Origin of the sequence: Pacificoceanicola algae, assembly GCF_049341065.1 — a bacterium.
Taxonomy (GTDB): Bacteria; Pseudomonadota; Alphaproteobacteria; order Rhodobacterales; family Rhodobacteraceae; genus Pacificoceanicola.
Genome location: NZ_JBMPIX010000026.1, coordinates 1 through 56,575 on the forward strand (window position 1 = coordinate 1; position 56,575 = coordinate 56,575).

Sequence of the window (56,575 nt, forward strand, 5' to 3'; positions counted from 1 at the left end):
CGCAGCACCGCTGCAACTCAGACGCCGTATACATGGCCGCACCCGACCAAACGCCAGAACCAACCGATCAACCCTTGACCCGCGGGAGCCATCCATACACGGTCCGAGCGGAGCGTCTGGCTGGCCTCTTCCATCGAGGGGCTGATGCCATCGACGACTCCGATCAGGACAAGGAAGGAAATCGGCGTAAAGCTGAGCATCTGGGCAATCCAGATCCCTGTCAGCCCGTACAGCCAACGCCCCAGTTCCCAGCCTGTTGCGGATTCAATCCAATGCGTGACGATGCCGGCCCGGCCCAGCATCATGGTCAGTGCAAGGCCAACCACAAAGGGCGGCGTGATGATTGGCAGCACCGTCAGCAACCGCAGCGATTTCTTGAAGCGAAACCCTGTGCGCGTGGCGACCAGCGCAAAAGCCAGCCCCAGCAACGTCGTACCAGTTGCGGTGCAAATTGCCAGAAAGAAAGTCCGCCAGGCCACGCCACAATTGCCGCCGACAAGGCAGGCCAGTGACCAGATCTTCGGGTCGATGATATTGCGGCGTACGCCTTCGGAGGAAAAGGACCCGTCGAATTCCTGAAACGCGCCCGCGAACATCGATACCAGCGGATAAAACACAAAGGTGGCAACCAGCAGCACCAGTACCGTGATCGCGCCCAGAACAAAGGCATCGCCCTTGAGCGCGCCGCGTTCAGCCTGACCAAAAGCGATCATCAGCGCAAAAATCAGCCCCAGAACCACAGCCCCTGTGCCAAAAGCCGGTTGACCCGTGACATCTCCAAAGGTGGCCTCGAGCAGACCCCAGTTCCAACCGCGCAGGCCGACCGACAGGCCTTCGATCAGCAGCCAAAGCAGTCCCAGCGCTCCAATCCAGGTGAGCGCCCGGCCTCGGGCCGCGCCCGGTTCTCGCGTGGCGCGCAGAAACATGGCCGCCGCGCATAGGGCCAGCACCGGCCACAGTTGCCACCGCCCCGAGGCCGCCTGCACCAGTCCCGGCCACAATTTGTCCGAGCTGATGAAATCGGCCAGCCAGTCAAAGCCGAAAAAGCCGGAACGGGCGCGATACCAAGGCAGCGCAATCAGCGCAAAGACCCCGGCCGCAAGGATCATGTCGAGCCTGCGGTTGTCTTTCATGTGTTCTCGCCGGTGATGGGACAGGGGCAAAGGGGGCGCCGCCGCTTGGGCCGCGCCGCCCTTGGTTTGACCTTACTCGATCGGCATGCTGCCGACTTCTGCATCCCAACGGGCCAGCAGGGCTTTGCGCCGCTCGGACGAGCCGTATTCGGCAAAGTCATAGTCGATCAGCTTGATGGTCGACAGGTCGGGTGCCTCTTTTGGCGGCGTCGCGCTGGCATTCGACGGAATCTGGAAGGATCCGGCATCGGGCATCATGCTTTGCACTTCTGCCGTCAGCACCCAGTCGTAAAAGGCCTTGGCCTCGTCCGGGTTCTGCGCGCCTTCGACCATCGACATCGAGCCGATTTCATAGCCGGTGCCCTCGCAGGGAGAGCCGACACCAACAGGAAAACCCGCCACGGCCTGCGCAACGGCGTCGTGCTGGAAGACGATGCCCAGACCGGTTTCACCGCGCGCCGCTGCCTTCACCGGGGCGGAGCCCGATTTGGTGTATTGCGACACGTTGGCGTGCATCTTTTTGAGAAAATCAAAGGCTTCGTCTTCGCCCATCAACTGGACCAGCGTGGCCAAAGTCGTATAGGCGGTGCCCGAAGAATTCGGATCGGCGATCTGGATTTCACCCTTTAGCGCCGGATCCAGCAGATCGGCCCAACATTTCGGCGGCGTGATGCCTTTGGCCTCGAAAATCTCGGTGTTGTAGCCCCAACCAAGCGCGCCGGAATAGACGCCGACGGTGTGATAGCCGGACACTTTGGCCTGCCCTTGCGCCCAATCCTGTAGCTTGTCGAGCATCGGCGACTTGTACTCGGCGCTCAGCCCGTCTGAGGCGGCCTGAAGATGTGGATCGCCAGTGCCGCCCCACCACAGGTCGGTCTGGGGGTTGCGCGCCTCGGCGCGGATCTTGGCAAAGGCTTCGCCAGATGACAGGCGCACCATGTTCACATCAATGTCGGAATGGCTTGCTTCAAATTCACTTACCAGCTTTTCGCAGATCACCACGTCGGCCGAGCAGATCAGGTTCAATTCCCCTGCCATCGCACCCACCGGCAAAACGGCAGCACCGCCCAGAAGGGCGAGTTTCAGTTTGTTCATAATGTCCTCCCTTGACCTCAAATGAGGCGGTGTTTTGCACACCTGTGCAGCAGCTTGCGAGTCGAATCGCACGTTGTCAACAAAAGTCTCCTGAGCTATCAACCCCGGGGTTTACGTTGATCGGTGCAAAGCTGATCACGGTCAGCGAGTCAGGGGAACAAGATGGCGCGCGTGCAAGTCAGCGCAAAGGATGTGGCCGAATTGGCAGGGGTTTCCCGCGCGGCGGTGTCCCGCAGTTTCACCCCCGGCGCCAGCGTTTCCGCCGAAACCCGTGCCAAGGTGCACGCGGCCGCAGAGACCTTGGGTTATCAGGTCAATCACTTGGCGCGCGGGTTGATCACCTCTCAGACGGGGATCGTTGCGTTGATCGCGGCCGAGATCGGGACGCCGTATCGCTCGGCCCTGTTGGCCGCGCTTTCCGAGACCTTGCAAGAGGCGGGAAAGGTCGGATTGCTGATCAACACCGACCGCTCGGATGAAAGCGTTGCGCAGGCGTTGCGGCAGGCCATCGGCTATCGCACTGATGCAGCCATCGTGTTGTCGGGGATGCCAGACACTTCGCTGGCCGAAACCTGTCTGCGCAATGGCATGCGTCTTGTGGTCATCAACCGCGATGAAGAGCGTCAGGGTTCGACCCGGATCCGGCTGGATGACGAGGCCGCGGGCCGGCAGGCCTTTGCGTCGTTGGCGGCGGCGGGCTGTCGGCGGTTGGCTTTGGCGACGTCGCTGGCAGGCACACCCAGTCTTGAAAGCCGCTGCGCAGGGTTCCGCGCCGCTGCCAGCGAAGCCGGCGTCACGCTGCGGATCGAAGCCTTTGGCGCGACCTCTTACCAGACGGGGTTGGATATCGGCACGCGCCTGATGACTGAACCTGATCGCCCGGACGGGGTGTTCTGTGCCACCGATCTGATTGCATGCGGCGTCATGGATGCGGCACGGCGGCGGTTCCGCCTGCGTGTGCCCGAAGATCTTTCCGTCATCGGCTTTGATGACATCGAACAGGCCGCATGGGAGAGCTATGATCTGACAACCTTTCGCCAACCCATTCGCGAAATAGCGCAAGTCGCTACCCGTTGCTTGACCGCGCCGTCTGACGATGCGCCGAGCAGCGTCACGGTCCCATCGCGCATGGTCTGGCGCAGCAGCGTCCGCCGGTGATTTGCAGGCTTTCGTGTGTGCCCGCGATCAGGTGCGTGACAGTCGGTTCTCGTCATCAATCACCTGAAGATCGCCGTCCCATTGCCAAAGCACAAGATTGAGGTTCGCCTCGGTCGCGCCATGCGCAAAGCTTCGGACGAGGCATCCGACGTAGCCGTCCGCGATCAAAGCTTTGGCGAAGTCCTGTGTTGGAACCGGCCGCCCATTCAGCATCGCCATACGCCATCCCGGATCGGCTAGGCCCGCCTCGGTCATGCCATAGGCCGCAAGGGCCGGGCTGTTCCGCGTGTCGAATATTGGCCCCAGATCGGCGCGGTAAGCCACAAGCGTTGTCGGCTGCAGATCGCCCACTTGGTTGGCTTCACGTAGGGCGGTGGCCGGGTCCAGCGCGGTATAAAGCGCGACCGTCCCTTTTGGATTGAAACGACCACCATAAAGAGCCGCGCCGCGTCCGGACAGGGGTTCGCGCGCGTAGACCGGGTTCAGAGCACGATAGAGCCGCCCCTGAAAGCCTCCGTCTTTGAGCGACATCAGGCGTAAACGCCAGCGTCAACCGCGTCGATATATTCCAGTACCTGCTGCGCCCTGCCGTCTTGCACAAGTTGCATTGCGGTTCGGCCGTCAAATCCGGGCAACGGCTCCGAGCGCAGCCAGGCATAGGCCATGAGTTCGGACCCGAACCGAGGTTGAACCTTGTTCAAAAGCTCCACCAGTTCGCGCAGACGGCGCTGTGTTCGATCGGATTGAATACGGGTTCTGCGTTGCAAGGCATCTTTGCCCAAGCCAACCGTCATCGCCACCTCTTCACTGGTTGTGCGAAGGATCGCAGCAATTTTCTTCGGCGCGAAGAGTCCGTTCTCGGCGTATTGGGTGATAGACATGGCAGCCTCATAAATCGGTGAATATTACGGTATATAGCGTCAAATTTGCTGTCATTCAAGTGTAAGCTTTGGCGCGAAGCAGGACGATTGTGCCAGCACGTTCATGGCGATTCCTGCGGAAGAAATCCCAGTGCCAGCGACGGGAGATCCTGAGTTGTCTTTAAGGGGCGCATGCCAAGAATATGAAAATAAATGGAAATTCCCGCATTTCTGCAGACTTCACATCAAGGTTTACAAAGATAATAAAATAATACTTAATGATTGAATGAGTGGAAGAACGCTCATTAAGGGAGGAAATCATGTCTATAAAACAAACGCTATTGGCCAGCGTTCTTGTCTTTGCGCCTGTCACCGCAATGGCAGCCGATTTGACCATTGGTTTTTCGCAGATTGGTTCGGAATCCGGTTGGAGGGCCGCCGAAACGACTGTCACCAAACAAGAAGCTGAAGCCCGCGGGATCGAATTGAAGTTCGCCGACGCTCAGCAGAAGCAGGAAAACCAGATCAAGGCGATCCGCAGCTTCATCGCTCAGGGTGTCGACGCAATTCTGGTTGCTCCTGTCGTGGCCACTGGCTGGGATGAAGTGCTGGAAGAGGCGCAGGACGCCGAGATTCCCGTTGTTCTTCTGGATCGCACCGTGGATGCCGACAAGTCGCTTTATCTGACAGCCGTCACCTCGGATCTCGTGCACGAAGGCAGCGTCGCCGGTCAGTGGTTGGTGGACGAAATGGACGGCAAAGATTGCCGCATCGTGGAATTGCAGGGAACAACCGGGTCATCCCCCGCCATCGACCGCAAGACCGGATTCGAGCAGGCCATCGCAGGTCATGACAACCTCGAGATCGTGCGCTCACAGACCGGAGATTTCACCCGGTCGCAAGGCAAGGTCGTGATGGAAAGCTTCCTGAAAGCGGAAGGCAGCGGCAACATCTGCGCGCTTTATGCCCATAACGACGACATGGCCGTCGGTGCCATTCAAGCCATCAAAGAGGCGGGTCTGACACCAGGTCAGGACATCAAGATCGTTGCCATCGACGCTGTGCCCGATGCGCATCTGGCAATTGCCAACGGTGAAATGAACGCCACGATCGAATTGACGCCGAACATGGCGGGCCCGGCGCTGGATGCGCTCGAAGCTTATCTTGCCGATGGGGCAATGCCACCAAAGTGGATCCAGACCGAATCCAAGCTGTTTACGGCCAAGGACGACAATCAGGCGATCTATGAGATGAAGAAAGACCTCGGTTACTGACCGGGGCAGGGGTCGGGCAAAACTTCCCCTTGTCCGGCCCCGCCGTTCATCGCGCCCCGCGTCGGTTTCGCCGGGCTGAAAAGAACAGCGCGCTTTGTTTTGATTGCGGGCGCAGATAAGACATATCCATGACCGATGACGCACCCCCGATGCTGCATGCAAAGGGTATTTCCAAGTTCTTTCCCGGCACCATCGCACTGGATGATGTCGAACTTCAGCTGTTTGGCGGCGAAGTGCATGCGCTGCTGGGGGAAAACGGGGCTGGCAAATCCACACTGATCAAATGCCTGACCGGCGCATATCAGCGCGACGGCGGTACCGTTACGCTGGATGGGACCGAGGTGGACCCACAATCCACAGCTGAAAGCCAGCGTCTTGGCATCGGCACGGTGTATCAGGAAGTGAACCTGCTGCCCAACCTCACCGTGGCCGAAAACCTGTATCTTGGGCGGCAACCGCTGCGTTGGGGGCTTTTGTCGCGCCGCAGGATGAACGATCTGGCGCGGAAAACGCTGGCCGGGTATGGGCTGGACATCGACCCGGGCGAGCCGTTGACAACCTATTCGGTGGCTATTCAGCAAGTGGTGGCCATTGCCCGCGCCGTCGAGATGTCCGGCAAGGTTCTTATTCTTGATGAGCCAACGGCCAGCCTTGATCGCGACGAAGTGCAGCTTTTGTTTTCCGTGGTGCGCCAGTTGAAAGAGCGCGGGCTGGCCATCGTTTTTATCACTCATTTTCTTGATCAAGTCTTCGAAATTTCCGACCGGGCCACGATCCTGCGCAATGGTCGTGTCGTCGGAACGCGAGACCTGTCGCAGGTCACGCAAAAGGACGTTGTGACCCTGATGCTGGGTCGCCAGCTTGAGGCGCGTGTTCATGACCGCAAGGCGGGAAAGGCCGGGAAGCCACTGATCGAGCTGGACAAGATCGGCCGTCGCGGCATGCTCGAGCCATTTTCGCTGACAATTCACGAAGGCGAAGTTGTTGGTCTGGCAGGGCTTTTGGGCTCGGGCCGTACTGAAGCGGCGAACCTGATCTTTGGCGTTGTGCAGACCGATCAGGGCAAGATGACCCTGCGCGGGCAACAGATCACCATATCGAACCCACGCGAGGCGGTGGCGCATCGGTTCGCCCTGTGCCCCGAAGACCGCAAGACCGAAGGCATCGTCGGCGATCTGTCGGTGCGTGATAATATCATCCTCGCGCTTCAAGCCCGGCAGGGATGGTTGCGGCCTATTCCACGCGGCAAGATCAACGAGATCGCCGAAAGCTATGTGCGCGCTCTCGACATCCGTCTTGCAAGTCTTGATATGCCGATCCGGCTTTTGTCTGGCGGCAACCAGCAAAAGGCGCTTTTGGCGCGTTGGTTGGCGACGAACCCCGATTTCCTGATCCTGGATGAGCCGACCCGCGGAATCGACGTTGGTGCGCATGCCGAGATCATCGCGCTGATCGAACAACTGCGTTCGGACGGAATGGCGCTCTTGGTCGCCTCGTCCGAACTGGAAGAGCTGGTGGCCTATTCGACCCGCGTCGTCGTGCTGCGGGACCGCAAGCAGGTGCGCGAACTGACGGGCTCGCAGATCACCCCCGACAATATCGTGCAGGCCATCGCCGACGACAGTCCCTTGCAAGAGGAGCGCGCATGATACCCGGTCCCAAACCCTCCGTCCTCAAACGGATCATGCCGCAGCTTTTGATCCTTGGCGCGGCGTTGCTGCTGAACCTGATCGTCTTTCCAGACTTCTTTCACATCGATTTCCGCAACGGCCGTCTGTTCGGCAATTTGATCGACGTGTTGAACCGTGGGGCGCCGGTTGCGATCCTGTGCGTGGGGATGACTTTGGTGATTGCCACCAAGGGGATCGACCTGTCGGTGGGGGCTGTCATGGCCATCGCCGGGGCGACGGCAGCCTCGATGGTGGTCGAAGGGCAGGGCTGGGGCACCGCTTTGATCGCTGCGCTGGCGGTTGGTGGTCTGTGCGGTCTGTGGAACGGCATTCTTGTGGCAGTTCTGCGCATCCAACCCATCGTCGCAACGCTGGTCCTTATGGTTGCCGGGCGCGGTGTCGCGCAGTTGATCACCGAGGGGAAAATCCTCACCTTCATGAACGAAGGCCTGATCCATCTTGGGGCGGGGACGGTGCTAGGTATGCCAACACCGATCCTGATCTGGATGGCGCTTGGCACCTTTGTCATCCTGGTCGTGCGTCGCACAGCTTTGGGAATGCTGATCGAGGCCATCGGGATAAACGAACGATCGTCCCGGCTCGCTGGAATCAATTCTCGGGTGCTTCTGGTCTGTGTTTACCTTGTCTCGGGGCTCTGCGCTGCCTTGGCTGGGGTCATCGTGGCGGCCGACATCAAGGGGGCGGATGCCAACAACGCCGGACTTTGGCTTGAGCTTGACGCTATTCTTGCGGTGGTGATCGGAGGCAATTCTCTGCTGGGCGGACGGTTTTCGATCCTGGCCTCGCTGATCGGCGCGCTGATCATCCAGTCGGTCAATTCGGTAATCCTGCTGTCGGGGATGCCGCCCGAATTCAACCTTGTGATCAAGGCGCTGCTGATCCTCTGTATCCTCGTGATCCAGTCCCCTCGGATCGGCTATCTGCTATACATGCTGCGCGCCTCCGGGCCGCAGCCGCAACCAGAAAAGCTGCCGGTGCCGCGCCGCCGGAAGGAAGAGGCAAAATGATCCGTTCGACCCATCTTCCGCTGCTTGTCACCTTGGGGACTTTCGTGCTGGCCTTTGCGCTGTGCGGCTATGCCTACCCGTCGATGTTGTCCACCCGGGTTGTCGCCAACCTGCTGACGGACAATGCCTTTCTCGGGATTGCCGCGGTCGGCATGACCTTTGTCATCCTGTCGGGCGGGATCGACCTGTCGATCGGCTCGGTGATCGCATTTACCGGGGTGTTTCTGGCGGTGATCCTGCGCGACACTTCGATCCATCCGCTGGCGGCCTTTGCACTTGTGCTGTTCATCACCACGGCCTTTGGGGCGGCGATGGGCGCGTTGATCCATTTCCTTGAAATGCCGCCGTTCATTGTCACGCTTGCGGGCATGTTCCTTGCGCGCGGCGCGGCTTATGTGTTGTCCACCGAGTCCGTGCCGATCACGCATGAATTTTATGACGTCTTGCAAGGGCTTTACTGGAAAGCGCCCAGCGGTGGGCGGTTCCGGCTGATTGGTGGAGTGATGGTCCTGACCTTTCTGGTTGGTATCGTTGTGGCGCACCGGACCCGGTTTGGTCAGAATGTCTATGCCTTGGGGGGCGGGACGCAGACTGCGCGTCTGATGGGGGTGCCGCTGGCATCGACCACCATCGGGATCTATGCCATTTCCGGCGCGCTGGCAGGTCTGTCGGGCATCGTCTTTTCGCTCTACACATCGGCGGGCTATTCGCTGGCCACGGTGGGAGTCGAACTTGACGCCATCGCGGCGGTTGTTATCGGAGGGACGCTTCTGTCAGGTGGCTATGGCTATGTCGCGGGAACATTTTTCGGCATACTGATCATGGGGCTGATACAAACGTACATCGTTTTTGACGGGACGCTGTCCAGTTGGTGGACAAAGATCGTGATCGGGGGACTACTCTTTGCTTTCATCCTGCTGCAGAAAGGGCTGACTTGGGCAACACAGGTAAGAAGGCGACCGGCGACTGGCTCCACCGCTCATTCATGACCCTGGTACAAGCCGGGGGCGGGGCAGAGCGCGCGAGCAACCACACAAGCTTTGTCGTGGAGCAGTTGGGGCGAGCGATCGTCGCGGGGGAATATCCCGAAGAAACCATGATCCCGCTAGATCCGGACCTGTGCGAAATGTTCGGTGTGTCGCGGACTGTTGTCCGGGAAGCCAAGAAAACCCTGATTGCCAAAGGTCTGATCCAGTCCAAGGCCAAGGTTGGCACACATGTGCGCCCTGCGGACGAATGGAACATGTTCGATCAGGATGTCATGCGCTGGCACACCTCGGTCAAGAATCCGGTGCGCTTTTACGAAGAGCTGTTCGAGATCCGTTTGATATTTGAACCAGCGGCGGCGGCGCAGGCAGCGGGCCGCGTCAATCAGGTGGATTGCGAGCAGCTTTTTGCGCTGTGTGACACCTTGGCGACTGCGACCAGCCGTGCGGATTTCGCACTGGCCGATTACGAGTTCCACAAGCAGGTGCTGCGGCTTTCGGGAAACCGGTTTTTGCAATCGCTCGGGGACTTGGTGCAAACCGCGCTGTATTCGCTGTTTATGGCGGAAAACGCCGAACCTTTCCCCGACCGCCGCGAAAAAGTCGCCAGTCGTCACCGCGCCATTGCCACGGCCATCGCCTCGGGGGCGCCGCAAGACGCCCGCGAGGCCATGCAGCGTGTGATCAACGATGGCTATCGCAACGCTTTGCCGGGCGGTGTCGCGCAGGCGTGACGCGTTATGCGTTGTACGAGATCGTTGCCGCGACTGCTGATTTCCAGGCGGCGTATTTTTGTGCGCGGATGTCTTCGCTCAGATCTGGGGTGAAGCGCGCTTCGGCCTGCCAACCGGCGGAAAAAGCGGCCATGTCGGGAAGCAATCCGGCCTTGTATCCCGCCAGCCAAGCTGCCCCAAGCGCCGTCGTTTCCAGAACCTTCGGGCGTTCGACGGGCGCGTCGATGATGTCGGCAAGGAACTGCATGGCAAAGTCCGAGGCGCTCATCCCACCGTCGACGCGCAGGGCGGTTTCGCTGGTGCCGCTCCAATCGGCTTTCATCGCTTCCAGCAAATCGCGGGTCTGAAAGCCCACGCTTTCCAGCGCCGCGCGGGCCAGTTCACGAGGGCCGGAATTGCGCGACAGTCCAAAGATGGCCCCGCGGCATTCGGCATTCCAATAAGGCGCGCCCAACCCGGTGAAGGCCGGCACAAGGATGACCTGTTGGGCGGGATCCGCCGTTTCGGCCAAAGGTTGCGTCTCACGGGCGTCGCGAATGATCTTCAGTCCGTCGCGCAGCCATTGCACCACTGCCCCGGCGATAAAGATCGAGCCTTCCAGGGCGTAGGTGGGCTTGCCATCCAGCTGATAGGCAATGGTGGTCAAAAGCCGGTTTTGCGACCGAACCGGCGTGTCGCCAGTGTTCAGCAGCGCAAAACATCCGGTGCCGTAGGTGGATTTCAGCATCCCCGGTTCAAAGCAGGCCTGACCGACGGTGGCGGCCTGCTGATCGCCAGCAATACCGCAAATCGGGATCGGGCGGCCAAACAGGTCTGGCCGTGTCTCTCCAAAATCGGCAGCGCAATCGCGCACCTCGGGCAGCAGCTCCATCGGGATGTTCAGCCGGTCGCAGATGGTCTGGGACCAGCGCCCCTTGCGGATATCATACATCATCGTGCGCGCGGCATTCGTGGCGTCGGTCACATGTGCTTTGCCGCCGGTCAGGTTCCAGACCAGCCAGCTGTCTACGGTGCCAAAGGCAAGCTCGCCAGCTTTGGCGCGTGCGCGGGCACCGTCAACGTGGTCAAGGATCCAAGCCAGTTTGGTGCCGGAAAAATATGGGTCGAGCAAAAGTCCGGTGCGGTCGGTGATCGTTTCCTCAAAGCCCTCGGCCTTCAGCGCCTTGCACATCTCCGAGGTACGGCGGTCTTGCCAGACAATGGCATTGTGAATGGGTTTGCCGGTTTCGCGGTCCCAGACCAGCGTGGTTTCCCGCTGGTTGGTGATGCCGATGGCCGCGATGTCTTTGACGTCCGGGCCTGCCTTTTCGATCACCGCGAGGCAGGTCGCGGCGGTCGTGGTCCAAAGATCCATCGGGTCGTGCTCAACCCAGCCGCTGGCAGGATAATGTTGCGGAAATTCTTCCTGTGCCGAGGCGATAATGGAAAGGGCCGAATCGAACAGAATGGCACGCGTCGACGTGGTGCCCTGATCAATCGCTAGGATATGGGTCATGAGGCTGCCTCGGTAGTGGCGCGGCCGCTGAGTCGGGCCGCCGTGTGGTAATCTATCCAAAAATCACAAAAGCGCCGAGGCCCCTTGGGGCCCCGGCAAAAGAAGTCGGCTTACTTCCACGACATGATCAGTTCGTCATACGAAACTGTCTTGGGCTCTTCGTCCTCGTTGGCAAGCTTGGCCTTGGGCGATCCGGGCTGCGAGAGCCAGTACTCCGGGTCCTGCTCGTCGTTCAGCTTGGGGCCGATGTCGCCTTGGATGCCAGCGCGCTCAAGACGAGCCATGACCTTTTCCTGATCTGCACAAAGCGAGTCCAGAGCCTCTTGAGCGGTCTTGGCGCCAGACATGGCGTCGCCGATGTTCTGCCACCACAGCTGGGCCAGCTTCGGGTAATCCGGGACGTTGGTGCCGGTGGGCGACCATGCCACGCGAGCTGGGGAGCGGTAGAATTCCACCAGACCGCCAAGCTTGTCTGCGCGCTCGGTGAAGCTCTCGTGCTGGATGGTGCTTTCGCGGATGAAGGTCAGGCCAACGTGGGCCTTCTTCACGTCGACGGTCTTGGACGTCACGAACTGGGCATAGAGCCAGGCCGCCTTGGCGCGATCCACCGGGGTGGATTTCATCAGCGTCCAGGAACCCACGTCCTGATAGCCGATCTTCGTGCCTTCTTCCCAGTAGACGCCGTGCGGGGAGGGGGCCATGCGCCACTTGGGCGTGCCATCCTCGTTCATCACCGGCAGGTCAGGCTTGACCGTGTCGGCGGTGAAGGCGGTGTACCAGAACATCTGCTGGGCGACGTTGCCCTGCGCCGGGATCGGGCCTGCCTCGGAGAAGGTCATGCCTGCAGCGGCTGGGGGCGTGTACTTTTCCAGCCATTCGATGGCTTTGGTCACAGCATAAACAGCAGCCGGGCCGTTGGTGGCGCCGCCACGGGCAACGCAGGAGCCAACCGGCTGGGACTGCTCGTTCACACGGATGCCCCATTCGTCCACCGGCAGGCCGTTCGGCTCACCCTTGGATCCGGCACCGGCCATGGACAGCCACGCATCGGTGTAGCGCCAGCCAAGGCTCGGGTCTTTCTTGCCGTAGTCCATGTTGCCAAAGACTTCGCCTTCGACGCCCATGTGCGACAGGTCGCGCCCGGTGAAGAACTCCGCGATGTCTTCATAGGCAGACCAGTTGACCGGAACGCCGAGGTCATAGCCATAGGCTTCCTTGAAGTCCGCCTGGTTCTTTTCGTCGTTGAACCAGTCGTAGCGGAACCAGTAGAGGTTCGCGAACTGCTGATCGGGCAGCTGGTAAAGCTTGCCATCGGGGGCAGTGGTAAAGCTGGTGCCGATGTAATCGTCCAGATCAAGACCCGGGTTGGTCACATCCGCGCCTTCGCCGGCCATCCAGTCGGTCAGGTTGCGGGCCTGCTGATAGCGCCAGTGGGTGCCGATCAGGTCCGAGTCGTTGATGTAGCCGTCATAGATGTTCTCGCCGGACTGCATTTGAGTTTGCAGTTTCTCGACCACGTCACCTTCGCCGATCAGGTCATGGGTGACCTTGATCCCGGTGATCGCGGTGAATGCGGGGGCCAAAACCTGGCTCTCGTACTCATGCGTGGTGATGGTTTCCGAGACGACCTTGATTTCCATTCCGGCCATCGGCGCTGCGGCATCGACGAACCACTGCATTTCCGCTTCTTGTTCGGCGCGGGACAGGGTCGACAGATCGCCGATCTCCGCGTCCAGGAATGCCTTTGCGGCATCCATATCGGCAAAAGCTGGACCCGCAAGGATCAGCAGCGCTGCCGTGGTTGATTTCAGTTTGTGGGTCATTCTTCGTTTCCTCCCGTAAATGAACCATAGTTTGAGGATGGGTAGTTGTGTCCGGGCCTCCTCGGCTCCCGTTCACAAGGTTTGTGATCACACCCAGCGAAACACCGCTGCGGCGTAGATCAGGCAAACAATCAGTGCATAGGGTTGGCCGGCGCCGACCAATCCAAGCCAGGCCAAATTGATGAAGGCCGAGCCCAGAAGCGTGATGAAAAGCCGATCACCGCGCGTTGTCTCGATCCGCAAGACGCCGATGCGCGGCGTCTCTGGGAATTTGATCGCCAGCACCGTGAAGGTGACCAGCAGTGAGGCGATGACGGCGAAAAAGATCGCGGTCGGCCAGGTCCATGCCATCCAGTCCATAATGTTTTCCTCCTCAGACCCGGCCCAGGGCAAAGCCCTTGGCGATGTAGTTGCGTACGAAATAGATGACCAAGGCCCCGGGCAGGATCGTCAGGATGCCCGCTGCGGCCAGCACGCCCCAGTCGATGCCGGAGGCGCCTTGCGTGCGGGTCATGATCGCCGCGATGGGCTTGGCGTCGACAGTGGTCAGGGTGCGGCTGAGCAGCAGCTCGACCCATGAGAACATGAAGCAGAAGAAGGCGGCGACACCGATGCCCGATGCCACCAGCGGCATGAAGATTTTCACGAAGAAGCGCCCGAACGAGTAGCCATCAATATAGGCGGTCTCGTCAATCTCTTTCGGCACGCCGCGCATGAAACCTTCGAGAATCCAGACCGCGAGCGGTACGTTGAACAGGCAGTGCGCCAGGGCCACGGCGATGTGTGTGTCGAAAAGACCGATGCTGGAGTAGAGCTGAAAGAACGGCAGGGCAAAGACCGCGGGCGGCGCCATACGGTTAGTCAAGAGCCAGAAGAACAGGTGCTTGTCGCCCATAAAGCTGTAGCGCGAAAAGGCATATGCCGCAGGCAAGGCCACCGCGAGGCTGATCACCGTGTTCATGGTCACGTAGATCAGCGAATTCACATAGCCCATGTACCATGCCGGATCTGTCAGGATCGTGGCATAGTTGGCAAAGGTCAGATCGCGCGGCCAGAGCGTGAACGAGTTCAGGATCTCGGTATTGGTCTTCAGGCTCATGTTCAGCAGCCAGTAGATCGGCAGCAACAGGAACAGAAGGTAAAGCGTCATCACCACGGCCCGGCTGTTGATCTTCGGCAGGGCTCGGGAGCGCGGCGCAGTTTGGGAAACGGATGCGTCGGTCATGTCAGCTCTCCCGCTTATCGAGGTTGACCATTACGGTGTAGAACACCCACGAGATCAGCAGGATCACGAGGAAATACATCAACGAGAAGGCCGCCGCTGGTCCAAGATCAAACTGACCCAAGGCCATCTTCACCAAATCGATCGACAGCAGCGTGGTGGCGTTGCCGGGGCCGCCGCCGGTGACAACGAACGGCTCGGTGTAGATCATGAAGCTGTCCATGAAGCGCAGCAGGATCGCGATCATCAACACGCCCGCCATCTTCGGCAGTTCGATAAAGCGGAACACCTTCCAGCGTGAGGCCTGATCAATCTTGGCCGCTTGATAATATGCGTCGGGGATCGACTTGAGCCCGGCAAAAGCCAGCAGCGCGACCAGAGATGTCCAGTGCCAGACATCCATGACGACGATGGTGATCCACGCGGCCATCGTGTCCTGCGTATAGTTGTAATTGATACCCAGCGCGTCGAGCACATAGCCGAGCAGGCCGATGTCAACGCGGCCAAAGATTTGCCAGATGGTGCCGACCACGTTCCAGGGGATCAGCAAGGGAAGGGACATCAGCACAAGGCAGAACGAGGACCAAAAGCCGGACTTCGGCATGTTGAGCGCGACAAAGATGCCCAAAGGGACTTCGATCGCCAGAATGATCGCCGAGAATAAAAGTTGCCGGCTCAGCGCGTCCCACATCCTCTGGGAGGACAGCATTTCCTGAAACCACTCCAGACCCGCCCAGAAGAACTGGTTGTTTCCAAAGGTATCCTGCACCGAATAATTGACCACGGTCATCAGCGGGATCACCGCCGAAAAGGCCACAAGGATCAACACGGGCAGGACAAGGAACCATGCCTTTTGATTGACGGTCTTTTCCATTATTTTCCTCCCTCCCCGGAGGATTGCGCCTCGGAGCGCAGCGAAAGGTCCGGGCTCTGGTCCAGAAAGCGGTCAAGCAGCCTGATCTGCCGCTCCATGAGTTGTTGGGGTGTCAGGATAGGCCGACTCTCCATTACGCGGCCTCGCCCTGCACGCGCCAATCGTTGGCGTAGACATTCACATGCGACGGATCAAAGCTGACGCGGTTCATATCGGCGCTGATGTGGTCGTCTTCACCTGCGATGATATTGACGTCATGGCCAAAGAATTCGGCGCGGATGATCTTGTGGCGACCGACATCTTCGACCCGCCGCACCGTGACCGGCATACCGCCGGATTGGGACAGCCGGACAAATTCGGGGCGCACGCCGATTTCGACCTTGCCCTCAAGCGGGCCATAGCCCTGTGCCAACGGCAATTCGGTGCCGTCGATATAGGCTTTGTTGCCTTCGACCCGAGCCGGGATCACGTTCATGCCGGGCGAGCCGATGAAGTAACCCACAAAGGTATGCTCGGGTCGTTCAAACAGCTCTTCCGGTGTGCCGATCTGCACCACGCGGCCATCGTACATGACCACCACCTTGTCGGCAAAGGTCAGCGCCTCGGTCTGATCGTGCGTGACGTAGATCATGGTGTGGCCAAAGTCGTGATGCAGCCGCTTCAACTGGGTGCGCAGTTCCCACTTCATATGCGGGTCGATCACGGTCAGCGGTTCGTCGAACAGCAGCGCGTTCACATCCTTGCGCACCATGCCGCGCCCCAAAGAAATCTTTTGCTTGGCGTCGGCGGTCAAGCCGCGGGCCTTCTTGGACAGCATCTCTTCCATGCCGATCATCCGCGCGATTTCCTGAACGCGCTCAGCGACGTAGGCCTCATCCCGGCCACGGTTGCGCAGCGGAAAGGCCAGATTGTCATGCACCGTCATGGTGTCGTAGACGACCGGAAACTGGAACACCTGCGCGATGTTGCGCTCGGCTGTGGGGGCGTTGGTTACGTCCTTGCCGTCGAACAGGATGCGCCCCTGCGATGGGTGCAGCAGCCCCGAGATGATGTTGAGCAGCGTGGACTTGCCACATCCGGACGATCCGAGCAGCGCATAGGCCGCGCCGTCCTCCCAATCGTGATTGAGCTCTTTCAAGGCATAGTCGTCGCCCGACTTCGGGTTCGGCAAATAAGAGTGCGCGAGGTTATCAAGTGTGATCTTGGCCATGTGGTCCTCCCTCAGGCAGCGACGGCATAGGCAGCGGGCGCAACCAGCCCGCCATCTTCGCCGAACACATAGATGTGGCGCGGGTCCAGCCAGACCTGGAGCGTTTCGCCCAAGGCCAGATCATGTACGCCGTGGATCAAGCCGACCCAGCGTTCGCCGTCATGGTCGAGGTGGATAAATGTCTCGGACCCGGTCAGTTCGGTCACCGTCAGTTTGGTATTGAATGCCAGGGCGTCCTCGGCGTGCTTGCCAATCTCAAGGTGGTTTGGGCGAAAACCGGCAGTGTAGCGCCCGTCCGGCAAATCGGCCAGTTTGCCAGTGGCGGCCGCGCTTTGCCCTTCACCGAACATCAGGCGCCCGCCCGTCTTGGAAATCTGCAGAAAGTTCATCGGCGGATCCGAGAAAACCCGCGCCGTGGTCGCGTTGACCGGCTGACGATAGACGTCCGGCGTCAGCCCGAACTGGGTGACTTCGCCTTCCCAAAGCGTGGCGGTGTTCCCGCCCAGCAAAAGGGCCTCTTCCGGCTCGGTCGTGGCGTAGACAAAGATTGCGCCCGAGGCTTCAAAGATCTTGGGAATCTCGACCCGAAGTTCTTCGCGCAGTTTGTAATCGAGGTTGGCCAGCGGTTCATCCAGCAGGACCAGACCTGCGTTCTTGACCAAGGCGCGGGCAAGGGCGCAGCGCTGCTGCTGGCCGCCCGAAAGCTCAAGCGGTTTGCGCTTGAGCATCGGCGTCAGTTGCATCAATTCGGCCGTTTCGCGCACGCGGCGGTCGATCTCGGCCTTGTCGGCGCCCATCAGCTTCATCGGCGAGGCGATATTGTCGTAAACCGTCATCGACGGATAGTTGATGAATTGCTGGTAGACCATGGCAACCTTGCGGTCCTGAACACGCTTGCCGGTCACGTCCTTGCCCTGCCAGATGATCTGGCCGGTGGCGGGCACATCAAGCCCGGCCATCAAGCGCATCAGCGACGTCTTGCCCGACAGCGTCGGCCCCAGCAGCACGTTCATCGTGCCCTTTTCCAGCGTAAGATCAGTCGGATAGATATGAGTCCGCCCATCCACGACTTTTGACACGCCTTTTAGCTCCAGCGTCATCAGGTCTTCCTCCCTATTCCGCCGCAGCGGCTGTGGATTTGCGGCGCTTTGCCATCCACGTGTCCAGTTTGCTGATTTCAGCCGCACTCAGGCGCAGCCCCAGCTTGTTGCGTCGCCACACCACGTCCTGCGCGGTGCGTGCATATTCCTTGTCCATCAACCAGACGATTTCGGCCTCTGTCAGCGTTGCGCCAAAGCTTTCGCCAAGATCTTCGGCAGTCTTGGCCTTGCCCAGAACCTCTGGCGCCTCGGTGCCATAGGCGCGCACAAGGCGGCGCGCCCAGAAAACGGTCAAAAAGCCGAAACGCGCGCGCAAGTCGGCAACAAGCGCGTCAAACCCGTCGACTGGAAAATCCCCACCGGGCAGCGGCACCCGCGCGGTCCAGGGGCCAGGCACGTTGGGCAGTTGCTGCGCGATCTTCTCAAGCGCGCTTTCGGCAAGCCGGCGATAGGTGGTGATCTTGCCGCCAAAGATATTCAGGATCGGCGCGCCGCCCTCAGCGTCCACCTTCAAGGTGTAATCCCGGGTTGCCGCCGTGGCACTGGAGGCGCCGTCGTCGTAAAGCGGCCGCACCCCGGAGTAGGTCCAGACCACATCCTCGTCCGAGATATCCTGTGCAAAATACTGGTTCGCAAAGTCGATCAGATAGCGCTGTTCCTCGGGCGTACATACGGGCGGGGTTGCCGGGTCGCTGTGCTCGGCGTCCGTGGTGCCAATCAGGGTGAAATCCGTCTCGTAGGGGATGGCAAAGATGATGCGCCCATCGGTGCCTTGGAAGAAGTAACACTTGTCGTGGTCGTAAAGCTTGCGAGTGACGATGTGCGATCCGCGCACCAGCCGCACGCCTTCACGCGAATTCAGCCGGACTTTGGTCTGGATGACGTCGCCGACCCACGGTCCCCCTGCGTTTACCAGCATTTTGGCGTAATGCGTGGTCACGGTCTCGTTTTCGGTATTTTGCGTTTCTATGCGCCACAAATCTCCGTCACGTGCCGCCGAAAGGACTTTGGTGCGCGTCATGATCTGCGCTCCGCGCGCTTCCGCATCGCGGGCGTTCAGCACCACAAGGCGCGAATCCTCGACCCAGCAATCGGAATATTCAAAGGCTTTTTCAAACCGTTGTTCCAGTGGCGCGCCTTCTATTGTTCCCTTCAGAGACAGCGATGTTGTACCAGGAAGGATTTGGCGCCCACCAAGATTGTCGTACATGAAAAGCCCCAAACGGATCAGCCACGCGGGGCGACGACCCTTCATCCACGGCATCGCAAGGCTGAGCAGGCGCGACGTGGGCGTTTCCGAATCGAACCGCATATCTTTATGGAAAGGCAAGACAAAACGCATGGGCCAGCTTATATGCGGCATGGCGCTCAGCAGAACTTCGCGTTCGATCAGGGCTTCGCGCACCAGCCGAAATTCGAAATATTCGAGATAGCGCAGACCACCATGAAACAGCTTGGTCGATGCCGAGGACGTGGCCGAGGCAAGGTCGTTCATTTCGGCCAAAGTCACACTCAGGCCCCGCCCGGCGGCGTCGCGCGCAATGCCGCATCCATTGATGCCGCCACCGATGATGAACAGATCGGTCGTGCTGATATCAGCGGAGCCTGCCACGCGAATCCTCCCCTTGCGTAAGCTGTGCCAATGGATGCCAGAGAGCGTTCATAATCGCAACGAAAAATGTTCGAATCTTTTCGTTTTTTCGCAAAGCCCTGATATCAGGGCCATTTCTGGGGGGAATTCGCGCGATACAATAATCTTTTGACGCAAAAATGTTCGAAATTCATTGCAAATCCTGCATGACATGCCGCAATCTGGTTCAAAAAACTGCGTAATGGCGCTGTTTCGAAAAGGAACGAAAATTTATGTCTCAGACCTTTCGGCACCCGGAAATTCTGGAATTCGCCCGTCGGGATGGCAAGGTCACGGTTGAAGGCCTGGCCGAACATTTTGGCGTGACCCTTCAGACGATCCGGCGCGACTTGTCCGATCTGGCCGAGGCGGGGCGTTTGGAACGTGTGCACGGCGGCGCGGTGCTGCCGTCAGGAACGACGAATATCGGGTATGAAGAGCGCCGGTCGCTCAACGCCGAGGCCAAGACGGCGATAGCCCGTGCTTGTGCGGCGCGCATTCCCAATGACATCTCTTTGTTTCTGAACATCGGCACCAGCACAGAGGCCGTTGCACAGGAATTGCGGCATCACCGCAATCTTCTGGTGGTGACGAACAACATGAACGTGGCCAATATTCTGGTGTCCAATCCCGAGTGCGAGATTATTGTGACTGGTGGCCAGCTGCGCCGGGCTGATGGCGGGCTGGTCGGCAATCTGGCCGCCGAGACGATCCGTCAGTTCAAATTCGATCTGGCCGTGGTTGGCTGTTCAGCGCTGGACCGCGATGGCGATATGCTGGACTTCGACATTCAGGAAATCAGCGTGAGCCAGACCATTCTGCGGCAGTCGCGCAAGACCTTCCTTGTGGCCGATCATTCCAAGTTCAAACGCAGCGCCCCGGCCAAGATCGCCTCTCTGGCCGAGATTGATACGTTTTTCTCGGATGTTGCCTTGCCGCCGGATTTGATACGGTCCTGTGAAGGGTGGGGAACCGAGGTTGTGATCTCTCACAGGGGCGGATCAGCGCGACGTACGTTGCGGGGTATTTCCCCCTGACGCCATTTTGAGTGCACCCATTTCTGTGATGCGATAGTTTGCAAGGAAAGCGGGCCAACTGCCCGCCGCAGGCAAGGGGTCAGGCTGGCTGATGGGCGATAAGACACTTCGAAACTGGGTCATAGTGGCGCTAACCAGCGCATCCGTGTTGAGCCTTCCTTGCGCGGGTTTTTCGCAAGAGCAAGGGTTTCCGCCGGCCCCGCCCAGCTTTGCCGAAGTTGATCCGGCAGAAGCCGAACTTGGTTGGTTGCTGTTCTACGATCCGATCCTGTCCGGCAGCAAGGAAGTTGCCTGCGCCACTTGCCATCATCCGCGTTTTGGCACGTCGGATGGGCTGTCGCTGGGTTTGGGTGACGGGGCGCATGGGCTTGGACCTGATCGCAAGCCGGACCCGAAAAACATGCCGGAAGAACGCGTGCCGCGCAACGCCACCGCCCTGTTCAACCTTGGTGCTGCCGAGTTCACCCATATGTTTCATGATGGCCGGCTTGAGGCGGATCCATCACGACCCTCGGGCCTGCGCACCCCGCTTGAGGATGATATGGTCGTCGGGTTTGACTCGGCCCTTGCGGCGCAGGCTATGTTTCCGGTTCTTTCGCCTGATGAAATGGCCGGCCACTATTCCGAGAACGATATCGCACAGGCCGTGCGGCAGGGATTTCTGACCGGGGAAAATGGCGCTTGGGAGAAAATTTCCGCCCGGGTGGCGGCCATCCCTGACTATCGGCAGCGCTTTGATGCCGTGATCGGGGCAGGGGAGGCGATCCATTTCACCGACATCGCCAATGCCATCGCCGCCTTTATCAGTGTCGAGTGGCGCGCCGATGACAGCCCTTTTGATCGCTATCTGCGTGACGGGGCGCCTTTGCAGGCGCAGGCCATGGCGGGGTTAAAGCTGTTTTACGGAAAGGGAGGATGCAGCAGGTGCCATTCCGGCCCGTTCCAAACCGATCACCAATTCCATGCCATTGCCATGCCGCAGATCGGCCCTGGCAAGAAAGGGCGCTTTGAAAGCCATTATCACGATATGGGCAGAATGCGGGTGACCGGCCGCCCCGAGGATGCGTATCGCTTTCGAACGCCGCCGCTGCGTAACGTGACCCAGACCGCGCCCTATGGCCACGACGGTGCCTACGCCACGCTTGAGGCGGTGGTGCGCCATCATCTTGATCCGGTTGCCTCGTTGCGGGCCTATGACCCTGCGCAGGCTCTGCTGCCGGACTTGCCCGGACATGATGATTGGCTTGCAATTTCCGACACCAATGAGCTTTCGGCGATCGCGGCGGCGAATGAACTGGAACCGCTGGCGTTGACCGAGGCTGAGATTGCGCAACTGGTTGCCTTTCTAGGGGCTCTGACGGACGATCAAAGCCTGAAAGGTCGGCGCGGCGTGCCCAAATCAGTGCCCAGCGGATTGCCTGTTGATCAGTAAAGCCTGGACAGGTTCAATGTGGTGTCATCGCGGGTAACGCGCATGGCTTGACCCGATTGAACCTCTGTCCAGGCGCTGGCGGTGCCGTCTGGCCAGATCACACGCAGCCGAGCGGTGCTGGCACCGCCCATGCCAAAATGCTCGGGACCAGCCGAGCCGCCCGCGTGCCCCCCACCGACAGTGATTTCCCGCGATTGAACCTTGCCGCCGACCTCCAGTTCGATCCAGGCGCCAACCGCAAAAGGGTTGGGCGCGGGTTGCTGCAATTCAACCGCCAGCCAGTTCCCTGTGCCCTTTGTGGTATTGTGATAGATTTCCATCGGGGCACGGCGGTTCACCACCGCCAGATCCAGCAACCCATCCTTGTTCAAGTCGACAAGCGCGGCCCCGCGGCCTCGCGCCATGCTGGCAATCCCCGCAGCGTCGCCCGCTTCGACAAAGCTGCCATCCGGTGTCTGGATCAGCAGATTGTTGGGGTCTTTCATGGCGTTGCCGGGCATTTGTTCGACGTTGCCCTTGGCCACGAAGATATCGTCAAGCCCGTCATTCTGAACATCCCCAAAGCCTACATGCCACCCGGTCGAGGGGCGACCGTCATCGCCGATGAACGGACGATGTGCCGTGGTGCCACGGTCATAAGTCGCGTCCTTGTAGCTGGGGCCGCTGGCTTCTGGCACAAGGCTTTGCAGATGCTGATCACCCATCGAGGTCAGATAGACTTCGGGCAGCCCGTCACCCGTCAGGTCGCGCTGCGCGATGCCCATGCCCCACAGGCTGAAATGCGCCCAGCCATCAGCCTCGGTATACAGGCGCGGCCGCGGTTCCATGGCCCACATCTGCTCTTCTCCGGCGCGGACGTAGTAATGGCGGTCATTGCTGATCCGCAGATCGGCGCGGCCCTTGCGGCCCCAGTCGGTGAACAGGATCGACAAGCTGCAATAGCCGGGTGACAGTGGCAGCGGCTGGGCATAACCGCCGTCTATCGGGCGCAGCAGGAAATTGTCGTCGCAGGCCTCGAACGGGCCATCCGGTGCGGCGCGGTCGACATAGTTGCCAAACGCCATGGTGGGCAGGCTTTGCCCGGTCTCCCAGGTGGCGGAAAAGGCAGTGGTCCAACCCAGCCCAAGATCGGCTTTGAGATCCGCAAAAGGGCTGAATTGACAAGACCCGTGACCTTGCAGCGCGATATTCTGTCCGACCCGCAAAACCATGAGGTCAAGAATGCCGTCACTGTCGATATCTAGTGGATAGGCTCCGGTGACGCCCGTCAGCGCAAGGGTTGGCGGCGTGCCATCCTCAAAGGTAAGCGGGCCGCCGGGGTCAGAGTGATTGATCAGCAGCCTTGCCGGGTTTTCGCCGCCAGCGGCATAAAGTTCAGGCAGGTGATCGCCGTTGCAGTCAAAGGCCGCAAGGCCGCCGCCGACAAAGTGTTCCCAACCTCCGGTGTATTGATGTTCAAAGGGTAGAGCGGCGGGTTCAAAGCGCGGCTCAGCGCAAGCCGTCGAAGCGGCAATTCCAAGAATGAGTGTAAGTTTGTGCAAAACCACGATGCCTTGGCCTTTAGATATCCTGATCCGCTGGCAGTAAAACCAGATCGCGGACCGTCACGTTGGCGGGGCGCGTGATCATGAACATGAAGGCTTCGGCCACGTCTTCGCAGCGCAGGCCCGCGCGGGCGGCCACTTGTCGTTCGATTTCTTCCGGCGTGATAGCGCCCCAAAGCTCGTTCAGTACAATGCCGGGGGCAAGCGCGCCGACCCGGATATGGTGCTTGGAGACCTGCCGCCGTACCCCGTGCACAAAGGCCTGAACCGCGTGTTTGGAGGCGGAATAGACCGGCTCCCACTGGATGGCCTGATGGCCGGCGACGGAACTGGTCACGACAATCTCGCCGCCGCCGCGTTCGATCATGCCGGGCAGAACCCGCCGAACGCAGCGAAAGACCGCCGTAACATTGACCTGCACAGTGGCCTCAATTTGTTCTGGGTCGCTGTCTATCAGATCGCCGGGCAGATACAGCCCCGCGTTGGCGTGCAGGATATCAATTCCGCCAAGGGCGGTTTCTGCCTGCTCAATCATCCGGTCGAGTTCGGAGGGGATGGCAAGATCGGCGGGAATGACCGGGTGCTCCGGCCCAAGCTCGGCGGCAAGTTGATCCAACCGCTGTTTGGAGCGACCGGTCAGGGCCACGCGCACACCATTTCGGGCCAATGTGCGGGCGACGGCTCGGCCGATGCCGCTGCTGGCGCCGGTGACCAGCGCTGTCTTTCCGGTAAGATCATTCATCGCACGTTCCTTCCCTTGCGGATGTCTTTCAGCGCCTTTGCCGGTTGGCGCTGAAAGACTGGGTTGGTCTCAGCGGTTGGTTGCACCCGGTCCGGGGACAACCCCTTCGGGGCATTTCCCGGCAATGATCATCCCAAGGATATCATCATGCGAAACCGCATCGACCGGTGTCGTCCCGACGATCTGGCCGTTTTTCATAACCGTGATCCGATCCGCCAGATCAGACACATCGTGCAGGTCATGACTGATCAGGAAGATGCCGATGCCTTCGGCCTTAAGCTGTTTGATCAACTCGGCCACCTGCGCGGTTTCCTGAGGGCCAAGCGCGGCGGTCGGTTCGTCCATGATCAGGATGCGCGCGTTGAAGTGGATTGCGCGGGCGATCGCGACGGACTGGCGCTGACCACCGGACAGGGATTTGACCGGTTCCTTGAAGCGCTGGAAGTTTGGATTCAAACGTCCCATCACCTCGCGGCACTGGGCCTCCATTGCGACGTCGTCAAGCGTGCCGAACTTGGTCAGGATTTCCCGGCCAAGGTACAGGTTCGCTGCCGCATCGACATTGTCCGCAAGCGCAAGTGTCTGATAGATCGTTTCGATCCCCAGATCCTTGGCGTCCCTTGGGTTGTTGATCTCGGCGAGTTTGCCATCGACGTAGATCTCTCCGTGATCGCGCTGATAGGCGCCGGAGAGGATCTTGATCAGCGTTGATTTCCCCGCGCCGTTGTGGCCCAGCAGGCCCACGACTTCACCGGGGTACAGATCGACACTGGCGTGATCCACCGCTTTGATCCCGCCAAAGGCAATGGAGATATCGCGCATTTCAATAAGGGGCACTGTCATCTGATCTCTCCTCACTTGATCCGCCGGCGGTAAACTTGATCGACCCAGACGGCGAAGACGAGCACGCCGCCCACGACCATATCCTTGTAGGCGGATTCGAAGTTCAGCAGGGTCATGCCTGATTGCAGGGACTGCATCACAAGCGCGCCAAGAACCGCGCCATAGATCGTGCCCAGGCCGCCCGACAAGGATGTTCCGCCAATCACGGCGGCGGCGATGACGTAGAGTTCGTCAAACAGGCCAAGCGCGTTGCTGGCCGCGTTCAGGCGCCCGGTCGAGATACAGGCCGACATGCCCGCCAGCATTCCCATCACGGCAAAGGTTGCGACGGTCAGGAGTTTGGTGTTGATGCCCGCCAGTTCGGCGGCTTCGGGGTTGCCGCCCGCGGCATAGATGTAGCGGCCAAACTTGGTCCGGGTCGACAGGAAGGTCATGACGATGGCGACGCCAAGCGCGATCAGCACCGGGATGGCGTAGCCGAACGAGATATCAAAACCGCCGTCGGGGATGGTGATGTTTTCCTGCTTTGCCCAGCGGTTCACAACGCCTTTGGGCCAGTAATAGCGGTTGATAACTGCCGTTGCGCCCAACAGAACGACGCAGCCGGTGATCGCGAGAAAGGCCTCGGCCCACATCGGGCGCAGCGGGAAATTGAAGCGGCGACGCTGGCTGCGGCCATAGACGATGCCCATGACGACACCGGCGCAGGCGATCACGGCCAGAACCCAGCTTGCCGTGAACCCGATCGAGCCGGGGGTCGTGCCGGATATGCCGCCGCCGATCAGCTTGAAGGTCGCATCCATGGGGGCAACGGTTTCGCCCCGGATCACCGCCCATGACGCGCCGCGCCAAAAGATCAGCCCGCCCAGCGTGACGATGAAAGCCGGGATGCCGGCATAGGCGATCAATAGTCCGTGGAAGGCTCCGATCGTGCCGCCCAGCAAAAGGGCGACTAGAACGGCGATAGGCCAGATCATAGGGTGACCGATCGGCAGGCCAAGCGCGGGCAGCCAGAAGACTTGCAGACTGCCGATCACAACCGCCACAAAGGCCAGGATAGAACCGACCGACAGGTCGATATGGCGCATCACGATGATCAGAACCATGCCCGTCGCCATGACCGCAATCGAGGAGGTCTGGACCAGCAGCGTCCAAAGGTTGCGGGGGGTCAGAAATGTCCCGCCGAACAGGCCGTCGCTCGGGCGCAAGATCCCGCTGTAGATGTCAAAGCCGACCCAGATCACCACGAGGGCGGCAATCATCCCCAGAATGCGCGAGTCGATTTCGGTGGCGCGCAGAAAACGTGTGATCGCGCCATCACCTTTGCCTTCTGCCAAGCGTTTGGTCTCTGCAGAATCGGACATGAAAGCCCCCTCAAGTCGTTCCGTTTATTTTTCTGATACAGATAGAAATATCTCCGCGGCTCCCAAAAAACGGGAGCCGCGGGTCTGTACTGTCGCTATCAGGCGATCAGTTGCAGGCAGTCACTGCCGGGTCGGTCACGCCAGCGCAGGCCTTCTCTTTCGAGATCCAGCCGCCGTCGATCACTTCGGCCAGCTTGTCCTGAGTGATCGCATTCGGCTCGATCAGAACAGCGTTCACTTCCACACCCTTGGGGCCGCCCGAGAAGGTGCCAACGCCCGGAAGATCCGCCAGCGCGGTGCCGTCTGCGATCATGTTCGCAAACTCGGCCGCTTTGGCGCCAAGAACGCGCGCATCTTTCCAGACGGACACCAGTTGGGTGCCGGTGGCCACGCGGTTCAGCGCGGCATGGTCGCCGTCCTGACCGGTCACCGGAACGCTGCCCGCCATACCCTGTGCTTCGAGCGCGGCAACGATACCGCTGGCCATGCCGTCATTCTCCGAGACAACGGCGTCGATTTCGTTGTTGTTGGCCGCAAGGCACTGTTCCATATTGGCCTGCGCCTGATCCGGCTTCCAACCGTCGGTGAAGGTTTCGCAGGTGTTCACGATCTTGCCGGACTCGATGTTCGGCCCAAGCACTTCCATGATCCCTTGGAACAGGAAGGTGGCGTTGGGGTCACCCTTGTCGCCTTTGATAAAGGCGAAATTGCCTTCGGACTTGCCCTTTTCCAGCATGGTTTTCGCCATCAAACGGCCCACGCCGACGTTGTCAAAGGTGACATACAGCGCGTTGGGGTCTTCGACGAGCACGTCATACGAGATCATCTTGACGCCGCTGTCGGCCGCCAGCTGGAACGACGGAAGGATGGCGTCCGAGTCCATGGCAACCACCAGAATGACGTCAACGCCCTGGTTGACCAGGCCTTCGATGTCAGCGGCCTGCTTGGTCACAGACAGCTGTGCGTCGGCGGACACGTAGGTGTTGCCGGCTGCTTCGACGACTTCCTTGATCGCGGCTTCGTCGGTCTTCCAGCGTTCTTCCTGGAACGTTTTCCAGGATACCGCGATAACCTTGCCTTCTGCCGCGGCCATGCCGGTCATGGACGCCATGATGCTGGCGCTCGCGAGGAGCGCCTTTATTGCTTTGTTCATAATTTCTCCTCCCAGTGCTTGCGCACCTATTGTTGCCCCAAGGTCCTCCAACCCCGGTTGCGGGCCCTTTACTTCGAGCCTCAAAAAAACTCTTGCTCAACGATCTTACTCTGTCAAGATTGTTTGTAGTCGATCCAATCATTTGCGATGTGGAGTGCCGCGCTGCGGAACTTTTGCAATTGGGTGGCGGGGAAAGTAGAACAATGAATGTGATCGCGCGCTCCGATGATTTGCGCAGGGAAAATCAACGACGTATCCTTTTGGCGCTTTTGCGGAGCGCTCCGCTGTCGCGCACGGGGCTGGCCGCTGCGACAGGGCTGAGCGCGTCGACGGTGACGGCAATCACTTCGGATCTGCTGGAAGCGGGGCAGTTGATCGAATCAAACGCCGAGGCGGTCGGCGCCTTGAAACCCGCGGCGCGGCGCGGTCGCCCGCAGGTCGCGCTGGCGCGAAATCCGGCTGCGGCGAGCATTGCGGCCCTGACGATCACCGTGAACGAACTTCGCGCCGATCTGGTGGATTACGCCGGAGACACGGTTTGCGGCCTGCGGCTTTCTGTTGGCACCCAGTCTTTGGGGCGTGAGGCCTTTGTCCAAAACCTGATTGATCTGGTGAAACAACTTTTGGTGTCGGCGCCGCCGGGCAGCGGGCCATTGTCCTACATCGCGGTCAGCGTACAGGGCGTCGTCGATGCGGCAGGGCAGGTCTTGAACTGGTCTCCACTTTCGTCGCACCGTGATATCGAATTGGCCGCGGGCTTGTCGCAGGCCTTTGGCGTCAGCGCGTCTTTGATGAACGATACGAACATGATCGCCAATGCGCTGCGCCACCGCGAACCCGAGCGCTTTCAAAAGAACTTTGCTGTGGTTCTGCTTTCTTATGGCATTGGTATGGGGCTGGTCCTGAACGGTCAGGTCTTCGCGGGGGCGAAAACCTCGGGGGCGGAGTTTGGCCATATGTGCCATATCATCGATGGCGCTCTGTGCCGTTGTGGTCGTCGGGGCTGTATCGAAGCCTATGCCAGCGAGTATGGCATCTGGCGAACGGCGACAGGCGCCGATCAGCACCATATGCCCCAGCACGCGCCCAGCCAGGAAACGATGGCGCAGATTGCCCGGCAGGCGATGCAGGGGGATGCGGCGCCGATCAACGCCTACACCGCGGCCAGTCAGGCACTTGGGCATGGTCTGCTCAACCTGTTCGCATTGATCGATCCAATTCCTGTGGCCTTTGTCGGCTCGGGTATATTGGCCTTTGATCTGATGGAGCCGATCATCCGCAAAACTCTGTCTGGCCCAAGCATCGGGCTGCCGAATGAGGGGGTGCCGATGTATCGCTATACTGACAATCTGGATCTGATGTACGAAGGCACTATCTTTACCGGACTGTCGAAACTGGATCAGGATGTCGTGTCGAGCGAGGCGCATGCCTGACGGCTGCAGACGCAGAAAAGCGTAACTTTCCAACCCTTCGAGAACAGCATAGGTTGGCTTCATGTCCGATCCCGTAAACTTGCCCATTTCCGGCGAAAGCCTTGACGATTATCTTGCTTGCCCGTCCTGCGACGCGCTGTTGCGCGATCGCGATGTCGCGTCCGGCGAAACGGCCTATTGTCCGCGCTGCCACGCGGTGATCGAAGCCCCGCGTCGCCTTGCGATGACACGGATCATCATGCTGGCCCTTGCGGCGCTCATCCTGATGGTAGCAGCGATCTTCTTCCCGTTTTTGGAACTGGGCGCGGCGGGCATGGTGCGGCGCAGCACCCTGCTGGATACGGTCATGGCCTATTCGAACGGGATGACCGCGCCGCTGACGCTGGCCATGGCAGCGCTGATCGTTGTCTTGCCCGTCACGCGGTTTCTGGCGCTGCTTTATGTCATGGCTCCTATGGCGATTGGCTGGCACGCGCCCCGCCATGCCGCGCCGGCCTTTCGACTGGCCGAAGCGTTGCGCCCCTGGGCCATGGCCGAAGTGTTCATCGTAGGCGTCGCCGTTGCCTTGGTGAAGGTGGCGGGGCTGGCGCATGTCTCGCTTGGGCCGGCCTTCTGGGCATTCGCCGCACTGGTCCTTGTGACCGTGCTCAAGGACAATTTCATGAGTAGAGTGACGCTGTGGAAAACACTGGAAACCCGCCGCAGATCGTGACCGCGCATGATGCGGGCCTGATCGGCTGTACCCATTGCGGCAAGGTCTATCCTTCAGGCGCCGAACGCTGTTCGCGCTGCGGCTCGGCCCTGCACGCCCGCAAGGTTTCCGATCTTCAGGCGGTCTGGGCGTGGCTGTTTGCGGGCGTGGTGATCTATATCCCGGCGAACGTATATCCCATGCTCAGAACCTCGACTCTGGGCAAGACCTCCGAAAGCACTATCCTTGGAGGCGTGGTCGAGTTGATGCACCACGGGTCTTACGGTGTGGCGGCGATCGTCTTTGTCGCCTCCATAGTGATACCGATCGCGAAATTTGTCGCCATCGCCTTTCTGGCACTGTCTGCGACGCGGCGGGTTCGAATGCAGGCGCATCGGCGTCACAAGTTGTTCGAAATCGTCGAATTTATCGGGAGATGGTCCATGATCGACGTGTTTGTGGTGGCAATCCTGTCATCCCTTGTGCAACTGAACTTTGCAGCAACGATCAATCCCGGAATTGCGGCGATCAGCTTTGCGCTCTCTGTAGCGTTCACTATGCTTTCCGCGCTTAGTTTTGATGAACGCCTGATCTGGGATGCAGGCGATGGTACAGCCAAATGAGGGCTATCGGTAAATGACTGACCCACGTCCCGCCGAAATGGTGGTTGAAGGTCCCAAGCGCTCGATTTGGCGCAACCTGTCGCTTGTCTGGCTGGTGCCCCTGGCGGCCCTGGCCATCAGCTTGTTCATCGCCTGGCAAACCTGGGCCGAGCGCGGCCAGCGGATTGTTATCCATTTCGAAAACGCCGCCGGGATCGTCGCGGACGAAACCACTTTGCGCTACCGCGATGTCATCATCGGGGTGGTTGAAAACGTGGCGTTCTCTGATGATCTCAATTCGATTTCAGTCTCGGCGCGGATTGACCGGACAGTGGCCGAGTCGCTGCCTGCCGATGCGGAGTTCTGGGTCGTGCGGCCCGAAGTCTCGGCCAGCGGCATTTCCGGCCTGTCGACAGTATTGTCGGGCGTTTACATCCAGGTTGCCTTTGATCCTCAGCAGGGGGCCGCTGCGACAGACTTTGTCGGACTGGACAAAATCCCGCTGGTTGCGCCGGGGATGAAGGGCACGATGATCACCCTGCGCACCGCAAACGGCAACCATCTGACAGCAGGCGCGCCGATTTTCCACCGGGGGATCGAGGTTGGCAAGATCGAAACGCCGCAACTCATCGGTTCGGGCGATGGGGTGGTTGTCGATGCCTTTATCAACGCGCCGCATGATGCGCTTTTGACCTCGGCCACGCGTTTTTGGCAGACGCCGGGCATTTCGGTGAACTTTGGTCCGGGCGGGCTGAACCTGTCGGTTGGATCGCTGGCCAGTCTTGTGCGGGGCGGCTTGACATTTGACACGGTGTTTTCAGGCGGAACGCCAGTGGAGACCAGTCAGGTGTTCGACCTGTTCGAAGATGAAGAAACGGCGCGCGGCAGTGTCTTTAGCCAGAATATCGACAACGCGGTCGATCTGGTGGTCGAGTTTGATGAATCCGTGAGCGGCCTGACTGCTGGCGCACAGGTGGTATATCGCGGCGTGCGCATCGGCTCGGTCACCAGTCTGGGCGCTTATATCGAAGAAACCGACAATGGGCAGGAGGTGCGTTTGAGATCGACCATTTCCATCGATCCGCAGCGCCTTGGCCTGCCGCCCGAAGCTGCGCAGGAAGACGTGATCGCCTTTCTGGAAAATGCTGTTCAGAACGGATTGCGCGCGCGGCTGGGATCGCAAAGCATCTTCAGCCAGTCGCTTGTGGTTGAACTGATGGAAATGCCCGATGCTGCCCCCGCATCACTGACCTTTCCAGAAGACGGCGCGCCGGTCCTGCCGTCTGTACCCTCGGACTTGCCAGACATGGCTGCCACGGCTGAGGGGCTTTTGACCCGTATCAACAATCTGCCCGTCGAAGAGCTGATGCAGCAGGGGATTGCGACGCTGTCCTCCATCGAACGGCTGGCTGGCGATGAGAAGTTGCGTGCGGCGCCGGATGCCTTTGTCTCGCTGATGGATGATGCGCGCGGGCTGATCGGCAGCGAGGCGACACAGGCGTTGCCTGCCGAGCTCAGCGCTGCCGTGGCCGAGTTGCGTACCGTTTCCGAAGATCTGCGCAAAGCCGATGCGGTTGGTCAGCTGGTCTCGGCGCTTGATGCCGCTGAGCAGGCGGCCACTTCGGTCACTGGCGTGGCCGGGGACATCGAGAGCGCGACCAAGGATCTGCCAAAGCTGATTGCCGACCTGAGCGCACTGACTGAAAAGGCCAACTCGCTTGAGCTTGAGCAGTTCCTTGCCGCGGCCCAAGGGTTCTTGGACGGGGCCGACAAGCTGATCGACACCCCGGAAACGCGCGCGCTACCGCAAAGCCTGACCGCCGCATTGGACGAAGCGCGCGGCGCCCTGTCCGATCTTCGTGCGGGCGGTGTGGTCGAAAACACGAACGCCACGCTATCCTCCGCGCGCGATGCCGCGGCAGCTGTCGAAGAAGCCGTCAAGACTCTGCCTAGTCTTTCGGCCCGGATCGAACGCCTTGTTGGCGAGGCCGAACAGGTCATCGCAAGCTATGGAAGCCAATCCAGCTTTAGCCGGGAAACCGTCGCTTCGCTGCGCGAAGTGCGTCAGGCCGCTGAAGCGCTTTCCAAACTCGCCCGCGCGATCGAGCGCAATCCCAATTCCCTCTTGTTCGGACGATAATCATGTTTCGCATTCTCCTGCTCGCCACCGTGTTTCTGTCTGCCTGCGCCGGGGCCGATCAGCGGTTTTTGATCGACAGCGCCCCCGCTCCTGAGGCCAAAACCATGCGCTTGCGCGTCTCCACTCTGGAAGTTCGCGAAGTTTCCTTGCCCGCCTACGCCGAGGACTCGCAAATTCTGCTGGAGGATGCTGACGGCGCATTGACCCCTGCCGAGGGGGCGCTTTGGGCGGACGAACCGGTACGTGCGGTGACGCTGCTTTTGGTGGATCAGATTGGCCGGACAAGCAATGCAACCGTGGCTGCCGAGCCTTGGCCACTGGAGACTCCGGCACAGGCCGCCGTGCATGTGCGTGTCTCCGAGATGGTCGCCCGCGCGTCGGGGACTTTTGACCTCAAGGGCCAATTTGCCATCTCATCCTATGAACAGGTGGTGCGCGAGCGGATCAAGCGGTTTGAAATCTCGGTGCCCTTGAAGGCCACGACGCCAGCCGGGATTGCACAAGCCTCGGGCGCGGCGATGCAGCAGCTTGCAAGTGAAATCCTCAAGGAATTGTCGCGCTAACCTTTAGCGCAACCGGCTTTCAGTATTGCAGAATCCTGCGCAATCATTGCCCTGAACCGGTGCAAAACCCGGCACGCCGCGTACCGGGAAAAATCGGGAAAAACATCTTCCAGCCTAGTTGAAGGTGACGAATACACTATTTTCGTGTATTGGTTTTACGCGGCTTTACGTTACGCAAGGCTGGAATTGATATGTCTTCTTTATTCAAACTGACTTTGATGGGGCCCCCCGAACTTCATTCGCCGGACGGAATTGATGTTACTCCCAAGTCGGCAAAAGCAAAGGCTCTCCTGGCAATTTTGGCGGTGTCGAATGGACGCTTGTGGAACCGTGCTGCGCTGCAGGATCTGCTCTGGAGCGACCGCGGCCCGACGCATGGTCGCGACAGTCTGAAAAAGGCGCTGCGGGAACTTCGGGGCAGTCTCAACCAGCACGGTCGCCCAGTTCTGGAAACCACCGGAGGGCCGGTGGCGCTCGACATGACCCGGATCGAAGCGGATATCTTCCAGATAGATATTGCCGAAGCGGTCAACGCGCCGGGCGGTCAGGAATTTCTTGCCGGGTTGGACGTGCGGGACCCTGAATTTGAAGAGTGGTTGCGGGCCACACGCATTGCGCTGCGGGAACAACCAAGCCAACAGCGCGCTGTCGTTACCGAAGACACAGTTCAGCGCCACCGCCTGCACTTGGCGGTGATGCCTTCTCAGACGGTCCAGTCGGATATCGATGCACAGTTATTTGGGGATATGCTGCTTGATCGGCTGATCTTTGCCCTGCGTCATTACGATATTTACCGTGTCTGCGACTATCGGCAATCCGAGCAGACGGGCGCGGCTGGTGCGGATTTCAGCCTGTCGATGACCATCCGGACCTTTGGGGAGTGCTTTGTGGCCTGCCTGAAATGTGTCCGGGTCAGTGACAACGAGGTTGTCTGGGGTCGGCAACTGCAACTCCCGACCAACGGCTTTGACAGCATCAGTCTGGGCGCGCTGATAACGGATTCTCTGGATCAGATTTCCGAGGCTGTGTTTCGTGGCCGCGCGCTTGGAACAAACGAACGGGACCGGGCGGCGCGCCACGCGATGGACGGAATAGACCGGATTTTCAGGCTGACCGAACCGGAATTGACGCAGGCGGCAAAGTCGCTTCGCAAGGCGGTCGAGCTTGATCCGCGCAGCACGTATTTTGCCTGGTTTGCCTATCTTTCTGCCTTCGAACTGGAGGCCAAACAAGGCCGCAATCGCAAGGAACTATTGGAAAAGACCGAAGCATTGGCCCGCCGGGCGTTGGAGATGGACCGCTTCAACCCGTTGACCCGCTCCTTGTTGACCCATGTCTACGGCTTCCTGTTTCGCGACTTTTCGCGCGCCGGAAGCCTGATTGCGCCCTTGCAGTCCACGCCGCCGGATTTGCCGATCTACTACCAGTCACTCGCCTTGTTGAACTTCTACAAGGGAAACATTGCCGAAGCGCAGAAGGCTGCAAAACAGTCGAGCGCCCTGGGTGGCAGCAGCCGTTACGCATATTGGTTCGAAACCACCCGGGTCATCGCCGAGACCGGGGCGGGGAATTTTTCCAAGGCCATCACCCTTGGTGAAAATGCGATTTCCTTGCAGCAATCCCGTCCGGTCATTTTCTCGGCGACGTTAAGATATCTGGCGGCGGCCTATGCATTGAAGGGCGACATCCCTGCCGCGAAACGTGTGGTCGGGATGATCAAGGCGCAGAACCCGAATTTCTCGGTCGCACAACTGACCGAACGCAATTTTCCCATCCCGTCTGAAAACGCGCGCTCGCTCATTTTGAGCGGTCTGCGCGCCGTTGGAGAATAGCTGCCTGACGACGATTAACCCAAAAGGGGCATAGAACATGAGCACAGATGCGGACCCGGCCACAAGCTTGCGACTTAGTCGTCATGGTCAGATTTTTACGGCCAAGAAGCTAGGAGATAGAGGGTTTATCCCGCAACGAGAAGGCGCGCAGAAATCTCTGAGTATAGCGGTGGCGTTGGGTGGCCCCAGAGCACAGGCGCAAGCTCAGGCTCAGGCGCAAGCACAGGCCCAAGCTCAAGCCCAGGCACAGGCCCAAGCGCAGGCTCTTGCAGTCAACAACGATCCTTTGCCAGCTTTTGGAGATCAGGTTCTGGCCACCTGGATCGAACTGCGTGAACTGCTGACGCTTGTTGAACCTTCCGACGCTGACGCCAAGACCTTCTCTGGATTTGCATTTGAAAAGCTTGGAATTCACCTGCCTCCGAACGCGGAAGATACCCGCACGGAACTTTCCAGATTGCATGAATTGCAATACCATCTGCGTGAGGATGAATTGCGTCAGGACGAAGTCGTCCGGCAGGTCTCGGCGAACAATCCTATCGATATTCTGCGGCCTCTCGGGATCGAAGAACTGGGCGGATACGCCGCGACGCGGGATTTGGTCCGCACTGTCCTGCAGATCACCGAACGCGTTGGATACAGCTATAAGGCGATTTTTGCCCGACCCCGGCCCAACCAGATGGACCCGACCCTGAGGCCATTCCTGGCCAATCCGCCGCATGCGGCGTACCCCAGCAACCATTCGTTCCAGAACTTTTCAATTGCCCAGGTGATCAACCGCGCCATCCCAGAGGTGCCGGGCGCGCGTGATCTGTTCCACGTCGCCCAAAGGATCGCCGAGAACCGGGAATATGCAGGCCTGCATTACCCATCGGATACAGCAGCGGGTGAGCAACTGGCCCGGCTTTTTGCGCCATACCTGTTCCAGGTCTGCCGCTACAAAATGCGCGCGGCACAGCGCGAATGGTATTGATTGGAGAGCGATATGGACCGCAACGAAGTTGTCAAAGATAACGCTACGCACGAAAGCCTGGGGCTTGGGTACCTTTGGCATCTCGAAGCGATCCGCCTGCACGGCCAAGTTCAACTCGAGCGTGGCGCCATTACCCAAGGGTGTGAATTGTGGACGCAGCCAAAGGACCAAGTTGACACAATGGGTGGCGTCACACGCCCACCAAATGACACCAAAGTGGCGATCATTGATAATGGTGCGGCCTATGAACACCCAAACCTGAGTTCTGATCGGATGTTGGTCAGGGCTGATTTTGGCGGGGGGTTGCTTGGCGCGGATTATGCTTCTGATGGCTCCAGTGGCGCAAAAACCGCGGAATTTGACATCGAGGAAGCAGCGAAACAACTGCAGAAGAAAGCGAGCGAGGAGAGAGCGCGCAACGAACAGGACCCCGGTGCAGACTCTGTTCAGCCCCTCAATCTGGCACCGCTTTTGCATCCGGAGATAAATCCGCGCGCACCGATTTTCTTCCCGCCAATTCTGCCCGGCCCGGAAGAATACAAAAATCTTGAGAACCCGTCGTTCCGTTTTGCGGCGCACGGCACGGCCTGTGCCGGTCTGGTCGGGGCCAATGCGGCCACTTCTGACACCAATCCACATACCATCGCCTATAGCGGGGTAGATCCCTTTGCTAAGATCATCCCGATCAACACCGCTTACAGCCATGAATACTGGACATTGATCGTTGCGCTTCTCTTTGCGTCGAGCCAAGACGCGGACGTGATCCTGATCCCCCGCGCGATCGAGGACATGGCCGACCCACAACACTGCGATGACAAGGAGCATCACAATGCCGCCCGAAATCCGCGCTATTCGCGGTTCATTAGTGCCGATGAACGATGGCAGCAGAAATTGTTGTTTGAAGAAACGCTTGAAGCTGTCAGCGAGGTTATCCCGGTTGTTGTTGCTGCCGGTAACAACGGTCCGGGCTCGCTCGAGTACCCGGCGCGCCTGACCACGGACCCGGAAAAGAGCAAGAGATTCAAAAACCTGATCGTGGTTGGCGCAATGACCGCCTACGGAACCGTTGCGTCCTACTCATCGGGCCGTCCGAACAAAGATTCGCGGTTCTCCGATGATGTGACGATTTACGCGCCCAGTGACGACCGAGAGGAGATCTCATCGCAATTCGGCCGCTTTGACGACCTTTCCTGGTCGGGGCGGAAACTGCCTAGAAAATATTACAGCGATCAATGTGATTATTCCGACAAGGAATTTTGCCCCTACAAAATTCTCGCTATAGATATTCCCGGCCCCTACGGCTATTCGGTCACGCCGAACGACGTTGGTGACTTGAAAGAGCCGGGCTCTGTCATCGAAAAAGGGGATGAATGTTACACACAAAACCAGCCGGTTTCCCTTTACACGTTGTTCGGCGGCACCTCTGCTGCTGCGTCGATTGTGGCTGGCACGATTTCCTTTATGAAACGGGTCGAGCCGACATGTTCGCTCAGTGTCGCGAGAGTCAAAGAAATCCTGCTCGAAACGGCCCAAAAGGCCCCTGACATGCGGCATGATCTTCCGGAAAAGCCCGAGCCTGGCCCATTTCTGAATGCCTGCGCAGCAATCGAAGCCGCGAGCAGAGAACCTTAGCGCTAGAGTCCCTTCCGCTTTTGCCAACTGCGTAGTGGCACAGCCGTAGGATTGGTGGCTGTCGCCAGCGCCCGTGTGGGCTTTTGTTGTCCCGGCGCGGGCTTGGATCGGCGATTTCCCAGCTAATTCCCGCGTGTTTCCCGGCGATGTCCCGGTGCGTTCCCCGCAGTTAACCTAATCTTGTTTCACCCCTTCCAGTCAATTTCGACTGTCGGGAAACACAAGATTGAAAGGAAATGTTATGTTTAGGAAAGCACTTTTCGCAATCGCAACTGTTGGTTTTGTTGCTCCGGCTTACGCCGGGCCGGGGGCCGACGCGTGGGCTGTTCAGCTTGGGCTGACTCCGGGCCATTACACCCTGAACGAACTCTCGCAGATCGCGCAGGTGACTGGCCGTGATCGGGTGCTCCGCATCAAGCTGATCGAGAAGAACCGGGCGGCCTTCGAACAGAAAGTCGCGGCCGCGATGGCCGGCAGCGGTACGATGGTATCGACGTCCGGCGAATGATCGCAAAACCTGTTCTGTCGGGCGGTCATATTGGATCGCCCGACGGCGTGTTTTTTGGCGGGGTACCTACCTTCAGCCGCGCCCTTGGTGGGTGGCATCGTCCTGGCGTTCCCAGCTCATCTCCAGAAGGGCGGCGGCAGTATTTGGAAAGCCGGCCTTGTGAGCCTCTTCAGCAGCCATCCGGATCCATGTGTCGTTCATCGCCGTCAGTCTTTGTTCGGTCGTCATTTGAAAAAGCTCATTCATCGGACATCCCCTTTCATCCTTACCTTACGTCACTTTTTCGCCGAATTTCCTAACGACTGGTTAATGCTTCCAATGCAACCAGTGGGCGTGCAGGAATCCGCCGAGGTGGGTCATCGCGTCGGCAAGAAGACGCGCAAAGCTCCTGCAAATCTCTGATTTTCGCCAGATCGAACGCTTGGCATCAGGCAGCCGCGAGTACGCCCGACTCGTAAAAGACGATTAATAATCAGGCAGAGTGCCAAAGAATTCGGTCGAACCCGGGATGAGATCCTTTGGTCGCTGGTTGCCGTTTCTGTGGTAACACATAACGGATGTAGGACGAAAAGATTGGGCTTCGGCAAATTATGGCAATTCACGCAAGCATACACCATCTCACTCACTACAAGTACGATCGGCTGATAACGCTGGCGCCGCAGATCATCCGGCTGCGACCGGCCCCACACAGCCGGACGCGGGTCATCTCGCATTCGCTCAAGGTTTCGCCGGGTGGGCATTTTGTGAACCACCAGCAGGATCCCTATGGCAACTGGCTCAGCCGCTTCGTGTTCCCCGAGCCGGTCAGCGAATTCAAGATCGAGGTCGATCTGGTCGCTGATATGACCGTCTACAACCCGTTTGATTTCTTCGTAGATGAGACGGCGGAAAAGTGGCCCTTTACCTACCCCGAAGACCTTCAGGACGATTTGGTGATCTATCGCACGCCCGAAGCCGAAGGGCCACTGCTGGCGCAGTTCATCGGGTCGATCCCTTATGACATATCCGGGACGGTGGATTTCCTTGTCGCGTTGAATCAGAGCGTCGCGGACAAGGTCAATTACACGATCCGAATGGAGCCGGGGGTGCAAACCCCCGAGGAAACGCTGTCGATTGGCAGCGGATCGTGCCGCGATTCAAGCTGGCTGCTGGTGCAGGTTCTGCGGCATCTGGGCTTTGCTGCGCGCTTTGTGTCCGGGTATCTCATTCAGTTGAAACCGGATGTGAAATCGCTGGATGGCCCATCGGGCACCGAGCAGGATTTTACCGATCTGCATGCCTGGATTGAAGTTTACCTGCCCGGCGCGGGTTGGGTCGGGCTTGATCCGACCAGCGGACTGCTGACCGGCGAAAGCCACATCCCGCTGGCCGCAACGCCGCATTTTCGCAACGCCGCGCCGATCTCGGGCGGGTATTCCAGCGCCGGGACACCCGAGGTCGATTTCAATTTCGACATGCAGGTGTCGCGGGTGTCAGAACATCCGCGGATCACCAAGCCGTTTTCCGACGAGGCCTGGGACAGGCTCAACACGCTTGGTCGCAAGGTCGATGAAGACCTCGAAGCATGCGATGTGCGCCTGACCATGGGCGGCGAGCCGACCTTTGTGTCGATCGACGATTTCGAAAGCGATGAATGGAACACCGCCGCTGTCGGCCCGATGAAGCGCGAAATGGCCGATGATCTGATCCGCAGGCTGCGCCGCCGCTTTGCGCCGAACGGGTTTCTGCACTACGGGCAGGGCAAATGGTATCCCGGCGAAAGCCTGCCGCGCTGGACGTTCTCTTTGTATTGGCGGCGTGATGGCAAGCCGGTCTGGCGGGACGAAACCCTGATTGCGCAAGAGGCCGAAGATACCAAAGCCACGTCCGAGGATGCGGGCAACCTGCTGTCGGAGATGGCGGAGCGTCTGGGGGTGGGCGCAGACATGGTTGTGCCAGCCTATGAGGACCCAGCGGAATGGATCATCAAGGAAGGCAACCTGCCTGAAAACGTGACGCCGGAGAATTCCCGGCTCAAGGATCCGGAAGAGCGCAACCGCATTGCCCGCGTCTTTGGTCGCGGTCTGACCGAAGCCTCTGGCCATGTACTGCCAATCCAGCGATGGCAGGCCAAGGCGGGCGGACCGCGTTGGAAATCCGAAAAGTGGAAGCTGCGGCGCGGCAAGCTTTTTCTTGTTCCCGGCGACAGTCCGGTTGGATTCCGCCTGCCGCTGGAGGCGCTGCCGCATGTGCCAGAGACGAAATATCCCTATACCTATGTGGTCGATCCGTCGTTGCCGCGCGGACCTTTGCCCGATTACCACGACGAAGCCGAGAGCCTGCCCGAAGCAACGCCAGAACACCGCCAGCCCGTCTCGGGTGTCACTGCGACCGGCGCGGTTCAGGACGTCGTTGAGCAGGATCTCGAAAGCGACGCGGTGCGCACTGCCATGTCGGTCGAGCCGCGCGACGGGCGGCTTTGTGTCTTTATGCCCCCGGTCGAGGCGCTGGAGGACTACCTTGATCTGCTGACCGCCGCCGAGGCTTCGGCGAAAAAGCTGGGTCTCAAGGTTCATATAGAAGGTTACGCTCCGCCAACAGATCCGCGCATGAACGTGATCCGTGTGGCCCCCGATCCGGGCGTGGTCGAGGTGAACATCCATCCCGCGCACAGCTGGGAGGATTGCGTCGCCACCACCGAAGCCATCTACGAAGAGGCGCGGCATTGTCGCCTTGGGGCCGACAAGTTCATGATCGACGGTCGCCACACCGGCACCGGCGGCGGCAACCATGTGGTTGTCGGCGGGGCCACCCCGAACGACAGCCCCTTCCTGCGGCGGCCTGACCTGCTCAAATCGCTGATCCTGATGTGGCAGCGGCACCCCTCGCTCAGTTACCTGTTCTCGGGTCTCTTCATTGGTCCGACCAGTCAGGCGCCGCGGATCGACGAGGCGCGCCATGATACGCTGTACGAACTTGAGATGGCGCTGGCGCAGATTCCGGCGCCGGACGCAGGTCAGCCGCCCGTGCCATGGTTGGTCGATCGCCTGCTACGCAACATGCTGACCGATGTGACGGGCAACACGCACCGCGCCGAGATCTGCATCGACAAGCTGTACTCGCCTGATGGGCCAACGGGCCGTCTGGGTCTGGTCGAGTTTCGAGGTTTTGAGATGCCTCCGCATCCGCGTATGAACCTCGCCCAGCAACTGCTGCTAAGGGCAATCGTCGCGCGCTGCTGGAAAGCGCCCGTCACCGGGACCCCGGTGCGCTGGGGAACCGTGTTGCACGATCGCTTCATGCTGCCGCATTTCCTATGGCAGGATTTTCTTGACCTGATCGCCGATCTTTCGGCGCATGGCTATCAGATCGACCCGATCTGGTATGAAGCGCAGGCCGAATTCCGCTTTCCGTTCTGCGGCGAAATCGAAGTGGAGAACGTCAAGCTTGAGATACGGCAGGCGCTGGAGCCGTGGCATGTGCTGGGCGAGACCGGCGCCATCGGCGGCACCGTGCGGTATACCGACAGTTCGGTCGAACGGCTGCAGGTCAAGCTGTCGACGCTGTATCCGGATCGGTATCGGGTCATGTGCAACCGCCGACCGGTTCCGCTGGCGCGGACCGAAACCTCAGGGCAGGCGGTCGGTGGCGTGCGATTCAAGGCCTGGCAGCCGCCCGAAGCCTTGCATCCGGTGCTGCCGGTCAATGCGCCACTGACTTTCGACATCTACGATGACTGGAGCGGGCGCCCAATCGGAGGCTGCACCTATCACGTCGCCCACCCGGGCGGGCGCAATTATGAAACCTTCCCGGTGAATGGCAACGAGGCCGAGGCCAGGCGGCTTGCGCGCTTTGAACCCTTTGGGCATAGTTCCGGCGCGTACAGCCCTCAGCCTGAGCGGCCGCATCCGGAGTTTCCGATGACACTTGATCTAAGACGTGCTCCGGGCCTGACCTGAATGACGGACCCATCCCCGGTCAAACCCGCTGATCTGCCTCACCTGATTTCGGCCTATCAGCCGAAGCCGGGTGTTGCGGACGAGCTGTTTGATACATCCGGGGCCATGCGTCCGGTCTGGCGGCCGCTGATTGACCACCTTGCGCGGTTGAGCCCTGAGGAAATCGACGAACATTTCGCGCGTGGCAAGAACTATCTGCGCGATGCTGGCGTCTACTTCCGTCAGTATTCGACGACGCCCACCCCCGAGCGGGACTGGCCACTCAGCCCGGTGCCGGTGATCATCGACGAAGCCGAGTGGACCGAGATTTGCCAAGGACTGACCCAGCGGGCTGACCTGCTTGAACGGGTCATGGCCGACCTCTACGGGGCTGGCGATCTGATCGCCGATGGCCATTTGCCAGCCGGGCTGATCGCGCGCTGTGCCGATTGGCTGCGTCCGCTGGTCGGTATCAAGCCCGCCTCCGGCCATTATCTGCATCACCTGTCCTTTGAAATCAGTCGCAACCCGGATGGCTCGTGGTTTGTTTTGGGGGATCGGACTCAGGCCCCCTCGGGCGCGGGGTTCGCGCTGGAAAACCGCAGGGCGACCACGCGGATTTTCAACGATCTCTATCCGCGCGCCAATATCCATCGTCTTGCGGGTTTTTTCCGATCGTTCCGCGATGCGATGGACGGGTTGCCCGGAACGCGGAACCGGCGCACGGCCATCCTGACCCCGGGCCCGAACAACGCCAGTTATTTCGAACACACCTATATCGCCCGCTATCTTGGCCTGTTGCTTCTGGAAGGCGAGGACATGATCTTTCGCGACGGTCAGGTCATGGTCCGCACGGTTGAGGGGCTGCAACCGCTTGGAACGATCTGGCGGCGCGTCGATTCCGAATATCTGGACCCGCTGGAGCTGAGAGAGGATTCGCAGCTTGGCACGCCGGGTCTGATTACGGCACTGCGGCAGGGCAACCTCAACATGATCAACGCGCTTGGCTCAGGTGTGTTGGAAATGCGAGCGATGATGGCCTTCTTGCCAAAGATTTGCGAAAGCCTGACTGGCGAACGGCTGAAACTGCCAAATATTGCGACTTGGTGGTGCGGCCAGTCGGCCGAACGCGCCTATGTCATCAAGAACGCCGAACGGATGATGATCGGCGGCGCATTGGACCATGAACTCCCGCTCGACATCGGTGCGACCACGGCCATCGGGGGCGAATTCCGCGGCAGTGCGCAGGACTCGATCACAAAGTGGATCGATAACGAAGGCGCGTTTCTTGTCGGGCAGGAACTGGTGACCTTGTCGACGGCTCCAACCTATCGCGATGGTCAGCTTGCGCCGCATCCGATGACGGTGCGGGTGACGGCGGCCAGAACCGGGGACGGCTGGATTTTCATGCCCGGCGGCTACGCGCGCTTCGGATCGTCCGACGATGCCACCGCTTTGGCCATGCAGCGCGGTGGGTCGGTCGCGGACGTCTGGGTTGTCGGGAAAAGCGCCGTTGCCAGCGAAACGCTTTTGACGACAGGCGAGGCGCATCGGGTTGAACCCGAAGCTCTGCCCAGCCGGGCGGCTGAAAACCTGTATTGGCTGGGGCGCTATGTCGAACGCGCGGAAACGGCGGTCCGGCTGCTGCGCGCTTATCACCTGCGCCTTGCCGAGACGGGGGATCCGGCCGAACCCCGGCTGAGCTTTCTCGAAGAATACATGAGTGCAATCGGCAATGATCCCGATCAATTGATCCCGCCGGGGTTATTGTCTGTACTCGACTCGGCGATGGCCTGCGCCGGAAAGGTGCGCGACCGGTTTTCGATCGACGGATGGGCGGCGTTGCAGGATCTGGTCAAGACGGTCGAGCGCATGATCCAGACGGTCAAACGCGGTGACGATTGCGCCCGCGCCATGGGCGTTCTCCTGCGCAAGATTTCCGGGTTCTCCGGTCTGGTGCACGAGAATATGTACCGCTTTTCCGGTTGGCGTTTTCTGGCCTTTGGCCGCGCGATCGAACGCGCCGATGCACTGGCCTCGATCCTCGCGGCCTTTACTGATCCGGACGCGCCGCAGGGGTCAAACGATGTGGCAATTGAACTGGGCGTCAGCACGATGACTCACCGGCGTAGGTATCGCGGGGATGCAAACCGCGAAGCCGCGCTTGATCTGCTGGCCTGCGATGCGGTCAATCCGAGATCCATCCTTTTCCAGTTGAACGAGATGGTGGCACTGGCCGCTGAGTTGCCGAACACTGTTGGCGAAGGGCGGCTAACGAAGATTTCCCGAACGCTTTTACCATTGCAGTCACAGTTCGCGGTCACCGAGCCAACAGATCTGGCGACCGAAGCGCTGTTCGCCCTTCGCGCCGATTTGGCGAAGACCTCTGATCTTCTTTATACGGAGTATCTCAGGTAGCGCGCCATGAACTATGACATCTCGCTTATCGTCGAATACACCTATGATCACGCGTCCGACCATGCGCGGAACGTGTTGCACCTGCTGCCGCTGAATATCCCGCAAGAGCAGGCCATCATCGCCAGTCTTCTTACCGTCGATCCCATGCCGCAGGAGCGGTGGGATGGCCCGGATTTCTTCGGCAACACAGCCACTTGGATCACGTTTCACGAACCGATCGAGAGTATCTCCCTGACATTGAAGGCGCAGGCGTCGCGGACGGCCTTGCCGTCACAGATGGATCTGTCGTCTGGCCTCGATCAGCTGCACCGCGAGATCGCAGCACAACACAGCATCGCGCCGCATGCCCCGCATCACTTTCTTGCCAATTCCCCGCGCGTTTCGGCGACGCCGGAGATGACCGCCTATGCCAATAGCCAAGTGGCTCCGGGAAGCAGCGCGCTTCAGGCGGTGCTGGCGATTGGTCTGGCTCTACATCGGGACATGGAGTTCGACAGTGAGGCCACGGATGTGCGTACCCCGCCTGCCGAGGCCTTCGCGCAGCGGCGCGGTGTCTGTCAGGACTTTTCGCATGTGATGATTGCCTGCCTGCGCGGGATAGGCATTCCCGCAGGCTATGTCTCGGGTTTTTTGCGCACCGAGCCGCCTCCGGGTCAGCCAAGGCTGGCGGGCAGCGATGCCATGCACGCCTGGGTACGCGCGTGGTGCGGGGTCGAGATGGGCTGGATCGAATTCGATCCGACCAACGATACGATTGTCGGGGATGGCCATATCGTCGTTGCCTATGGCCGGGATTATTCGGACGTGTCCCCGGTGCGCGGCACCTTGCGCACAGCCGGTGGACAGGACACCAAACATTTCGTCGATGTCATTCCGCACGACGGCGGGTGACACTCTGACCGGATCAGGGGTCGTGTGATCGCGTCACAAAGGCAGATCGCGCCCGTCGGCGATGGCCTCCATCGTGATCAGAGACGTGACCGCCTCGAGGTCCATCTTGCCGATCAGTCTTTGATAAACCTGATCAAAGCCGTTCATATCGACTGCCATCACCTTGAGAATATAGTCATAATCTCCGGCGATCCGATACATGTCGATGACATTCGGGACGGCCAGAACCTCGTGCCGGAATTGGTCCAACCAGTCCTGTGAATGATGTCGGGTGCGGATCATCACGAAGACCGTCAACCCAAGTCCAAGCTCCGCCGGGTCCAACCGGATCGTGTGTCCTTTGATGATGCCAAGCGACCGCAGCCGGGCAAGCCGCCGCCAGCAGCCATTCTGGCTGAGCCCGACGGTATCGGCCAAGGCGCGTTGGGACAAAGTCGAATCCCGCTGAAGCGCATTCAGAAGTTTGCGATCAATACCATCAAGGTTCTTGGATTTTGGTGTCATTTGATCGGCTATTCCGCAAATTTAGTGAGATTATGACGAAGCATACACCTTATACCGCGATTATGCTGCTCTTCAAGATCAGGAGCACACCATGACCGATACACCTTTCTTTGACGCTTTCCTTGCCCGCCTGTCGGGGGCCGACAGAATTGAGCGATTGCAGGCTGGATTAATCGGCGATGGGGCCATGATTGACGGGCCCTTTGGGTCTCATCCGCTTGTATACGCCGACTACATCGCCTCAGGCCGGGCGTTGCGCCAGATCGAAGAGCTGATGCTGACCGAGGTGCTGCCCTATTACGCCAACAGCCATACCGAAGGGTCGTATTGCGGTGCCCACACAACCGATTTGCGGCGACAGGCGCGGGCGCTGATCGCCCGGCACTGCGGTGCCGATGACCGCCATGCGACGATCTTTGCAGGCTCGGGTGCGACAGCGGGGTTGAACCGGGCGGTGCACCTGCTTGGTGTACCGCAGGCCGTCGCAGAAGGTCGCGATCCTTTGGTGATCGTCGGTCCATACGAGCATCATTCGAACCTGTTGCCGTGGCGCGAAGCGGGCGCCGAGGTCATCGAGATCGACGAAACCGCCACGGGGGGCCCCGACCTTGAGCAACTTGAGGCGCTCTTGCAGCGCTCAGAGGGACGCCCGGTGATTGGTGCGTTTTCGGCGGCATCGAACATCAGCGGAATCCTGACGGACACCGTAGCCGTGACCCGGATCTTGAAGCGATACGGCGCGTTGGCTGTTTGGGATTATGCGGGCGGCGGCCCCTATGTATCCATCGACATGGGCGCAGCCACGGACCACGAAAAGGACGTCATCGTCCTGTCGCCACACAAGTTCATCGGTGGTCCCGGGGCGTCCGGGGTGCTGATCATTCGCAAGGCTGCCGTGACGTGTGCCCGCCCGGTCTGGCCGGGTGGTGGAACGGTGCGCTTTGTCTCGCCCTGGGGGCATGATTACGTCGAGGCGATTGAGGAGCGGGAAGAGGCCGGAACGCCCAACATTCTGGGCGACATCCGTGCGGCGTTGGTTTTTGTCGTCAAGGCGGCGATGGGGCAAGACTGGCTGGACCAACGGCATTGCGCGCTGCGGAGCCGCGCCCTGGGCGTGTGGTCGCGGCTCTCGGGCCTGCATTTCGCCGGGGAGGGCCGCAGTCAACTGGCGCTGCCGTTCTTTTCCTTGTGGCTGGGCGGGGCAGGGGGCAACTCACCGCTGCCTTATCCGGTGATGACCCGCGCCCTTTCTGATTGCTTTGGCATTCAGGCCCGCGGCGGATGCGCTTGCGCAGGCCCCTACGGCCATCGGCTGTTCAACATCGGTCAGGACCAGAGCGCGCGGATCAGGGGCGCCATTCTTGCGGGGAACGATACAGACAAACCCGGTTTTACCCGGCTCAATCTCAGCGCCCTGATGAGCGATGCCAAGGTTGATATGATCATCGAAGCGGTCTCGGCTCTCGCCTCTGAGCCTGACCGCTTTGCGGCGCTTTATGAGTTTGATCCGGCAAGCGGCAAGATCGGTTTTGCCCGCGCGGCGTAGTGGCGACATCCTTCAACCCCGCGCCACAACCTTCCGATGCGCACATTTGAGACGTCATAAAACCGATACCAAACCTTCATGAAAGCGATAAGCGCGACACATATGCCCGCTGCAGAACGGGGCCGTCCCGTCGATGAGAACTCCAAAGGGGACATATCCATGAAATTTGGATCGACTATCTGCACTGCCGCCTTGATCGCCGCATCTGCGGCAAGCGCTCAGGATCTGCCGCAGGCCTCCAGCGAATGGTTCGCAGCAGGTCAGCAGCACATCGCCGACATCATTGCCCGCCAAACCAATACCGGGCGCGCAAAGAACGTGATCGTACTGGTTGCAGACGGCAACGGCGTTGGCACCAACTACGCGACACGCCTCTTTGCTGGCCAAAAAGAAGGCCAGCTGGGCGAAGAGCATGTCCTGCCCTATGAAACGCCCGAGTTCCATTCGGCGCTGGTCAAGACCTACAACATCAACGCTCAGACCCCGGATTCGGCTCCTACGGCGGGTGCGATGAACACCGGCGTCAAGCAGCGCTTCAACCTGATCAACCTTGGCGGCGACGCGATCCATGACGATTGTAGCACCGTCGCAGGCAACGAGCTGACCACCTTTGCCGAGATCGTGACCGGCATGGACAAGTCGGTTGGCGTCGTCTCTACCGCGCGGATCACCCACGCGACCCCGGCGGCCGTCTATTCCAAGACCGCGAACCGCAATTGGGAAGATGCCGTTCCAGAAGGCTGCACCGCCCAAAAAGACATCGCGACCCAGTTGGTTGATGCCATGGAAGCTGGCTATATCGACCTTGCCATGGGCGGCGGTCGCCGTCACTTTGCCCCTGAAACGGTCACGACCGAAGAGGGCAAGAACGGCAAGCGCAAAGACGGCATGAACCTGATCGAAAAGGCCAAGGGCATGGGCGTGCAATACGCCTGGAACACCGCCACTTTTGGTGAGCTGACCATGGACGCTCCGGTCTTGGCATTGTTCAACGACAGCCACATGGAATACGAAGCTGACCGCGCCGATGTGGATGAGCCGTCGCTGGCTGACATGACCAAGAAAGCGATCGAATTCCTGTCCCAGAACGACAATGGCTTCTATCTGGAGGTCGAAGCGGGCCGCGTCGATCACGCCAACCACGACGGCAACGCCTACCGCACGCTGACCGATGGTCTGGCCTTCATGGATGCGGTCAAGATCGCGGACGAGTTGACCAATGACGAAGACACGCTGATCATCGTCACTGCCGACCACGAGCATGCCATCGCCTTTAACGGCTATTGTGGTCGTGGATCAGACATCCTCGGCCTGTGCATGGGGGTCTCGAAGCAGGGTGACAAGCACAATGGCAAGCCGCTGCTGGCCGCCGATGAAAAGCCTTACACCGTGATCGGCTATCTCAACGGTGTCGGGTCGGTCCTGAAAAAGGAAGACGGCGCGAACGATTACTCCGGGTCGCGCCCCGATCTGACCCAGGAAGAGGCGCTGGATATCGACTATAACCAGCAGGCTCTGATCCCGATGTCCTCGGAAACCCACTCGGGCGAAGACGTTGCCGTCTATGCCAAGGGCCCTTGGGCGCATCTGTTTGACGGCACGATCGAGCAGAACGTGATCTTCCACGTGATGTATCATGCGGTGAACGTCGAATAAGACCGCCAGGCGATCTTCTGGGGGCTGCGGATCATCCGCGGCCCGCTTTTCCATTTTCGATCAACGTCCCGAGGATGTCATGACCTTCGACCGCCGCTTAGTGATCCTGTCCGCCCTGTCGACACTGGCCTTGCCGCAGGTCGCGCTGAGTGATGACGCGCCGATCAAACTCAGGGAGCTGTACAACAAGGACAAATCGCTGTCCGACCTCGCGCTAAGCCGGGAAGGCGCGCGCACGACATTCGAGGGGTTCATGGCGCCGCCGCTCAAGGCGGATGCCGGGTTTTTCGTTTTGACCAAGCAGCCGATGGCCACCTGTCCGTTTTGCGAAAGCAGCGTCGATTGGCCGGACAGCATTCTGCCGGTCTATACCAAACGCGTGGTCGACGTGGTGCCCTTCAACGTCAAGATCACTGCGCGCGGGGTGCTGATGATCGAGGATTATGTCGATCCCGATACCGGGTTCTTCAGCAAGCTTCGTCTGGTAGACGCCACCTATGACCATTAAGGTCGACCTGCCGTTGACGATCCGCGATCTGACGGTGCGCAACCGCAAAGGTCGCGCCTTGCTGCACGTGCCATCGCTGACCCTGAACCCGGGCGAAACCCTTGGGGTTCAAGGCCCCTCGGGCGCGGGCAAATCCACCTTCCTGTTTGCGCTTGCGGGATTGTCCGAGCGTGCAAGTGGGTCGTTGCAATGGGGTGATACTGATCTGATCCCGCAAAGCTCTGGCCAAAGGGCGGCCTTTCGCGCGGCGCATATGGGGATCGTGTTTCAAGATTTCCTTTTGTTCGATGAACTCAGCGGGCTTGAGAATGCCGCGGTCTCGGCCTTGTTTCACCCGCGCAAGACGCGGGCCGCGATCCGGGCGCAGGCTGGCGACCTGTTAGCGCGGCTCAACGTGCCGATGGAAAGCCGTACTACCGATAGCCTGTCAGGCGGCGAACGGCAGCGCGTTGCGGTGGCCCGCGCGATGGTAGCGCGACCGTCAATCCTGCTGGCGGATGAGCCGACGGCGAACCTGCACCGCGAAGCCGCCGATGCTCTCGCCCGGGATATGTTGAACACGGCGCAGCAGTCGGGCCAGACGCTGGTCGTCGTCAGCCACGATCCGGCGCTTTTGGTGCATATGTCACGTGTCATCACCATCAAGGACGGGGTCATTCATGATTGACCTTTGGGATGGTTTGTCACCGCAAACACAGGACCTGTTGTTTCTTGTCGGCCTACTGGCGCTGCAGGTCGTTCTGGCCTGCATCATTCTGTGGGGGCTGTCGCCTTTGCCGCTTGTGCGGGCGCTGTTTCGCCGGTTTCGCGGCACCGCCGTCCTGTTTGTCCTGCTTATCGCGGTATCCGTTGGTGTCGGTATCGGCCTCATCGCTCAGGAACGCGCCTTAAGGCACGCCTCGGCGCAGGCGGCTGATCCTTTCGACCTGATCGTCGCGGCCCGCGGCAGCGAAATCACCGCGCTTATGGCATCGGTGTTTTTGCAACCCTCCGACATACCGCTTTTGGACGGGGCTACCTTTGGTTGGATCGCAGGGCACGAGGCGGTAGAGTTTGCAGCGCCTTTGGGGTTCGGCGACAGCATCGACGGCGCGCCGGTGGTGGGAACAATCTCTGATCTGGTGTCCCATCTGACAAAGGGCGCCATCGATGGTCGCATGTGGCAAACGTCTCAAGAGGCGCTGATCGGATCAGCCGCGCCTTACGCAATCGGCGCCGAACTTGAGCCCGCCCATGGCACTGGCCCCGAGGTCGATCACGACGCGCACGAGGGATCGCATTTCACCGTTGTCGGACGCTTGCCGCACACGGGAACGCCTTGGGACCGCGCCATTGTGATCCCGATCGAAGGGCTGTGGGAGATGCACGGGCTGGCCAATGGCCACAGCTTGGATCACGGCGGGCAGCTTGGCGCCCCGTTCGAGCTTGCGCTGTTCCCCGGCACACCTGCCATCGTTGTAAGGCCCAAATCTCTGGCTGGCAGCTATGGTTTGCGCAGTGCTTTCAATCAGGGCGAAGGCACCATGGCGTTTTTCCCGGGCACAGTTTTGGCGCGGCTCTACGGCCTCATGGGCGACGTGCGACAAGCGATGTCCTTGCTGGCGCTTGTATCGCAGGGCTTGCTTGCCATCAGCGTTCTGATCAGCCTGTTTATCCTGACCCGCCTGTTCCAGCGCCATCTTGCCGTCCTCAGGGCGCTTGGCGCGCCTGGACGCTTTGTGTTTGGCGTCATCTGGTCGTTTGCGACGCTTCTTTTAGGGTTTGGGGCGGCCCTTGGTTTGGGCGTGGGGCTTTGCGCGGCGTCCGTCCTGTCGCACATCGTGACCGCGCAGACGGACATGACCGTTTCTGCCAGTCTGGGTTGGAGCGAGCTGCACCTCGTTGCAGGTTTCATGACCTTGGCCAGCCTTGCCGCGCTTGTTCCGGCTATCAGCGTTCTGCAGCAAAGCGTCGAAAAGGCGCTGCGCGGCTGAAAAGTCAGGCTGATCCTAAGGCCAGGCGTACCCCTTTGTCAGTGCTCTTGCCTAATCGTGCATCTGCGGAATTCGGATAGCGGGTGCGCGAACCGGATTGTCCGTTGGACTCCCGCTTGTCTAGAGTAATCGAAAAGCCTCTTTTCAGCGCATCCCTAAACATTGCATCAAGCAGAAACTCGTGAAAAGCGAAGCCTGTTGGGCGCTGCGCGGCAGGAATGGGTCAGAAAAAAGAAGGGCCGTCGAGATGAAGAATACCGATTTTGACCACAGGTATCATGAAAATCACAATGGCTTGGCGATGGGTCATCAGCGACCCGGCGCGCGATTTTCTTTGCGTGACAACAGGTTGGGACCGATCGGATTTCTGGCGGCTTTGAGGATGCGTGTTCTTGGCGGGGTCTTGGCAACAGTGTCATGCCTCTTGGCCGTCGCGGCATGTCCCGGCGATGCAGGGGCGGCAGGTCACACCGAAATCTCGGTCTGTTCCGCAGACCAGAATGTCCCAGAGGCGGTGGCCACACGGCTTGACGCCATGCTTGCGATGATGGTCGGTGCCGAGGCAGAAACAGCGACGACCTTTGGGTACGCGCCTGGTTCAGAGTTGTATGTCAATGCTCCAGACTGGACCTACCACCGTTCCACCGGGATCGCGGATGTCGAGATGGACACGCAGCTTGAATGCGGCCGACCGTTCCAGATCGGAAGCAACACAAAGATGATGGCGGCCGCGGTCCTCATGATGATGGTCGAAGAGCAACAAATGTCGCTTGATGATCCACTCAGTGCCTATTTTCCTGCGATCGCCGCCGCCTTGCCATATGGCGACAAGATCACGATCCGGCAATTGGCAAACCACACGTCTGGCGTTTTCAGCTATACCGATAACGCACCCAATGGGGCGCCCGGTCTCATGGAAGGTGCGCTGAACAATCAACACCTCTTGAGTCTGGGCTACAGCCCCGATGATCTGATCCGCTTTGTCATCGAAAATGGCGAGCCGAGCTTTGAACCCGGCACTCGTGGCGCTTGGGCCTATAGCAACACCGGATACATACTGATCGGCATGATCCTGGAGAAAATCGCCGGAATGCCTTTGGGCGAGATATTTGAAAAGCGGATCTTTGCACCGCTTGGCATGAATGACAGCTTCCTTTGGAATGATACGCCGCGCACGGATTTCGGGCTACCGAAATCCTACTATGAGCGGCCCTTCAAAATAGACGTGAGCGCGTGGAACATGTCTCAGGGATGGGCGGCTGGCGGTGTTATTTCGACCGCTGATGACATGGACCTGTTCATTCGCGGGCTGCTTTCAGGAAGGCTTTTCAGCGATCCGAAAATGCTTGCCCTTATGATGGAGACGGTTCCGGCTGGTGCGGGCTTTGCAGGCTATGGAATCGGTATCGGGAGCAGGAGCGGCGGCTTTTGGGGGCATGGCGGCCAAACGCTCGGGTTTGAATCCGACATTGGATTGTTTCACGAACAGGATATCTCGTTGGTTGTCTGGGCGAACTCGGGAAATAATCTTGCCGGCCTTGGATCGACTATTGCGTTGGGCGCTCTTGGGGAAGCCAACGCTTTGACAACACAGGAGGATAGCGCGCAGTCATTGGCCGCAACCAAATGGATTTGGGTATCGTCCAAAGATGCAAAGGGGGAGGAGAGCCTGGCGATCGCGGAACCCCAAAGATACGGGGTGTTTTTCGAGGACTCCGGTGATCTTGCGCTTCAGGCAGACTGCAACAGCGTGTTGGGCAGCTTTGCCGCACATGGCGAAGATCTGTCGATTGAACTGGGCCCATCGACCAAAGCGCTCTGCACGCCGGGCTCGCTTCACGACAAATTCGTGCAAGACCTTCAAAAAGCAATTCGTTTTCGGCGCGACGGCGAAAGCCTTCACATATTTTTGGGTCAAGATGGCGGTTCGATGGAGTTTTCTCATAACGCGGAATGATGGCGCATACTAACAAACAAACCGCGCAAGACCGGTTGAGGCCACATTTGCGAAAATGCGACCCTGTGCGTTGACTTGAAAACCCAGGCTTTCGGCGAATTCTTGCTCGATTCTTGTGCGGTGGCGTCGCCACCGCGACATATTCCACGTATCCTCCCCAAAACCTTTTTGAAATTCGGATTTTCAAAACTAGATTTCACTGAAAGCACATTATCAAGTTTTGAATTTAGCCGGTCGTGATTGGGAAGCCAAAGGCAATGACATACTTCTCACGCGTCGCATCCTATGAGGCCCGATCCGAGCGCCAGTTCGGGAAAGGTCTTTTTGCTGCTCCTGACGATTTTCGCCTGACGGATTCGCAGCGCGGTAAAGCAACGGTTTCCAAGTTCTCGATCGGAAATTTGATCATCGGTGAGGTCCGCTCGACCGGACATGAGGTGGTTGTCCGAGAGCCGTTCGGCGCCACTCTTTTAGTGCCGCTGAACGGTCGTTTGGTCTCTGAGACGGGCAACGAAACACATTGTGCCATCGGGAATTCCGGCGCGCTCTTGTTTTCGCCGAATACGCGGCGGACCAAGGTGATTGCCGCGAAGGACAGCGACTTCCTTGCTGTCCCGGTGATTGTTCCATTCTCAGAAATTGCCGAAACGGCCGAACGCATGGGGGTTTCGCCAAGCAAAGTGCGGCGGGCAACGTCCTTCAGTCTAGAAATGCGCAATCAGCCACGGCACGTCACTAGTGAATTGACGAATATCTGCATGTCCCTCTACTCCGAGATCGCCCGAGGGTCGTGCCGGCTTGACCTTTCTGATGCCCGCTCGAACTGGAGTCGCCTAATTGTAGAAAAAATCGTTGAGGTGATGGACGAGGCCGAGGTGCTGAGTCTGCCGTGCATGACCCGGCATTCGACCTCCCGTCAGCATGTCAACCGGGCGATGGAATACATGCGCTCCAACAAGTCCGATATCGAGTTGATCGCTGAAGTCGCCGGGGCTTGCGGTGTCAGCAACCGGACGCTTGAACATGCGTTCAAGGTCGAATTGGGCATGACGCCGCTGCAGGTCTTGACGAATTTCCGACTGGAAGACGCGCGCGCGATGCTTCTGGATCGCAATTGCGACTACGGTGTGACTGATGTCGCGCTGGCCAGCGGATTTCGGCATCTTGGCCGTTTTTCACGTATTTACCGCAACCATTTTGGCGAAACGCCTTCCAAAACTCGGGCGCAACGTTGAGGCGAACGCTAGAACGCAAATCAATTACGATGCTCTGCGCAAAATGGACAAGGCCTGCGGTATTCGGATTGCGAGGCTGGGCGATTAGTATCTTATGACACTATTGAAATTGCCACTCCACGGAAGCCTATGCCTGCCTCGAGAGACAAAATTCGCTAAATTTCAGGGGCGAGGCAAGGCGTAACAAGGGCCAACGCGGCAATGATCATGTCACCAGTTCAAGTCCGGTTCGGGACGCAAAAATTTTGAGCCAGCGCAGCGCTGTCAGCACACTCAACCACGGAGCATTTTGAAATGAAGACTTTTGCGAAACTCGTACTCGGGGTTGCGCTCGCTGTTGGTTCCGCCGCTCATGCCGCGGAAGTGGGCCAGGACGCGATTGACGCCTGCATCGACCAGGTTCGGATGCAGAACAACGGCGCCGGCGGTTCGGTTCTGAGTACCGAGTACTCCGAAGCCAATTCTTTGGTCATGATGCAGGATGCCAGCGGCACAGTCTGGCGCTGTCTTGTCTCCAACGATGGCAGCTTTGCCGAGGTCGAACGCCGAGGCGGCGGCGGATCGCCAGAGGTCACAGGGACCGCGTCTTGGAGGGTCGACGTGAACGGATCCCTCAACATCCACACGGGACCTTCGGCAAACGCACAGATCGTGGCCAAGCTGCCGAATGGGATGATTGTCGAAAACCGCGGATGTCAGGAGGCCGAAGGGCGGACCTGGTGCGAGGTCGCCGATGGGGATGCCAGCGGTTGGGCCGCGCGGGACTATCTTGTTCCAGTCGATGGCGAGAACATGGCGACCGCGGATGACGGCGGCGGCGCAATGGCTGGCGCGCCTTCGCCTTCGTCCATGGGCGAACCGGAGACGCGAACAGAAGTCGTTCGCTTCCCCGCTGGCTCGTCGGGCACCTACCTTGACGGTAGCCTGACGCCGGGCAGCTCCATGCGCTATGTTCTGGGCGCGGCCAACGGGCAGTCCCTTTATGTTTCGTTCGCGGACACGGATCCCTCCATCTCATACCAGATCATCCTGCCAGACGGGTCTTTCCTGCTGGACATGGTGTCGAACACGCAACCCTACGAAGGACAGCTGTTCGAGAACGGGGACCACGTGATCGAGGTCATCAACCGGGGTGACAGCACTGCAAACTACGTCCTGTCGGTGACGATCAACTGAGCGCCAGAGCTGTGCCCCGCACCATAGCGGGGCGCGGCCTCGCACCTTGAATTCGGAAACAGTGAGAACAGATCATGGAAAATGCTGTCGGAACGGGGCTGGGGCTTGTCATTGGATTGCTGATTGCAATCGTTGTCGGCGCCATCGTCGGCTGGATCGCCAGCATGATCGTGAAGGGGTCGGGGTCCGGCCTTCTGGTCGATATTCTCGTGGGGATCGGCGGGTCGCTTCTGGCCGGCTTCCTGTTGCCCGCGATCGGCGTGTCGCTGGGCTCTGGTGTCGTCGGAGCCCTCATCGCCTCGGTGATTGGAGCGGTGATCCTTCTTTTGATCATCAAGCTCATCCGCAAGGCCTGAATCTCAGGGCGCCTCGAAAGGGAGACTTTGCCATGTCGGTGACCATCAGGATTGCGACCATGCTCTTGGCGGCAGTGGTCAGTTCCGCTGTCTGGATCTCCCCTGCGTCAGCCCAACCCGTCAGCAAGATGCTCGATCAATGCTCGAGTGTCGCGCAGGGGTATTTCCGCGAACCCGCGGCCCGCACCGACATGCGCTACAACGGCCAGCGGTCGGACGGGACGCATGCGATCAACGGGCGCATCTTCCTTGAAACGCGCTACGAGGATTTTGCCTGTTCCTATCGGCGCGACGGCCAGCGAATGGTTCAGTTCTTTGCCGAAGGCCGGGTGCAAAACGCCTATCTGCCCGGCGGTGGCAATAACACCGGAGGCAGCAGTAACGTGGTGGGCGTCACGGGTGTCGCGTCCAATGATGTTCTCAATGTGCGCGGCGGCCCCGGAACGAAATACAAGATCGTCGGGGCGCTGGCGAATGGCGATCAGGTGCGTAAACTGCGCTGCGAAAAACATGGATCATCGACCTGGTGCGAGATCGAGATGATGACCGACATGCACGAGCGCGGCTGGGTCAATGCCCGGTATCTGACCGGTGGCTCTGCGACGCATTTGCCAAGCAAACCGCCCTCGGCAGAGGCGGGCGGCACACGCACCGTTC

At 59.6% G+C, this 56,575-nt stretch carries 49 protein-coding genes; 30 read left to right on the plus strand and 19 right to left on the minus strand.

The features are described from left to right. Window positions 1-17 precede the first annotated feature (17 nt). Complete coding sequence (locus tag ACOYQJ_RS22460; RefSeq protein ID WP_422908161.1) at window positions 18-1,133, minus strand: ABC transporter permease family protein; 1,116 nt, start codon at window positions 1,131-1,133, stop codon at window positions 18-20. Between the two features lie 72 nt (window positions 1,134-1,205). Continuing rightward, the gene (locus ACOYQJ_RS22465; RefSeq protein WP_422908162.1) at window positions 1,206-2,228 is read right to left on the minus strand and encodes an ABC transporter substrate-binding protein; all 1,023 of its coding nucleotides are present in this window, start codon (window positions 2,226-2,228) and stop codon (window positions 1,206-1,208) included. Between the two features lie 162 nt (window positions 2,229-2,390). On the opposite strand from ACOYQJ_RS22465, the gene ACOYQJ_RS22470 reads away from it, so the two are divergent. Further along, on the plus strand, window positions 2,391-3,386 hold the full coding sequence (locus tag ACOYQJ_RS22470; protein ID WP_422908163.1) for a LacI family DNA-binding transcriptional regulator: 996 nt from the start codon (window positions 2,391-2,393) through the stop codon (window positions 3,384-3,386). A 27-nt stretch (window positions 3,387-3,413) separates the two neighbouring features. On the opposite strand, the gene ACOYQJ_RS22475 is transcribed toward ACOYQJ_RS22470, so the two are convergent. Further along, complete coding sequence (locus tag ACOYQJ_RS22475) at window positions 3,414-3,917, minus strand: RES family NAD+ phosphorylase (RefSeq protein ID WP_422908164.1); 504 nt, start codon at window positions 3,915-3,917, stop codon at window positions 3,414-3,416. Beyond that, the gene (locus tag ACOYQJ_RS22480) at window positions 3,917-4,267 is read right to left on the minus strand and encodes an antitoxin Xre/MbcA/ParS toxin-binding domain-containing protein (protein ID WP_422908165.1); all 351 of its coding nucleotides are present in this window, start codon (window positions 4,265-4,267) and stop codon (window positions 3,917-3,919) included. Before ACOYQJ_RS22480 ends, ACOYQJ_RS22475 begins: the two co-directional genes overlap by 1 nt. A 299-nt stretch (window positions 4,268-4,566) precedes the next feature. Between ACOYQJ_RS22480 and ytfQ the strand changes: the two genes are divergently transcribed. From ytfQ to ACOYQJ_RS22505, 5 genes are all read left to right on the plus strand, one after another. Next, on the plus strand, window positions 4,567-5,520 hold the full coding sequence (gene ytfQ / locus ACOYQJ_RS22485) for a galactofuranose ABC transporter, galactofuranose-binding protein YtfQ (RefSeq protein WP_422908166.1): 954 nt from the start codon (window positions 4,567-4,569) through the stop codon (window positions 5,518-5,520). 128 nt (window positions 5,521-5,648) lie between these two features. Further along, a complete protein-coding gene (locus tag ACOYQJ_RS22490) occupies window positions 5,649-7,169 on the plus strand; it encodes a sugar ABC transporter ATP-binding protein (protein ID WP_422908167.1) in 1,521 nt (506 codons plus the stop codon). Beyond that, entirely contained in the window at window positions 7,166-8,218 is a 1,053-nt protein-coding gene (locus tag ACOYQJ_RS22495; RefSeq protein WP_422908168.1) for an ABC transporter permease, read from the plus strand. Before ACOYQJ_RS22490 ends, ACOYQJ_RS22495 begins: the two co-directional genes overlap by 4 nt. Further along, window positions 8,215-9,207 (plus strand): galactofuranose ABC transporter, permease protein YjfF, encoded by a 993-nt coding sequence (gene yjfF / locus ACOYQJ_RS22500; protein ID WP_422908169.1) that lies wholly within the window; start codon window positions 8,215-8,217, stop codon window positions 9,205-9,207. The genes ACOYQJ_RS22495 and yjfF overlap by 4 nt, the downstream gene beginning before the upstream one ends. After that, on the plus strand, window positions 9,204-9,938 hold the full coding sequence (locus ACOYQJ_RS22505; protein ID WP_422908170.1) for a FadR/GntR family transcriptional regulator: 735 nt from the start codon (window positions 9,204-9,206) through the stop codon (window positions 9,936-9,938). The genes yjfF and ACOYQJ_RS22505 overlap by 4 nt, the downstream gene beginning before the upstream one ends. A gap of 4 nt (window positions 9,939-9,942) precedes the next feature. Here ACOYQJ_RS22505 and glpK read toward each other — a convergent pair whose 3' ends face one another. The 8 genes from glpK to glpD form a co-directional block, all read right to left on the minus strand. Then, window positions 9,943-11,433 carry a glycerol kinase GlpK gene (gene glpK, locus ACOYQJ_RS22510; RefSeq protein WP_422908171.1) on the minus strand — a complete coding sequence of 497 codons (1,491 nt, stop codon included), beginning with the start codon at window positions 11,431-11,433 and terminating at the stop codon, window positions 9,943-9,945. 110 nt (window positions 11,434-11,543) lie between these two features. Further along, window positions 11,544-13,256, minus strand: coding sequence for an ABC transporter substrate-binding protein (locus ACOYQJ_RS22515; protein WP_422908172.1), 1,713 nt, complete (start codon window positions 13,254-13,256; stop codon window positions 11,544-11,546). 87 nt (window positions 13,257-13,343) lie between these two features. Then, the gene (locus ACOYQJ_RS22520; RefSeq protein WP_422908173.1) at window positions 13,344-13,616 is read right to left on the minus strand and encodes a DUF2160 domain-containing protein; all 273 of its coding nucleotides are present in this window, start codon (window positions 13,614-13,616) and stop codon (window positions 13,344-13,346) included. 13 nt (window positions 13,617-13,629) lie between these two features. Next, entirely contained in the window at window positions 13,630-14,481 is an 852-nt protein-coding gene (locus ACOYQJ_RS22525; protein WP_422908174.1) for a carbohydrate ABC transporter permease, read from the minus strand. A 1-nt stretch (window position 14,482) separates the two neighbouring features. Continuing rightward, window positions 14,483-15,352 carry a carbohydrate ABC transporter permease gene (locus tag ACOYQJ_RS22530; protein WP_422908175.1) on the minus strand — a complete coding sequence of 290 codons (870 nt, stop codon included), beginning with the start codon at window positions 15,350-15,352 and terminating at the stop codon, window positions 14,483-14,485. Window positions 15,353-15,485: 133 nt separating this feature from the next. Further along, window positions 15,486-16,562, minus strand: coding sequence for an ABC transporter ATP-binding protein (locus ACOYQJ_RS22535; protein ID WP_422908176.1), 1,077 nt, complete (start codon window positions 16,560-16,562; stop codon window positions 15,486-15,488). An 11-nt stretch (window positions 16,563-16,573) separates the two neighbouring features. Continuing rightward, window positions 16,574-17,662, minus strand: a complete 1,089-nt coding sequence (locus ACOYQJ_RS22540) for an ABC transporter ATP-binding protein (RefSeq protein WP_422908177.1) — start codon at window positions 17,660-17,662, stop codon at window positions 16,574-16,576. A gap of 13 nt (window positions 17,663-17,675) precedes the next feature. Then, a complete protein-coding gene (glpD, locus tag ACOYQJ_RS22545; protein WP_422908178.1) occupies window positions 17,676-19,274 on the minus strand; it encodes a glycerol-3-phosphate dehydrogenase in 1,599 nt (532 codons plus the stop codon). 251 nt (window positions 19,275-19,525) lie between these two features. Between glpD and ACOYQJ_RS22550 the strand changes: the two genes are divergently transcribed. Together ACOYQJ_RS22550 and ACOYQJ_RS22555 are read left to right on the plus strand one after the other, a co-directional pair. Continuing rightward, window positions 19,526-20,329: a DeoR/GlpR family DNA-binding transcription regulator gene (locus ACOYQJ_RS22550; protein WP_422908179.1), complete on the plus strand. Its 804-nt coding sequence runs from the start codon at window positions 19,526-19,528 to the stop codon at window positions 20,327-20,329. Between the two features lie 91 nt (window positions 20,330-20,420). After that, window positions 20,421-21,761: a cytochrome-c peroxidase gene (locus tag ACOYQJ_RS22555; protein ID WP_422908180.1), complete on the plus strand. Its 1,341-nt coding sequence runs from the start codon at window positions 20,421-20,423 to the stop codon at window positions 21,759-21,761. Here ACOYQJ_RS22555 and ACOYQJ_RS22560 read toward each other — a convergent pair. From ACOYQJ_RS22560 to ACOYQJ_RS22580, 5 genes are all read right to left on the minus strand, one after another. Continuing rightward, on the minus strand, window positions 21,755-23,308 hold the full coding sequence (locus ACOYQJ_RS22560) for a CRTAC1 family protein (protein WP_422908181.1): 1,554 nt from the start codon (window positions 23,306-23,308) through the stop codon (window positions 21,755-21,757). The genes ACOYQJ_RS22555 and ACOYQJ_RS22560 overlap by 7 nt on opposite strands. A gap of 13 nt (window positions 23,309-23,321) precedes the next feature. Continuing rightward, window positions 23,322-24,047, minus strand: coding sequence for an SDR family oxidoreductase (locus ACOYQJ_RS22565; RefSeq protein WP_422908182.1), 726 nt, complete (start codon window positions 24,045-24,047; stop codon window positions 23,322-23,324). 69 nt (window positions 24,048-24,116) lie between these two features. After that, on the minus strand, window positions 24,117-24,890 hold the full coding sequence (locus tag ACOYQJ_RS22570; RefSeq protein WP_422908183.1) for an ATP-binding cassette domain-containing protein: 774 nt from the start codon (window positions 24,888-24,890) through the stop codon (window positions 24,117-24,119). Window positions 24,891-24,901: 11 nt separating this feature from the next. Next, window positions 24,902-26,254 carry a sugar ABC transporter permease gene (locus ACOYQJ_RS22575; RefSeq protein WP_422908184.1) on the minus strand — a complete coding sequence of 451 codons (1,353 nt, stop codon included), beginning with the start codon at window positions 26,252-26,254 and terminating at the stop codon, window positions 24,902-24,904. Window positions 26,255-26,360: 106 nt separating this feature from the next. After that, window positions 26,361-27,407, minus strand: a complete 1,047-nt coding sequence (locus tag ACOYQJ_RS22580; protein WP_422908185.1) for a substrate-binding domain-containing protein — start codon at window positions 27,405-27,407, stop codon at window positions 26,361-26,363. Window positions 27,408-27,610: 203 nt separating this feature from the next. Between ACOYQJ_RS22580 and ACOYQJ_RS22585 the strand changes: the two genes are divergently transcribed. The 9 genes from ACOYQJ_RS22585 to ACOYQJ_RS22625 all read left to right on the plus strand — a co-directional run bounded on the left by ACOYQJ_RS22585 (window position 27,611) and on the right by ACOYQJ_RS22625 (window position 37,781). Beyond that, window positions 27,611-28,840, plus strand: coding sequence for an ROK family protein (locus ACOYQJ_RS22585; protein WP_422908186.1), 1,230 nt, complete (start codon window positions 27,611-27,613; stop codon window positions 28,838-28,840). A gap of 61 nt (window positions 28,841-28,901) precedes the next feature. Continuing rightward, the gene (locus ACOYQJ_RS22590; RefSeq protein WP_422908187.1) at window positions 28,902-29,552 is read left to right on the plus strand and encodes a paraquat-inducible protein A; all 651 of its coding nucleotides are present in this window, start codon (window positions 28,902-28,904) and stop codon (window positions 29,550-29,552) included. Further along, window positions 29,519-30,154, plus strand: coding sequence for a paraquat-inducible protein A (locus ACOYQJ_RS22595; RefSeq protein WP_422908188.1), 636 nt, complete (start codon window positions 29,519-29,521; stop codon window positions 30,152-30,154). Before ACOYQJ_RS22590 ends, ACOYQJ_RS22595 begins: the two co-directional genes overlap by 34 nt. 13 nt (window positions 30,155-30,167) lie before the next feature. Then, window positions 30,168-32,273 carry an MlaD family protein gene (locus ACOYQJ_RS22600; RefSeq protein ID WP_422908189.1) on the plus strand — a complete coding sequence of 702 codons (2,106 nt, stop codon included), beginning with the start codon at window positions 30,168-30,170 and terminating at the stop codon, window positions 32,271-32,273. A 2-nt stretch (window positions 32,274-32,275) separates the two neighbouring features. After that, entirely contained in the window at window positions 32,276-32,836 is a 561-nt protein-coding gene (locus tag ACOYQJ_RS22605; RefSeq protein WP_422908190.1) for a PqiC family protein, read from the plus strand. A gap of 320 nt (window positions 32,837-33,156) precedes the next feature. Then, a complete protein-coding gene (locus ACOYQJ_RS22610; protein ID WP_422908191.1) occupies window positions 33,157-34,668 on the plus strand; it encodes an AfsR/SARP family transcriptional regulator in 1,512 nt (503 codons plus the stop codon). Window positions 34,669-34,705: 37 nt separating this feature from the next. Then, entirely contained in the window at window positions 34,706-35,641 is a 936-nt protein-coding gene (locus ACOYQJ_RS22615) for a phosphatase PAP2 family protein (RefSeq protein ID WP_422908192.1), read from the plus strand. A 12-nt stretch (window positions 35,642-35,653) separates the two neighbouring features. Next, window positions 35,654-37,273 carry a S8 family serine peptidase gene (locus ACOYQJ_RS22620; RefSeq protein WP_422908193.1) on the plus strand — a complete coding sequence of 540 codons (1,620 nt, stop codon included), beginning with the start codon at window positions 35,654-35,656 and terminating at the stop codon, window positions 37,271-37,273. Window positions 37,274-37,514: 241 nt separating this feature from the next. Beyond that, on the plus strand, window positions 37,515-37,781 hold the full coding sequence (locus ACOYQJ_RS22625; protein ID WP_422908194.1) for a hypothetical protein: 267 nt from the start codon (window positions 37,515-37,517) through the stop codon (window positions 37,779-37,781). A gap of 72 nt (window positions 37,782-37,853) precedes the next feature. Here the strand turns inward: ACOYQJ_RS22625 and ACOYQJ_RS22630 are convergent, their stop codons facing one another. Continuing rightward, window positions 37,854-38,027, minus strand: coding sequence for a hypothetical protein (locus tag ACOYQJ_RS22630; protein WP_422908195.1), 174 nt, complete (start codon window positions 38,025-38,027; stop codon window positions 37,854-37,856). Window positions 38,028-38,371: 344 nt separating this feature from the next. On the opposite strand from ACOYQJ_RS22630, the gene ACOYQJ_RS22635 reads away from it, so the two are divergent. From ACOYQJ_RS22635 to ACOYQJ_RS22645, 3 genes are read left to right on the plus strand one after another with little or no spacing between them, the layout of a single operon-like run. After that, on the plus strand, window positions 38,372-41,719 hold the full coding sequence (locus ACOYQJ_RS22635; RefSeq protein ID WP_422908196.1) for a transglutaminase family protein: 3,348 nt from the start codon (window positions 38,372-38,374) through the stop codon (window positions 41,717-41,719). Next, on the plus strand, window positions 41,720-44,116 hold the full coding sequence (locus ACOYQJ_RS22640; protein WP_422908197.1) for a circularly permuted type 2 ATP-grasp protein: 2,397 nt from the start codon (window positions 41,720-41,722) through the stop codon (window positions 44,114-44,116). It abuts the gene before it with no gap. A 6-nt stretch (window positions 44,117-44,122) separates the two neighbouring features. Next, entirely contained in the window at window positions 44,123-45,007 is an 885-nt protein-coding gene (locus ACOYQJ_RS22645) for a transglutaminase family protein (protein WP_422908198.1), read from the plus strand. 33 nt (window positions 45,008-45,040) lie between these two features. On the opposite strand, the gene ACOYQJ_RS22650 is transcribed toward ACOYQJ_RS22645, so the two are convergent. Beyond that, window positions 45,041-45,511 carry an Lrp/AsnC family transcriptional regulator gene (locus tag ACOYQJ_RS22650; protein WP_422908199.1) on the minus strand — a complete coding sequence of 157 codons (471 nt, stop codon included), beginning with the start codon at window positions 45,509-45,511 and terminating at the stop codon, window positions 45,041-45,043. 91 nt (window positions 45,512-45,602) lie between these two features. Here ACOYQJ_RS22650 and ACOYQJ_RS22655 point away from each other — a divergent pair, with 91 nt between their 5' ends. The 10 genes from ACOYQJ_RS22655 to ACOYQJ_RS22700 form a co-directional block, all read left to right on the plus strand. Then, on the plus strand, window positions 45,603-47,057 hold the full coding sequence (locus ACOYQJ_RS22655) for an aminotransferase class V-fold PLP-dependent enzyme (protein ID WP_422908200.1): 1,455 nt from the start codon (window positions 45,603-45,605) through the stop codon (window positions 47,055-47,057). A gap of 159 nt (window positions 47,058-47,216) precedes the next feature. Further along, complete coding sequence (locus ACOYQJ_RS22660; RefSeq protein ID WP_422908201.1) at window positions 47,217-48,713, plus strand: alkaline phosphatase; 1,497 nt, start codon at window positions 47,217-47,219, stop codon at window positions 48,711-48,713. Between the two features lie 79 nt (window positions 48,714-48,792). Beyond that, window positions 48,793-49,221 carry a hypothetical protein gene (locus ACOYQJ_RS22665; RefSeq protein WP_422908202.1) on the plus strand — a complete coding sequence of 143 codons (429 nt, stop codon included), beginning with the start codon at window positions 48,793-48,795 and terminating at the stop codon, window positions 49,219-49,221. Beyond that, a complete protein-coding gene (locus ACOYQJ_RS22670) occupies window positions 49,211-49,888 on the plus strand; it encodes an ABC transporter ATP-binding protein (protein WP_422908203.1) in 678 nt (225 codons plus the stop codon). Before ACOYQJ_RS22665 ends, ACOYQJ_RS22670 begins: the two co-directional genes overlap by 11 nt. Further along, a complete protein-coding gene (locus ACOYQJ_RS22675; protein WP_422908204.1) occupies window positions 49,881-51,194 on the plus strand; it encodes an ABC transporter permease in 1,314 nt (437 codons plus the stop codon). Before ACOYQJ_RS22670 ends, ACOYQJ_RS22675 begins: the two co-directional genes overlap by 8 nt. A 412-nt stretch (window positions 51,195-51,606) precedes the next feature. Beyond that, a complete protein-coding gene (locus tag ACOYQJ_RS22680; RefSeq protein ID WP_422908209.1) occupies window positions 51,607-53,151 on the plus strand; it encodes a serine hydrolase in 1,545 nt (514 codons plus the stop codon). A 236-nt stretch (window positions 53,152-53,387) separates the two neighbouring features. Continuing rightward, window positions 53,388-54,386 carry an AraC family transcriptional regulator gene (locus ACOYQJ_RS22685; RefSeq protein ID WP_422908205.1) on the plus strand — a complete coding sequence of 333 codons (999 nt, stop codon included), beginning with the start codon at window positions 53,388-53,390 and terminating at the stop codon, window positions 54,384-54,386. A gap of 294 nt (window positions 54,387-54,680) precedes the next feature. Beyond that, complete coding sequence (locus ACOYQJ_RS22690) at window positions 54,681-55,562, plus strand: SH3 domain-containing protein (RefSeq protein WP_422908206.1); 882 nt, start codon at window positions 54,681-54,683, stop codon at window positions 55,560-55,562. 74 nt (window positions 55,563-55,636) lie between these two features. Beyond that, window positions 55,637-55,918: a GlsB/YeaQ/YmgE family stress response membrane protein gene (locus ACOYQJ_RS22695; protein WP_422908207.1), complete on the plus strand. Its 282-nt coding sequence runs from the start codon at window positions 55,637-55,639 to the stop codon at window positions 55,916-55,918. A gap of 32 nt (window positions 55,919-55,950) precedes the next feature. Next, window positions 55,951-56,575, plus strand: a 625-nt coding sequence (locus ACOYQJ_RS22700) for an SH3 domain-containing protein (protein ID WP_422908208.1), incomplete at its 3' end; no start/stop codon positions are given.

Coding starts and splice junctions, on each gene's coding strand:
- ACOYQJ_RS22505 (WP_422908170.1), top strand. CDS start 9,204: ATGACCCTGGTACAAGCCGGGGGCGGGGCAGAGCGCGCGAGCAACCAC.
- ACOYQJ_RS22530 (WP_422908175.1), bottom strand. CDS start 15,352: ATGGAAAAGACCGTCAATCAAAAGGCATGGTTCCTTGTCCTGCCCGTG.
- ACOYQJ_RS22565 (WP_422908182.1), bottom strand. CDS start 24,047: ATGAATGATCTTACCGGAAAGACAGCGCTGGTCACCGGCGCCAGCAGC.
- ACOYQJ_RS22600 (WP_422908189.1), top strand. CDS start 30,168: ATGACTGACCCACGTCCCGCCGAAATGGTGGTTGAAGGTCCCAAGCGC.
- ACOYQJ_RS22590 (WP_422908187.1), top strand. CDS start 28,902: ATGTCCGATCCCGTAAACTTGCCCATTTCCGGCGAAAGCCTTGACGAT.
- ytfQ (WP_422908166.1), top strand. CDS start 4,567: ATGTCTATAAAACAAACGCTATTGGCCAGCGTTCTTGTCTTTGCGCCT.
- ACOYQJ_RS22645 (WP_422908198.1), top strand. CDS start 44,123: ATGAACTATGACATCTCGCTTATCGTCGAATACACCTATGATCACGCG.
- ACOYQJ_RS22635 (WP_422908196.1), top strand. CDS start 38,372: ATGGCAATTCACGCAAGCATACACCATCTCACTCACTACAAGTACGAT.
- ACOYQJ_RS22640 (WP_422908197.1), top strand. CDS start 41,720: ATGACGGACCCATCCCCGGTCAAACCCGCTGATCTGCCTCACCTGATT.
- ACOYQJ_RS22615 (WP_422908192.1), top strand. CDS start 34,706: ATGAGCACAGATGCGGACCCGGCCACAAGCTTGCGACTTAGTCGTCAT.
- ACOYQJ_RS22580 (WP_422908185.1), bottom strand. CDS start 27,407: ATGAACAAAGCAATAAAGGCGCTCCTCGCGAGCGCCAGCATCATGGCG.
- ACOYQJ_RS22535 (WP_422908176.1), bottom strand. CDS start 16,562: ATGGCCAAGATCACACTTGATAACCTCGCGCACTCTTATTTGCCGAAC.
- ACOYQJ_RS22575 (WP_422908184.1), bottom strand. CDS start 26,254: ATGTCCGATTCTGCAGAGACCAAACGCTTGGCAGAAGGCAAAGGTGAT.
- ACOYQJ_RS22695 (WP_422908207.1), top strand. CDS start 55,637: ATGGAAAATGCTGTCGGAACGGGGCTGGGGCTTGTCATTGGATTGCTG.
- ACOYQJ_RS22655 (WP_422908200.1), top strand. CDS start 45,603: ATGACCGATACACCTTTCTTTGACGCTTTCCTTGCCCGCCTGTCGGGG.
- ACOYQJ_RS22650 (WP_422908199.1), bottom strand. CDS start 45,511: ATGACACCAAAATCCAAGAACCTTGATGGTATTGATCGCAAACTTCTG.
- ACOYQJ_RS22525 (WP_422908174.1), bottom strand. CDS start 14,481: ATGACCGACGCATCCGTTTCCCAAACTGCGCCGCGCTCCCGAGCCCTG.
- ACOYQJ_RS22665 (WP_422908202.1), top strand. CDS start 48,793: ATGACCTTCGACCGCCGCTTAGTGATCCTGTCCGCCCTGTCGACACTG.
- ACOYQJ_RS22460 (WP_422908161.1), bottom strand. CDS start 1,133: ATGAAAGACAACCGCAGGCTCGACATGATCCTTGCGGCCGGGGTCTTT.
- ACOYQJ_RS22495 (WP_422908168.1), top strand. CDS start 7,166: ATGATACCCGGTCCCAAACCCTCCGTCCTCAAACGGATCATGCCGCAG.
- ACOYQJ_RS22490 (WP_422908167.1), top strand. CDS start 5,649: ATGACCGATGACGCACCCCCGATGCTGCATGCAAAGGGTATTTCCAAG.
- ACOYQJ_RS22555 (WP_422908180.1), top strand. CDS start 20,421: ATGGGCGATAAGACACTTCGAAACTGGGTCATAGTGGCGCTAACCAGC.
- ACOYQJ_RS22465 (WP_422908162.1), bottom strand. CDS start 2,228: ATGAACAAACTGAAACTCGCCCTTCTGGGCGGTGCTGCCGTTTTGCCG.
- ACOYQJ_RS22550 (WP_422908179.1), top strand. CDS start 19,526: ATGTCTCAGACCTTTCGGCACCCGGAAATTCTGGAATTCGCCCGTCGG.
- ACOYQJ_RS22625 (WP_422908194.1), top strand. CDS start 37,515: ATGTTTAGGAAAGCACTTTTCGCAATCGCAACTGTTGGTTTTGTTGCT.
- ACOYQJ_RS22690 (WP_422908206.1), top strand. CDS start 54,681: ATGAAGACTTTTGCGAAACTCGTACTCGGGGTTGCGCTCGCTGTTGGT.
- ACOYQJ_RS22620 (WP_422908193.1), top strand. CDS start 35,654: ATGGACCGCAACGAAGTTGTCAAAGATAACGCTACGCACGAAAGCCTG.
- ACOYQJ_RS22660 (WP_422908201.1), top strand. CDS start 47,217: ATGAAATTTGGATCGACTATCTGCACTGCCGCCTTGATCGCCGCATCT.
- ACOYQJ_RS22670 (WP_422908203.1), top strand. CDS start 49,211: ATGACCATTAAGGTCGACCTGCCGTTGACGATCCGCGATCTGACGGTG.
- ACOYQJ_RS22475 (WP_422908164.1), bottom strand. CDS start 3,917: ATGTCGCTCAAAGACGGAGGCTTTCAGGGGCGGCTCTATCGTGCTCTG.
- ACOYQJ_RS22520 (WP_422908173.1), bottom strand. CDS start 13,616: ATGGACTGGATGGCATGGACCTGGCCGACCGCGATCTTTTTCGCCGTC.
- ACOYQJ_RS22540 (WP_422908177.1), bottom strand. CDS start 17,662: ATGACGCTGGAGCTAAAAGGCGTGTCAAAAGTCGTGGATGGGCGGACT.
- ACOYQJ_RS22585 (WP_422908186.1), top strand. CDS start 27,611: ATGAATGTGATCGCGCGCTCCGATGATTTGCGCAGGGAAAATCAACGA.
- ACOYQJ_RS22675 (WP_422908204.1), top strand. CDS start 49,881: ATGATTGACCTTTGGGATGGTTTGTCACCGCAAACACAGGACCTGTTG.
- yjfF (WP_422908169.1), top strand. CDS start 8,215: ATGATCCGTTCGACCCATCTTCCGCTGCTTGTCACCTTGGGGACTTTC.
- ACOYQJ_RS22605 (WP_422908190.1), top strand. CDS start 32,276: ATGTTTCGCATTCTCCTGCTCGCCACCGTGTTTCTGTCTGCCTGCGCC.
- ACOYQJ_RS22480 (WP_422908165.1), bottom strand. CDS start 4,267: ATGTCTATCACCCAATACGCCGAGAACGGACTCTTCGCGCCGAAGAAA.
- glpK (WP_422908171.1), bottom strand. CDS start 11,433: ATGACCCATATCCTAGCGATTGATCAGGGCACCACGTCGACGCGTGCC.
- ACOYQJ_RS22570 (WP_422908183.1), bottom strand. CDS start 24,890: ATGACAGTGCCCCTTATTGAAATGCGCGATATCTCCATTGCCTTTGGC.
- ACOYQJ_RS22515 (WP_422908172.1), bottom strand. CDS start 13,256: ATGACCCACAAACTGAAATCAACCACGGCAGCGCTGCTGATCCTTGCG.
- ACOYQJ_RS22470 (WP_422908163.1), top strand. CDS start 2,391: ATGGCGCGCGTGCAAGTCAGCGCAAAGGATGTGGCCGAATTGGCAGGG.
- ACOYQJ_RS22630 (WP_422908195.1), bottom strand. CDS start 38,027: ATGAATGAGCTTTTTCAAATGACGACCGAACAAAGACTGACGGCGATG.